At 39.8% G+C, this 57,671-nt stretch carries 52 protein-coding genes, 1 pseudogene, 1 riboswitch and 1 other annotated feature (2 of these 55 running past the window's edge); of the genes and pseudogenes, 17 read left to right on the top strand and 36 right to left on the bottom strand.

Annotated elements, in window-relative coordinates; genetic code table 11:
• Positions 1 to 215, bottom strand: partial view of a DUF262 and DUF1524 domain-containing protein gene (locus KJS58_RS08265; protein ID WP_213532067.1) — the beginning only. Its footprint begins 1,873 nt before the window's first position; only the first 215 of its 2,088 coding nucleotides appear in the window; its start codon is at positions 213 to 215; the stop codon falls past the left edge of the window.
• Positions 216 to 520: 305 nt separating this feature from the next.
• On the opposite strand from KJS58_RS08265, the gene KJS58_RS08260 reads away from it, so the two are divergent.
• The gene (locus KJS58_RS08260) at positions 521 to 1,429 is read left to right on the top strand and encodes a hypothetical protein (protein ID WP_213532066.1); all 909 of its coding nucleotides are present in this window, start codon (positions 521 to 523) and stop codon (positions 1,427 to 1,429) included.
• Positions 1,430 to 1,480: 51 nt separating this feature from the next.
• On the opposite strand, the gene KJS58_RS08255 is transcribed toward KJS58_RS08260, so the two are convergent.
• Positions 1,481 to 2,965, bottom strand: a complete 1,485-nt coding sequence (locus KJS58_RS08255; RefSeq protein ID WP_213532065.1) for a recombinase family protein — start codon at positions 2,963 to 2,965, stop codon at positions 1,481 to 1,483.
• 103 nt (positions 2,966 to 3,068) lie between these two features.
• Here KJS58_RS08255 and KJS58_RS08250 point away from each other — a divergent pair, with 103 nt between their 5' ends.
• The gene (locus tag KJS58_RS08250) at positions 3,069 to 3,329 is read left to right on the top strand and encodes a hypothetical protein (RefSeq protein ID WP_213532064.1); all 261 of its coding nucleotides are present in this window, start codon (positions 3,069 to 3,071) and stop codon (positions 3,327 to 3,329) included.
• A 101-nt stretch (positions 3,330 to 3,430) separates the two neighbouring features.
• On the opposite strand, the gene KJS58_RS08245 is transcribed toward KJS58_RS08250, so the two are convergent.
• Positions 3,431 to 3,778: a helix-turn-helix domain-containing protein gene (locus tag KJS58_RS08245; protein WP_213532063.1), complete on the bottom strand. Its 348-nt coding sequence runs from the start codon at positions 3,776 to 3,778 to the stop codon at positions 3,431 to 3,433.
• A 33-nt stretch (positions 3,779 to 3,811) separates the two neighbouring features.
• Between KJS58_RS08245 and KJS58_RS08240 the strand changes: the two genes are divergently transcribed.
• The 5 genes from KJS58_RS08240 to KJS58_RS08220 all read left to right on the top strand — a co-directional run bounded on the left by KJS58_RS08240 (position 3,812) and on the right by KJS58_RS08220 (position 10,225).
• The gene (locus KJS58_RS08240; RefSeq protein ID WP_213532062.1) at positions 3,812 to 3,970 is read left to right on the top strand and encodes a hypothetical protein; all 159 of its coding nucleotides are present in this window, start codon (positions 3,812 to 3,814) and stop codon (positions 3,968 to 3,970) included.
• Between the two features lie 7 nt (positions 3,971 to 3,977).
• Positions 3,978 to 5,426: a recombinase family protein gene (locus KJS58_RS08235; protein ID WP_213532061.1), complete on the top strand. Its 1,449-nt coding sequence runs from the start codon at positions 3,978 to 3,980 to the stop codon at positions 5,424 to 5,426.
• Positions 5,413 to 6,987, top strand: a complete 1,575-nt coding sequence (locus KJS58_RS08230; RefSeq protein ID WP_213532060.1) for a recombinase family protein — start codon at positions 5,413 to 5,415, stop codon at positions 6,985 to 6,987. Before KJS58_RS08235 ends, KJS58_RS08230 begins: the two co-directional genes overlap by 14 nt.
• Before the next feature lie 382 nt (positions 6,988 to 7,369).
• Positions 7,370 to 8,419: an SIR2 family protein gene (locus KJS58_RS08225; protein WP_213532059.1), complete on the top strand. Its 1,050-nt coding sequence runs from the start codon at positions 7,370 to 7,372 to the stop codon at positions 8,417 to 8,419.
• Positions 8,420 to 8,443: 24 nt separating this feature from the next.
• On the top strand, positions 8,444 to 10,225 hold the full coding sequence (locus tag KJS58_RS08220) for an ATP-binding protein (RefSeq protein WP_213532058.1): 1,782 nt from the start codon (positions 8,444 to 8,446) through the stop codon (positions 10,223 to 10,225).
• A 431-nt stretch (positions 10,226 to 10,656) separates the two neighbouring features.
• Here the strand turns inward: KJS58_RS08220 and KJS58_RS08215 are convergent, their stop codons facing one another.
• From KJS58_RS08215 to KJS58_RS08195, 5 genes are all read right to left on the bottom strand, one after another.
• Positions 10,657 to 11,484 (bottom strand): hypothetical protein, encoded by an 828-nt coding sequence (locus tag KJS58_RS08215; protein WP_213532057.1) that lies wholly within the window; start codon positions 11,482 to 11,484, stop codon positions 10,657 to 10,659.
• A gap of 87 nt (positions 11,485 to 11,571) precedes the next feature.
• Positions 11,572 to 12,513 (bottom strand): Kiwa anti-phage protein KwaB-like domain-containing protein, encoded by a 942-nt coding sequence (locus KJS58_RS08210; protein WP_213532056.1) that lies wholly within the window; start codon positions 12,511 to 12,513, stop codon positions 11,572 to 11,574.
• Positions 12,513 to 13,079, bottom strand: a complete 567-nt coding sequence (locus KJS58_RS08205; protein WP_213532055.1) for a hypothetical protein — start codon at positions 13,077 to 13,079, stop codon at positions 12,513 to 12,515. The genes KJS58_RS08210 and KJS58_RS08205 overlap by 1 nt, the downstream gene beginning before the upstream one ends.
• Before the next feature lie 986 nt (positions 13,080 to 14,065).
• Positions 14,066 to 14,959, bottom strand: a complete 894-nt coding sequence (locus tag KJS58_RS08200) for a DUF4435 domain-containing protein (RefSeq protein WP_213532054.1) — start codon at positions 14,957 to 14,959, stop codon at positions 14,066 to 14,068.
• Positions 14,956 to 16,353 (bottom strand): AAA family ATPase, encoded by a 1,398-nt coding sequence (locus KJS58_RS08195; RefSeq protein ID WP_213532053.1) that lies wholly within the window; start codon positions 16,351 to 16,353, stop codon positions 14,956 to 14,958. Before KJS58_RS08195 ends, KJS58_RS08200 begins: the two co-directional genes overlap by 4 nt.
• Before the next feature lie 83 nt (positions 16,354 to 16,436).
• On the opposite strand from KJS58_RS08195, the pseudogene KJS58_RS08190 reads away from it, so the two are divergent.
• Both KJS58_RS08190 and KJS58_RS08185 read left to right on the top strand, forming a co-directional pair.
• Positions 16,437 to 17,078: pseudogene (locus tag KJS58_RS08190) on the top strand (SpoVR family protein); the annotation flags it as partial.
• Positions 17,079 to 17,327: 249 nt separating this feature from the next.
• A complete protein-coding gene (locus KJS58_RS08185) occupies positions 17,328 to 17,882 on the top strand; it encodes an SEC-C metal-binding domain-containing protein (RefSeq protein WP_213532052.1) in 555 nt (184 codons plus the stop codon).
• A gap of 71 nt (positions 17,883 to 17,953) precedes the next feature.
• Here KJS58_RS08185 and KJS58_RS08180 read toward each other — a convergent pair whose 3' ends face one another.
• The 4 genes from KJS58_RS08180 to KJS58_RS08165 all read right to left on the bottom strand — a co-directional run bounded on the left by KJS58_RS08180 (position 17,954) and on the right by KJS58_RS08165 (position 23,220).
• Positions 17,954 to 18,649, bottom strand: coding sequence for a hypothetical protein (locus KJS58_RS08180; protein WP_213532051.1), 696 nt, complete (start codon positions 18,647 to 18,649; stop codon positions 17,954 to 17,956).
• 263 nt (positions 18,650 to 18,912) lie between these two features.
• Positions 18,913 to 19,923, bottom strand: coding sequence for a LacI family DNA-binding transcriptional regulator (locus KJS58_RS08175; RefSeq protein ID WP_213532050.1), 1,011 nt, complete (start codon positions 19,921 to 19,923; stop codon positions 18,913 to 18,915).
• A gap of 135 nt (positions 19,924 to 20,058) precedes the next feature.
• Positions 20,059 to 21,069, bottom strand: a complete 1,011-nt coding sequence (locus tag KJS58_RS08170) for a globin-coupled sensor protein (protein WP_213532242.1) — start codon at positions 21,067 to 21,069, stop codon at positions 20,059 to 20,061.
• A 255-nt stretch (positions 21,070 to 21,324) separates the two neighbouring features.
• The gene (locus KJS58_RS08165; protein WP_213532049.1) at positions 21,325 to 23,220 is read right to left on the bottom strand and encodes a PrkA family serine protein kinase; all 1,896 of its coding nucleotides are present in this window, start codon (positions 23,218 to 23,220) and stop codon (positions 21,325 to 21,327) included.
• 387 nt (positions 23,221 to 23,607) lie between these two features.
• On the opposite strand from KJS58_RS08165, the gene KJS58_RS08160 reads away from it, so the two are divergent.
• Positions 23,608 to 24,369, top strand: a complete 762-nt coding sequence (locus KJS58_RS08160; RefSeq protein WP_213532048.1) for a DUF2161 domain-containing phosphodiesterase — start codon at positions 23,608 to 23,610, stop codon at positions 24,367 to 24,369.
• 77 nt (positions 24,370 to 24,446) lie between these two features.
• Here KJS58_RS08160 and KJS58_RS08155 read toward each other — a convergent pair whose 3' ends face one another.
• The 3 genes from KJS58_RS08155 to KJS58_RS08145 form a co-directional block, all read right to left on the bottom strand.
• The gene (locus KJS58_RS08155; protein WP_160032888.1) at positions 24,447 to 25,073 is read right to left on the bottom strand and encodes an FMN-dependent NADH-azoreductase; all 627 of its coding nucleotides are present in this window, start codon (positions 25,071 to 25,073) and stop codon (positions 24,447 to 24,449) included.
• Between the two features lie 232 nt (positions 25,074 to 25,305).
• Complete coding sequence (locus KJS58_RS08150; protein WP_213532047.1) at positions 25,306 to 26,532, bottom strand: aminotransferase-like domain-containing protein; 1,227 nt, start codon at positions 26,530 to 26,532, stop codon at positions 25,306 to 25,308.
• A 116-nt stretch (positions 26,533 to 26,648) separates the two neighbouring features.
• Positions 26,649 to 27,302: a response regulator transcription factor gene (locus tag KJS58_RS08145; RefSeq protein ID WP_213532046.1), complete on the bottom strand. Its 654-nt coding sequence runs from the start codon at positions 27,300 to 27,302 to the stop codon at positions 26,649 to 26,651.
• 341 nt (positions 27,303 to 27,643) lie between these two features.
• Between KJS58_RS08145 and KJS58_RS08140 the strand changes: the two genes are divergently transcribed.
• Together KJS58_RS08140 and KJS58_RS08135 are read left to right on the top strand one after the other, a co-directional pair.
• Entirely contained in the window at positions 27,644 to 28,054 is a 411-nt protein-coding gene (locus KJS58_RS08140; protein ID WP_213532045.1) for a hypothetical protein, read from the top strand.
• On the top strand, positions 28,051 to 29,118 hold the full coding sequence (locus KJS58_RS08135) for a phosphodiester glycosidase family protein (RefSeq protein ID WP_213532044.1): 1,068 nt from the start codon (positions 28,051 to 28,053) through the stop codon (positions 29,116 to 29,118). Before KJS58_RS08140 ends, KJS58_RS08135 begins: the two co-directional genes overlap by 4 nt.
• Positions 29,119 to 29,425: 307 nt before the next feature.
• Here the strand turns inward: KJS58_RS08135 and KJS58_RS08130 are convergent, their stop codons facing one another.
• The 16 genes from KJS58_RS08130 to KJS58_RS08055 form a co-directional block, all read right to left on the bottom strand.
• Positions 29,426 to 29,680: an AbrB/MazE/SpoVT family DNA-binding domain-containing protein gene (locus KJS58_RS08130; RefSeq protein WP_160032883.1), complete on the bottom strand. Its 255-nt coding sequence runs from the start codon at positions 29,678 to 29,680 to the stop codon at positions 29,426 to 29,428.
• Positions 29,681 to 29,837: 157 nt separating this feature from the next.
• Positions 29,838 to 30,302 (bottom strand): tRNA (uridine(34)/cytosine(34)/5-carboxymethylaminomethyluridine(34)-2'-O)-methyltransferase TrmL, encoded by a 465-nt coding sequence (gene trmL / locus KJS58_RS08125; protein WP_213532043.1) that lies wholly within the window; start codon positions 30,300 to 30,302, stop codon positions 29,838 to 29,840.
• A gap of 114 nt (positions 30,303 to 30,416) precedes the next feature.
• Positions 30,417 to 31,505, bottom strand: coding sequence for a 3-phosphoserine/phosphohydroxythreonine transaminase (gene serC / locus KJS58_RS08120; RefSeq protein ID WP_213532241.1), 1,089 nt, complete (start codon positions 31,503 to 31,505; stop codon positions 30,417 to 30,419).
• Positions 31,506 to 31,705: 200 nt separating this feature from the next.
• The gene (glnA, locus tag KJS58_RS08115) at positions 31,706 to 33,130 is read right to left on the bottom strand and encodes a type I glutamate--ammonia ligase (RefSeq protein WP_213532042.1); all 1,425 of its coding nucleotides are present in this window, start codon (positions 33,128 to 33,130) and stop codon (positions 31,706 to 31,708) included.
• 247 nt (positions 33,131 to 33,377) lie between these two features.
• Positions 33,378 to 34,427 (bottom strand): 3-deoxy-7-phosphoheptulonate synthase, encoded by a 1,050-nt coding sequence (gene aroF / locus KJS58_RS08110; protein WP_213532041.1) that lies wholly within the window; start codon positions 34,425 to 34,427, stop codon positions 33,378 to 33,380.
• Between the two features lie 269 nt (positions 34,428 to 34,696).
• Complete coding sequence (locus tag KJS58_RS08105; RefSeq protein WP_213532040.1) at positions 34,697 to 35,644, bottom strand: 4-hydroxy-3-methylbut-2-enyl diphosphate reductase; 948 nt, start codon at positions 35,642 to 35,644, stop codon at positions 34,697 to 34,699.
• Between the two features lie 40 nt (positions 35,645 to 35,684).
• A complete protein-coding gene (locus tag KJS58_RS08100) occupies positions 35,685 to 37,169 on the bottom strand; it encodes a sensor histidine kinase (protein WP_213532039.1) in 1,485 nt (494 codons plus the stop codon).
• A 1-nt stretch (position 37,170) separates the two neighbouring features.
• Positions 37,171 to 37,860 carry a response regulator transcription factor gene (locus KJS58_RS08095; protein WP_213532038.1) on the bottom strand — a complete coding sequence of 230 codons (690 nt, stop codon included), beginning with the start codon at positions 37,858 to 37,860 and terminating at the stop codon, positions 37,171 to 37,173.
• Between the two features lie 210 nt (positions 37,861 to 38,070).
• The gene (locus KJS58_RS08090) at positions 38,071 to 39,705 is read right to left on the bottom strand and encodes a S1C family serine protease (RefSeq protein ID WP_213532037.1); all 1,635 of its coding nucleotides are present in this window, start codon (positions 39,703 to 39,705) and stop codon (positions 38,071 to 38,073) included.
• A gap of 142 nt (positions 39,706 to 39,847) precedes the next feature.
• Positions 39,848 to 40,483, bottom strand: coding sequence for a response regulator (locus tag KJS58_RS08085; protein ID WP_213532240.1), 636 nt, complete (start codon positions 40,481 to 40,483; stop codon positions 39,848 to 39,850).
• A gap of 65 nt (positions 40,484 to 40,548) precedes the next feature.
• The gene (locus KJS58_RS08080) at positions 40,549 to 41,574 is read right to left on the bottom strand and encodes a sensor histidine kinase (RefSeq protein ID WP_213532036.1); all 1,026 of its coding nucleotides are present in this window, start codon (positions 41,572 to 41,574) and stop codon (positions 40,549 to 40,551) included.
• Positions 41,575 to 41,578: 4 nt separating this feature from the next.
• Positions 41,579 to 42,493, bottom strand: coding sequence for a cell wall-active antibiotics response protein LiaF (gene liaF / locus KJS58_RS08075; protein ID WP_213532035.1), 915 nt, complete (start codon positions 42,491 to 42,493; stop codon positions 41,579 to 41,581).
• A gap of 195 nt (positions 42,494 to 42,688) precedes the next feature.
• Positions 42,689 to 42,931 carry a hypothetical protein gene (locus KJS58_RS08070; protein WP_249717029.1) on the bottom strand — a complete coding sequence of 81 codons (243 nt, stop codon included), beginning with the start codon at positions 42,929 to 42,931 and terminating at the stop codon, positions 42,689 to 42,691.
• Between the two features lie 161 nt (positions 42,932 to 43,092).
• The gene (locus KJS58_RS08065) at positions 43,093 to 43,665 is read right to left on the bottom strand and encodes a 3D domain-containing protein (protein ID WP_213532034.1); all 573 of its coding nucleotides are present in this window, start codon (positions 43,663 to 43,665) and stop codon (positions 43,093 to 43,095) included.
• A gap of 80 nt (positions 43,666 to 43,745) precedes the next feature.
• Complete coding sequence (thrS, locus tag KJS58_RS08060; protein WP_213532033.1) at positions 43,746 to 45,683, bottom strand: threonine--tRNA ligase; 1,938 nt, start codon at positions 45,681 to 45,683, stop codon at positions 43,746 to 43,748.
• A gap of 79 nt (positions 45,684 to 45,762) precedes the next feature.
• Positions 45,763 to 46,031, bottom strand: a binding site (T-box leader).
• A gap of 9 nt (positions 46,032 to 46,040) precedes the next feature.
• Positions 46,041 to 46,976, bottom strand: coding sequence for a putative sporulation protein YtxC (locus tag KJS58_RS08055; RefSeq protein ID WP_213532032.1), 936 nt, complete (start codon positions 46,974 to 46,976; stop codon positions 46,041 to 46,043).
• Between the two features lie 174 nt (positions 46,977 to 47,150).
• Between KJS58_RS08055 and KJS58_RS08050 the strand changes: the two genes are divergently transcribed.
• From KJS58_RS08050 to KJS58_RS08035, 4 genes are all read left to right on the top strand, one after another.
• Positions 47,151 to 47,519 carry a hypothetical protein gene (locus KJS58_RS08050; RefSeq protein ID WP_213532031.1) on the top strand — a complete coding sequence of 123 codons (369 nt, stop codon included), beginning with the start codon at positions 47,151 to 47,153 and terminating at the stop codon, positions 47,517 to 47,519.
• An 82-nt stretch (positions 47,520 to 47,601) separates the two neighbouring features.
• On the top strand, positions 47,602 to 48,099 hold the full coding sequence (locus KJS58_RS08045) for a cation:proton antiporter regulatory subunit (protein WP_213532030.1): 498 nt from the start codon (positions 47,602 to 47,604) through the stop codon (positions 48,097 to 48,099).
• Between the two features lie 4 nt (positions 48,100 to 48,103).
• Complete coding sequence (locus tag KJS58_RS08040; protein WP_213532238.1) at positions 48,104 to 49,351, top strand: cation:proton antiporter; 1,248 nt, start codon at positions 48,104 to 48,106, stop codon at positions 49,349 to 49,351.
• A 36-nt stretch (positions 49,352 to 49,387) separates the two neighbouring features.
• Positions 49,388 to 50,269, top strand: a complete 882-nt coding sequence (locus tag KJS58_RS08035) for a YitT family protein (protein ID WP_213532029.1) — start codon at positions 49,388 to 49,390, stop codon at positions 50,267 to 50,269.
• 92 nt (positions 50,270 to 50,361) lie between these two features.
• Here the strand turns inward: KJS58_RS08035 and mqnC are convergent, their stop codons facing one another.
• From mqnC to metA, 4 genes are all read right to left on the bottom strand, one after another.
• Positions 50,362 to 51,501: a cyclic dehypoxanthinyl futalosine synthase gene (gene mqnC / locus KJS58_RS08030; RefSeq protein WP_213532028.1), complete on the bottom strand. Its 1,140-nt coding sequence runs from the start codon at positions 51,499 to 51,501 to the stop codon at positions 50,362 to 50,364.
• Positions 51,502 to 51,631: 130 nt separating this feature from the next.
• Positions 51,632 to 52,804, bottom strand: coding sequence for an aminotransferase class I/II-fold pyridoxal phosphate-dependent enzyme (locus tag KJS58_RS08025; protein WP_249717028.1), 1,173 nt, complete (start codon positions 52,802 to 52,804; stop codon positions 51,632 to 51,634).
• Complete coding sequence (locus KJS58_RS08020; protein ID WP_213532026.1) at positions 52,797 to 53,981, bottom strand: aminotransferase class I/II-fold pyridoxal phosphate-dependent enzyme; 1,185 nt, start codon at positions 53,979 to 53,981, stop codon at positions 52,797 to 52,799. Before KJS58_RS08020 ends, KJS58_RS08025 begins: the two co-directional genes overlap by 8 nt.
• A gap of 28 nt (positions 53,982 to 54,009) precedes the next feature.
• The gene (metA, locus tag KJS58_RS08015; RefSeq protein ID WP_213532025.1) at positions 54,010 to 54,927 is read right to left on the bottom strand and encodes a homoserine O-acetyltransferase MetA; all 918 of its coding nucleotides are present in this window, start codon (positions 54,925 to 54,927) and stop codon (positions 54,010 to 54,012) included.
• Positions 54,928 to 55,073: 146 nt separating this feature from the next.
• Positions 55,074 to 55,204: riboswitch (SAM riboswitch) on the bottom strand.
• 429 nt (positions 55,205 to 55,633) lie between these two features.
• Here metA and corA point away from each other — a divergent pair.
• Complete coding sequence (corA, locus tag KJS58_RS08010; RefSeq protein ID WP_213532024.1) at positions 55,634 to 56,569, top strand: magnesium/cobalt transporter CorA; 936 nt, start codon at positions 55,634 to 55,636, stop codon at positions 56,567 to 56,569.
• Between the two features lie 176 nt (positions 56,570 to 56,745).
• Here corA and KJS58_RS08005 read toward each other — a convergent pair whose 3' ends face one another.
• Positions 56,746 to 57,671 carry the 3' portion of an HRDC domain-containing protein gene (locus KJS58_RS08005; protein ID WP_213532023.1) on the bottom strand. 79 nt of this gene lie beyond the right edge of the window, so the window shows 926 of its 1,005 coding nt (coding positions 80-1,005); its start codon lies off the right edge, out of view; it ends in the stop codon at positions 56,746 to 56,748.

Here is a 57,671-nt window from a genome sequence, read left to right as displayed (position 1 = left end):
GGAACTGATGAAATTTGATATAATCCCTTTTCAATATACACAATTGATCCCACAAAGTGCCCCTTTATTTGTTCATCAGAAGATGCACGAACAATGTCATTCCATAATTGTTTACACTGATGAATAGTCCAACTATATTTCCGTTGGTAAATAGGAATAATGAATTGTTTCGTACCTTGTAGAAATTTTAGGAAATTTGTCTCTGATGCTTTCAATGGTCTCCCCCATAATCCATTATTTTCACAAGCATCTGTTCAAACGTTCTGTTATATCAACTCGTTAAAGTTATACAATATTTAAATTATCTAATACTCTATTTATATTCTTTAAATCTAGTTCAATAGTAACAGATTTGTAGATTCAATTCGATATCTTGTACTTAATAACCTTCATATTATGAGAATTCCATGCATATACATATGACGAGAAAATTGACTTCACAGTTAACTTCAAAAACCGGTTAACCTCAGTATATTCATGGGTTATCCAGTTAACCAATCCAAGGAGATGTGAACGTTATATGTCAGATGTAACCTTCGGAGTAAAAGTCACACCTGAACTGAAAGGGAAAATCGAACAACTCATCAAGGATTCAGACTTTGATACGAACAAGGAATGGTTCCAGCATCTGCTCTCGATCTATGACTTATACCATCTAAAACATGAGGACGGGACGAAACGCTATGCCAGCGATCTGGAGTATATCGAGCAGAACCTGACACGCATCCAAGAAACAATCGTTCAGATGATGAAGAAAATGGCGGATGAAGCAACACATCAAGAAACCGAATGGACGAAAACATCAGACGAGATACAGCAGCAACTCCAGCAAAGCGAGCAACTCCGTAAGGAGCTAGAAACCGAACTCAATGAAACTAAAGAGCAGACAAATCAGTATAAAATCAATCTTACGGAGTTACAGAAACAAAGCACCGTTCTAGAAGATCTATGTACTACGCTAAAAAAATCAATGCAAGAAAAAGAAGCAGAGATCGAGAAGTTGAACCAAGAACGCTTAAAGTGGCAATCTTCAGATTATCCCGCTATAATCCAGCGATTAACTGAAGATAATCAAGCCCTTAAGCAACAAAGCCAGATGCAACAGCATCAGATCGATCTATTGCGAATGGAATATGAAAAGAAATTAGAAGTTGAACAATTGAAAACGGATTTTGCTAGAAAAGAAGCCGAGTTACTTCTAATAGCACAACGCAAACCAAGTAAAGAAGACCCTGATGCACCACCTCGTAAAAGAGGACGCCCTAGAAAAGATGAAGCCGCACTGTCTGTCAGTGGACAACAACAATTATTCACTGATGTTTATGATGACGCAGAAGACGAGCAGGAACAGGATAATGACCTACCTGAAGATCCCGATGATTTGCATGAAATGCTAGGCGATGAACCTTCTCAGAACCAAAAGGAATAAGCATAACCCCCGACCATTCGGCGGGGGCATTCTTCATGATGTTGTATAGATTCACAGAGGTTGTAATTTTATTTCGATATCCTCGTCTCCGTGAACGACTACATATTTTATCAATGTTTGAATAATTCCTTTTGCTTGCTCGACGGGAAGCAACTCAATTGCACTAATTATATTATTTACTTTTTTGTTTAACTCTGTCTGAATCTGCTCAATATCCATATCTATCGCTTCGAATTCCTCATGATCCATCTTCTCAAGCCCAGCTAGTATCTGATCTAGCCTTTCCTTCTCTTCATTTAAGTCACTCAGTTCAATTAAGCCCGAGGTATAGGCTTCAATTTTTCGCTTATATCTGGCTTTAGCAGTGTTTGCCTTTTGCTCAAGCTGATCCTTCTGCGACTTTACAACCGCTTCCTTCGCCATAATTAATAGCATACCTGGAGTATTTCCAACCATCTGCTGCAACCCATCTTTAAACCATTTTTCTACCAGATCGGCACGATATTGCTTACTTGTACAAGTTCCTTTATTCTTATTCGCTGAACAACGATATACACGATAGCGTTTATTAGGAGAACCTGAGAAACCTATACTCATGCCCGACCCGCAATTTCCGCACCTTAGCATACCACCCAACAGGTGAGGACTTGTCTGGGCTCTTGGAGCCATAGTTGTCTGTCCCATTCGCCTTTGCACACTTTCCCATATGGGCTTCTCAATAATAACTGGCAGACAGTCTTCCACTTTCACCCACTCCGATTCATCTTTATCTTTACGCTTCGATTTGCTCGAATCTTTCCGATTCCAGACCAATGTACCTTTATAAACGGGATTCGTTAACATCAACTTAATTGCCCGAATGGACCACTCTTTCCGCTGCCTGGATGGGATACCCTCCTCATTTAATCTTTTCGCAATGGAATAAAAACCGAGCCCTCCATTCAGATACAAATCGTATACCCGCTTTACTATATCTGCTTCCTTATCATTAATAACCAAGGACTTGTCCAATAGGTCATACCCATACGGACTTTGCGTTAGCCATTTTCCATTAGTAGCGGCGTGAAGCATATTTTCAAACACACGTTCACGAATACGTTCTCGCTCAAACTCAGCAACTGCTCCCAGAACCTGCAAAGTAAGTCGACCTGAGGGTGTGTTGGTATCAAAAGATTCACTAATGGATACAAAAGAAACCTCATAGTTTTGAAACATGTCAATTAGATTCAGTAAATCTAGCAGTCGTCTGCTCATTCGATCGAGCTTGGTAACCATGATACGAGATACGTTTCCGTTCTTTACTGCCTGCAACAGCCGCTTTAACTCCGGTCGATCCAAATTTTTAGCTGAATAACCATCATCGATAAACAGCTGAACCTGATCTGTCCAACCCATTGCCCGGCAATACGCTTTTAACCGTTCCTGCTGTTCATCCAGAGAGACACCATCTCTTGCCTGCTCATCGGTAGAAACTCGGCAGTACAGAGCCACAGAACGGATATTGTAAGTTTCATTTTTCCTTTGTTTCCCGCTCATGACTTCCCCCCTTGTCCATACCTATGCCTGTCCTCTTATATATATGATAATTCACAGGGTTGTCCCTTCGACCTTGCTGCATAGATTAGATCGAGGTGATGTTATGGGACAACTCAAAGTACGTTTTACAATGGAACATCAAGATGAACAGAGCAGTTTCACGTCATTATCTAGCTTGCAACAGCACTCATTCTCAGAGCTTCTAGTGAATCGCCTAAATGATTTTGAAATTCGTCTAAAACGTGCAGCAGCAGAGTTATGGCTCCAGCAGAGACTCGGTAGAGATAATTATTCAAACTATCAAATAATGGTGGCGCAGAATCATACAACCTCAGACATAACCGACGAAACGCCAAAAGCCTAACTCCATCTGCAGGAGTTAGGCTTTCCTTATCGTCATCTGGTTATTCATTATAATAAACAGTCATTTATGTTGGTGAATACTTTTCCAATGATTAGGACAACTTAATGGATGTCGGATGATCCAGCTGTGAATAGCTCAACTCCTTGCTCCACCATCGTCATTAAGTAATCAGCAGCAGTGGGATTGGTATGTTGTAGATATAACAGCAATTCACTGATGCGGTCTGTACGCCACACTGTAGGATCGTCATTCCTGGAAACATCCTTAGTAATGATCATATGTAGTTCTTGCTGCAGCTTGTTTAATACTTCTAGCTGGATGGTCTGTGTTTTTCCCGTTTCCAAATTGCTTAGATAAGCGGGTGAAACCCCTATCTCTTTTGCAAATTCATTGAGCCCAATCCCTTTCTGCTGTCTAATTTGCCTTAATTGTTGACCAAAATTACTCATCTTCTTTAACACCACCTTAGGAGGAATAACATCTTGACTCGCAAAAAAAATCGTACTACTGAACTTCAAATTTCGTCCATTAGTCATATTCACGATCCGCTCTCCGCACGCAAATGGATGGAACTTTACGTCACCTTGCTAAAGAAACAACTTATCTCTGAACATGTTAATCAAAGTCCTGGAGAGGAGTAAATAGCTGATGAAAACAGTGTTGTATGCTCGATCTTCTATTAAAACCCAAGAGCATTCTATTGATATGCAAAAGGCTCTTGCGCTAGAGAAAATCAAAAAGAAAGGCTTCTTATTTGACGATCTATATCTGGATGAAGCCGTATCAGCAAGAAAGACCGATATACACGAAAGACCACAGTTAAGTCGTTTAATTCACGACATCGAAAACGGACTAGTAACAACGGTTTACGTTTATAAGCGTGATCGTTTAGCTAGAAATGTTGTACAGTCAATGGAGATATTTGAACTGTTTCGTTCAAAGCAAATCACAGTTGTATTCACTGCCGACAATGAAATCCCTATCCAATACTCACCAGCCGGAGAATTCTTCGAGCTGATCATCGCAGGTTTCAATCAACGTGAAGCCAATCAGATTATTCAGCGCATCAAAGAAACTAAATATACGATGACGAAACAAGGAAAGCATGCTCAAGGTCCGATAGCTTATGGCTATGTAGTTAAGGACAAACACTATGAAAAGCATCCAGATCAGGCTCCGACGATCTATAAACTGTATCATGCAATCATTGAGACCAAATGTAAGACTTTATCTGACTTTGTTCGAGATATGAATCAACATAACTGGTTTCCATCTGAGTGGAAAAACAATCGAATCCAAAGTTTGATTGGAAATACCATTTATAAAGGCATTCGAAAAATCGAGGAATTTGGTAAGTATGTTGAGATAGAAAATGAAAAACTTCGTATTGTTGACGAATTAACTTGGACTAAGGCACAGGAACGAATCAAAAATCTTATCCAAACTCGATCCCGAAGAACTAACCGAAGCCCTATGATTCTTGACGATCTTCTATTTTGTGGAAAGTGCGATCAAGCTATGTATGGCAGAGAAAAAGCGGATATAAGTGCAAGAAAATATTACACTTGTAAGAAGCATAGTTATATCCAAATCGCTCCTGATCTACTGGAAGAAATGATTCTAGAAGAGTGTGCAAAATTCGTCACAGTACAGTTTCAGACCTACTTTCCTGAACTATATCAACTGACACACGGGAACCTGATTAAGTTTTATCAAAGTTCTATTTCTGAGAGCCAAGAAGCGTTGCAATTATATAAGCAGAAACTCTATGAAGATACCTCATTATGGCTTCAGTCCCCAACGGCAAACTTACAAACCGAACTTGTACACCTAATCAATTGCATTCATCGAGAAGAGCTGTTACAGCAGCACTATCCCGTAGAATTAAAAAATCTAAAGAATCAGTTCAAACTTATGGAACGACTACAAGATTCACTTGATTTGGTTGCCGAAGTAAATTCCTACAGTGAAAGCGAAAGAGCAACATTTATTCGGGACATCGTTCATCGAATCGAGCTTAACTCCCCTACACTTTGTATAAAATTTCGATATCCTTTCAAAGGAAAGGCGGTGGTCGAGAATTTTGCCACTAGATAATATCATACAACCTGGTATGAGAGGAGCTTTCTATGGGCGTCACTCAACCGATAAACAAACGATGGAAACCCAGCGGACCATGGCTTATGAATTTGCCAAGAAATATGGATGCACGATTGTATGTGAATACGAAGATGCTGGCGTATCCGCTAGAAAAAAGAAGTTAGATGACCGTGAGGGAATCTCTCTTCTTCTTAAAGAAGCAACTGATGGCAAATTTGATTTTGTCTTAATTAATCATCACGACCGTATTGCACGAAATCCGATGGAGCATCAGAAGATTCGAATGACCTTAGCCGGTTGCAATATTCCCGTTGTTGTTATTAGCTCTGAGAGTCTGTATGTCTCAGGGGATTTTATCGTCGATCTGATAAAAGATGGAACTTCCAAAATGGAAGTCGACAACACTCGGATTCGTACACGCGATACCGCTAAGAGCATTTTATTAAAAGGAAAATGGACTGGCGGTAAGGCACCATTTGGTTACCGCTATGACAAAGTAAACAAAACTTTTTCTCAATGCGCAGAAGAATTAATAATAGTTCGGCGTATGTATGAATTGTACCGCAATCGAGAAGGTTTCCAATCCATTGCCCATCTGATCACCCATGAATACAGTAAATCCATTGGTAAGGCAACAGTACGATGGATTATAACAAACCCTTTTTACGCTGGTTATATGTCTCACCATCGAAAATCTGAACGCTCAAGAAATTCAATTACTCCTATCGAAAACTGGTTGATGATTAAAAGTGACTTAATCCAGCCCATTATGAGCTTGGATGAATGGAAAGAAACCTGGGCGATCTTCGAGCAGAGAAAGACCGGAAAACTCAACCCGAAAATGTACAAAACGAGTTTCTTTCTTAGTAATCTAATGAGATGTTCAGTCTGTAATAGTATTTTGATTGGTAACGACCAAACCACATTTGATAAAAAACGTAACAAACATTACGGAGAGAAATGGTATTGCTGCCCGACTTGTAAATATAAAATCGAATCCTATCGGATGCATTCCGTCATTGAGGCTGTATTAAATGACTTGAAGACCCAAAATCTTGAAGACGTTAGTCAGAATGTATATAACGAGTTATTAAAAGAACGTTTACTCGTCACTGATAGAAAGACTAGGAGCATGAAAAATTTAACCGAAGCAGAACACCAATTACAAATGGCAGAAGATCATTCCAAGCGCCTCGCGTCATTAGTAAAAGATCTTGAAAACATTGACGATAACACGAAGATGATCCGAGTTTTAACTCTCCAGAAGGAACACCTCACTAGCCAAATCAATAAACTTAAAACAGAAATTCATCAGTTAGACAAGAAAGTTCAGTATCTCGAACTGATTGAGGGAAACGAAAATGAAATTACGCGCAATATTAAGTCCATGAGTGTTATGACTAATGGTAGCAATAATAATGATATCCGGAAGATGATTACCTATTTAGTTGTTGAAGCAATATTCACTCCAAAAACCATTAATAACAAGAAAGTAGTGACTTATGGTGATATAGCTATCCAAACCAGAAGCAGTCTTGTAAGAACAACAATCTGTTAACCTTCCGTCTTAACTAAGACGGAAGGTTTTTTAGTTGTCACGGTTAACATTTCTCACAGAGGACAATTTCTCGGTTATTAGGTCAGCTTGTCCTTCGTGGGTGCCAAAATCTCGGTAACGAGATAGGCACCCGATCGGTAGCCTAACCGGCTACCGAGATGAAGTGCTTAAAAAGTGCTTGTCCCATAGGGTTTGTCCGGTTTCTATGTTCATCAGTTTGGACAGAATTTTAGGATGGTAAACGTTTCTCGGTGATTGGGTAACTCAAAAATATAACTATTAAAAATCTCGGTTATTAGATCTGTTATATAAGAAGGAAAATTGTAGGGATTTGCCGAATATTAGTCCTCAGTCTTTAATGTCATTTCGTAGCGAGGAATTTATGAACTTTGAAGAAGGATTACTTCACTTGCAAGATTTCATTAGAAAAAAACCAACAATCATTGTAGGTACAGGCTTATCCCTATCCATGAGATTACCAGGTATGAGCGAACTACTTGAACATCTGAAATTTATGATACCTCAACGTTGTAATGAGAATCGTGAACTTTTATCTGAGTGGGATGATTGCATTAAATTAATCGAACAACATGGTTTTGAAGATGGACTAAATAAAATAACTATCTGCGATGAACTACTTGATTTCATAATACTAGAAACAGCCAGAATAGTTCAAAGAAAAGACTCTGAAGCACATAAGCTGATTCCTCAAATGCAAATAAGTGATTATCCATTTGCTAAATTACTTAAACATCTAGTTGAAAGCCTATCCCCCAGTAATCCTACACTCAATATTATTACTCCAAACTATGATCATCTGGTGGAGTATGCTTGTGATCTAATTAATGTGAACTGTTGTACTGGCTTTAAGGGCTCCTACATATTAAAGTTTGATTTAAATCACTTAAAAACAGATATTTACAGAACAACGTCTTTCATTGACCGGCGAGGTCCAAATTTCAAAAAGGTGCCTAGGGTACGATTATTAAAACCTCACGGTTCACTGTACTGGCAAAGAATTAATGACGAAACCATTGAATCTTATCAAATCATTGATGGAGCAAAACCTGTAATCATCACACCTGGCAGCACAAAATTCAAAACGAGCCTTATTGATCCCATAATGAACGCTCATAGAGAAATGGCAAATGAGTGCATTCAAAAATCGGATTCAATTTTAATCATCGGTTATGGATTCAATGATGTTCATTTGCAAACTGTCCTAATGGATAAGTTAAGAGCCGGCGTGGACTGTTTAATTTTAACAAAATGGCTTTCTCCCACGGCAAAAGAGCTAATTGCTTCATTCAAACAGATAATAGCACTGGAAGAAGACGGTCACTTAAAGACAAGATGGCATTACAACCAACAAGAAGGGGTTTGGGATGATCCTATTTGGAGCCTCGATCAATTTGTAAAGAGAGTCATTTGAAGCCAAACAAGGAGGTTATTATGTATGTCCATATTTGCATTTGAGGAACAAATGGCTATCGGTGAGGTAAGAGGAGTTGATACATCGCAGATTTTTATTAGAGTAAGTTCAGCAGAAAAGTTATCAAAAGCACGTGTGGGACGCTTAATATATATTCAAGGACAAGATGCTAACGAATGGGTTATTGGTCTAGTAAATAGGGTGTGGAGAGATCCTGTTGAGCAAAAGTTTCAAGATCCATTATCAGAAGAAATAACTTATGACCAAATACCTGATGAAATGAATACCATTCAAGTAACTTTGATTGGAACATATTTAACTCGTCACGGTACCAAATACAATCATTTCACTAGAGCTGTGTTAAGTTTACCTGATATTAATCGACTAGTCTTCCCATTAGAAGGCACTGCACTCGAAAAATTCATGAGTATTATTGGCAATGCTGAAAATGAAGACGATACTCTACCTCTCGAAATAGGCGTTTATGCACTTGATAAAAAAGCAAAGACTTATCTTGATGCCAATAAATTATTTCAAAGGCATGCTGCACTACTTGGAAGTACAGGATCAGGAAAATCATGGTCTGTGGCAACCATCCTTGAACAAGCCGTAAAGCTTAATAACTCTAATATTATTTTGTTTGATCTTCATGGAGAATACACTAAATTGCCTTATGCTCAACAACTGAGAATCGCCGGTCCAGGGGACTTATCGGCTCCAAATAAAGATGCAATATTTCTACCTTTCTGGCTAATGAATTTTGATGAAATCCAATCAATGATCATTGATAATTCAGAACAGTCAGCACCAAATCAGTCGATGGCTGTACTTGAAGCAGTTACAGAATTAAAAAAGGAAACCTTGTTATCGTTAAATAAAAGAGATGTATTAGAGCGCTTTACTGTTAACAGTCCTATTCCATTTCACATGGAAAGTATTATTAGCTTATTAGGACAGAAGAACAAGGAAGAAATTGAAACTGGAGAAGTTTATGCAAGTGGCGATAAGAAAGGTCAGGCAAAAACAAAACAAGGACCCTTATTTGATAAATTAACCAGAATGCTGATACGTCTAAACAATAAAATTGAAGATAGGCGCTATGGTTTCTTATTCCAGGCACCAGAAGAATATTACGAGTACGAATCATTATTTAAGATTGCAACGACTCTTATGGGACAACCTGGGATATCCGAGTATGAAAAACCCGGAATTAAAATAATTGATTTTTCAGAGGTACCCTCAGATATACTTCCGATAATAGTCAGCTTGGTAGCAAGATTAGTATATCAAATTCAATTTTGGCTTGAGCCAGGCAATGATAATGAAGGAAGACATCCTATTCTGCTCATTTGTGATGAAGCACATTTATATTTGCCAAATTCTCCACAAAATTCTACTGAGCGAAAATCACTCGAAAATTTCGAACGCATTGCTAAAGAAGGACGCAAATATGGCGTTGGTCTATTTGTAGTAAGTCAACGACCATCCGATGTTAGTACAACGATATTAAGTCAATGCAACAACATTATATCTTTAAGACTAACGAACGAACGTGATAAAACAGTCGTTAAAAATTTATTGCCGGATACTTTGGGTGGTTTATTAGAAATACTACCTGGACTAGAAGTAGGAGAAGCAGTTGTAGTTGGTGATTCAACTTTACTACCTACAAGAATAGTATTAAATAAGCCAGTTCATCCGCCTAAAAGTAATACCATCGACTTCTGGACGAGATGGAAAGAGAGCGGCGACAAAGTAAATTTAATGCAAGCAGTTGAGAACTTACGAAAACAAAGTAGGATTTGAATCACATTAGAAAACCACTCCGCTGAGTGGTTTTCTTTAAATTACCGTTCAAGTTCCTTTAAAATCCTATAAAATATTTCATCTAATACTTCAGTGTAATTCGATTAAAAAGGGGACCTAAAGTGTAATTATCTGCTCACCGAGAAAAATTAAAATTTATAAATTCAATCTACCAGTTATGATTGTTCAATTACTCAAACAAGTGTATGAGAGATAATGGAATAAAGTTATGAAGTCAATAGTTTACTGGAGGAGTAAATAATGAGTTGTATTATATCTGTAAGTTTATAAAGAAAGATTCTTTATAAAAAGATAATTGTTAGGTTGGATTATTAGTTCAGATTCCCATAAAAAACTATTCATATCATCATCAACTAACGTATCCAGTAGTCATAATAAAAAAACGAATGAATATTTTTCAATACTTCAGTTTAGATTTTTAGTCGTATCTTCTCTAATGAAATAAAAAAAAGATTTTCTTGTTCTTCATCTAGACTTATGCGTATATGACGGTGACGCATATAATTATTAATTCGAAGGCTATCCCTTTTTGAATATGAAAAAATGAGTTTTTTTATTTCTTGGGCTATAGGGTTTTGATCCCATTCCTCTGTGTAAGAGTCCATTTTTTCACTATAAGTAGCAACTTTAATTGGATTAGAAAAAATAACTGTTTTGCCGGCACTATTTGAAAATATTACATAATTTGAATGCACATCAAATGCATTAGGGATAGTTTTGCTTTTCTTAGATAAGGATAATATCCCCTTTTTCGTCCCCTTTTTTCCACTTGAGATCTTCCATAACCATTCTTTTCGATGGTCATATTTTTTAAGTATTTTTTCTTCATAACAAAATTCGTTATTGACTTTTTTATTGATTAATAAATTACTATTTTTTTGGAAACAAAAATATCTCTCGTCTATCCAAATATCTGTTTGTTTGATTTTCTCTAAAACAGTTGCCCATCCAATAAAATAATAATGCATTTCATTCGTTTCTTTTTTTGCACCGAAGAAAAGTACAGTATCACTTTCTTTAAGAGAATTTCGTACATCCAGCCTACAGATTCCCCAAGTAATATTGTGATTGAATTGCTTTGCTGCAAAAAATGATGGATCATCTCCTACATCCATGAATGCCCATTGGGTAAGTTCATCTGCAAGTTTATCTACTTCCTTTCCAGTTGAACCACTATAGTTTATAAGAATCGGGTCCTTGTTCGAAATATTTCCAATAAGGTATGTAACAATAAACACTGATTTTTTTTGTCGGTTAATAATTTTTTCCCTCCCATAGCTTATCCTAGCTGAGAATAGGTTACCGATGTTGTATGTTAGTGAAAATTAAGACCGTCTTTTTGACGTTGCTTCGTAACGATTCTTAGTAGCTTCTGATCGAAGATAATCATCATTAAGTGCTTTAAGAAAACGTAATGCATTCTCCTTAGTAAGTTCAAACCGCTGATTGTTAACATCTATATTAATTTGAAGATTATAATTGACAATTGTTTTCCTAATTTTAGAAAACCCCATGTTTGGAATGAGATTATTTCGTTGAATTGCTGCTAACTTCCTCTTTTTTCGAGAATCGGTATCTACAAAACCAGTTAATTCAGCTATGTCTACGAAATTATGAGTTGCTGAAATTTGTTGTAATGCTGAAGTTGCAGCTGCTTCGTATAACTCTTCATATCCGAAAATACGTTCGAAATTCGTCATATGTAGAATAATGATTTCATTGTTGTATGTAAATGCATCTATCGTCGGATCAATCTGGAAAACATCTTCTTCTATTGCAGAAAAAATTCCATTTCGCAACATTATCGCATCAAACGTATTGCGAGATAAAATTTTTCCATTGCTATATTTACGATAGAAAATAAGCTCTTCACCATCAAATTGAATCTTAACAGCATACGCCCATATCGTTTTAAAGAAATCATTATCAACAGCTTGGAGTTGTGTTACATTGGGATTTGCAATTTCATTATTAATAACAGCTGCATTTGGAACAGATGCACTATCAATATATTGAATGTAATCGTTGGAATCCAGGTTAATGTCGTAAGGCACAGTCTCATCATCTTTTATTGCTTTGTCCAAATGCAACAAAAACAATTCGATAAAAGCAGTTGCAATTGCATTTGAATTCCTAGCTCTTTGAACGATAAAGGGAAACTGCGGATTACGAGTTTTAGGTTTTTGAATCATATATAAATTAGCACTTCTGTTTGCCGCATTCTGAATAATAGTTTTAAGTTGAACGAGTTCTGCTGTTGTCGCCATTATTTTTTCACTCCTATGTAGACATTGTGATCAATCAAATATAAATTTATAGGGTCACCGGTAACAAACTCGCCTTTACATATCGTAATGTATGTTCCATTAATTTCAACGATGTTGTATCGCATTATAGTCAAGAATGGATTAATAAAGTAGATGTTAGCATTGATGTATACGATAGTTAAGATAATCATAAGCAAAATAAATGCAAGCAGATCATTAATTTTGTCAGTTTTAAATGAAACAAACGGAATCAAATAGGTAGCGATATAATTAAGTACGTCACCGTTTTTAGAAGCAACTTTCGTAATAGTCGCTTGTACTGGCGCATGTGTCTTAAAGTAATACATCATGCAGAATAAAAGTGCATTAGGTAATATTATGAGAACCAAAAATGCTAACGCAATATACGGTTGAGTAAATATTTTCGCAATAAAATCCCAGTCGCTAAATTTACCAGTCCAATATAACTTCTTAATATATTCAAAATCAATCATTTGGACTAAAAGAATAAAAAAAAGCGGAGAAAGGGAGCTGAAGAATAATGTAGCTTTTACCCAGGCTCTCATATTGCACTCCTTCCTTCGACCTATTTCTAGTTTCATTATAGAACATTTACATAAAATTGGAAGACTCATGATTTTAGAACACGCTCAATCACAGTTAGAATGTAACTTGTGATCTCTATTCGATTAGGCGAAATGAATCTAATTGAATTACATCAAGAAGAGGAAGCACAAAACCTCATTGATAATATTTTCAATAAATTTAATATATCGACTACAAAAGATCATTTAAGCTGACAATGGTCGGACTAGCATTAAATAATTCTCCTTATTGATTTACCAAATAAAAATCATACAATTATTCATTAAATAATATCAATCCAAAGACTTGGGATTTTATATAAATATAAATGCTGTTTAAGACATAGAACGCTGACTCACTGTCAGTTAAGATCACTCTTTTCTTATTAATTGGTTCCTCCCCTAAATAAAAAGCGTTAACCTGACAATTAGGTTAACGCTGCTTTCGCTTAATATGAAATACCACTTAATATATTTTTTTAATACACTGGGTTTTGTCGGGTTTCTATATTCACCAGTATGGACATTATTTTAGGATGATAAAGGTCTCTTGGTTTTATGGGTAATATGGAGAGACTGATTTAAAATAATTATTGCCTCTCCCAAGAAAGTTCGTGTAATCCATCTGATGTATCATAAGGCATTAAAATATAGCCATAATTTTTAGGAATTGTATCAATGGCATGTTCCAATGATACCTTAGTTACTTCAGCTACCTTGGAACCTACACCTCCTTTTTTCTACATATCTTTGCATTATTTTCTAAGCACCTTAGCAAAATGATGTCTGGAAGTTTAGAGTTGAAGTATGTGGAGCGGACACTACCATATGTTTATCGGTTATGGGGAAAGAGCGTTTATTGAGAGACAATCTGTTGAGGGAAAACCATTGTTGGGTGAGTCGTACAAGGTTGTTTTATATAAGAAATGACTTCCGTATTTAGGAAGTCATTTCTTATGAGTAGCCAGCTATGAAATTTTAGTTGCTACTTCTTCTACTCTAGAATATCTATAATCATTCCTTAATACCAGATAAGGGGAATTATGAGTTTCCCAATTTAATATTGCAGAATACAGTGCAGTTTCTGAAAAGTAGGCACTCTCGTATGCAAGTGACAACCATTTTATAACACTAGACTTATTTGCTGGAGATCCAAAGGACCCAAACAGTTCAACTAAACCTATACTAAATATCTCAATTAGATCATGTCCACAACATATTTGCCAAGGACTATGAGTAGAATTTTGAAGCGCATACTCTAACATTTTTTTAAGATCCTCATGTTTATACTTACAATTATTTGTATTTTTGATTACCTCAATTATTAATTTATCACAATCGACATTCAGTGTCTTTTCATCAATGAATTGATTAAACTCAAGACCTTTAAAATTTAGATACATTTTACGTTTTGAAGATAACCATCTTAAAAATCCCAATGGCTTTCCCGCTTCTAATAACAAGTTTATAACATTGTCAATTGAAGGCAGCTTGTCTCTATCTCCATAATGAATTAAAACTTTATCTAGAGCTGGTGAACTGATAATTAATGTTTCAATATCATGTGAATCAGTTATAACAATATTATTACTAGGTAAATTAACTCCATCAACATTCCAAAAATCCGCATCAACAATTCCTAAAATTCCATCAGTATTTTTTTGCTCCAAATAATTTATTGTAGCAAGTACATTATCCTTGCTATGAGCAGTTATTGGGAAACATTTTTGGTGGTTAACCATCCAATAATAACCTAATGAATCTGTGCACCCCTCAACTACTAAAAATGATATTCCTTTTTTATTTCCCTTCAGCATCAATATTTCATTACCCAATGTATACGCATTTAAGTATGACTTCATTTGAAGAGCCCCTCCAAAAAAATGTCTGTATCATCATCTACTTCAACATCGTATTCAGACTCATCAAACTCATCTTCTTCTAATGCAACAGTAAGATCCCATCGATCATTTATAATCTGAGGGGAATGAGTAGCAATTAATACATCAAACGGTACAACCTCTGTAATCTCTTTTAAGTCTCTTAAGAATTGTACTTGCCATGCTACATGAAGAGATAGCTCTGGCTCGTCAATAAGTATTAAGGAGTTAGAAGTAATTTTAAACAAAAGTTCATAAAGAAGAACGATTTGGTGCTGCTCACCAGAAGACAGGCTCATAGGATGTAATGTTTCTCCACGTGAAGTAACGAACTCAATTCCTTTCACTTTGTCAATAACCATTTCTTTGTGACGAAAACGAGCTTTAACAATCTTTTTCAGTAAATCAATTCTAGATGCTAAATCATTGAATACGTTCAGTTTTTTTTCTGTGTCACGTACATAAATGGAAAGTACACTACGTGTTCGGTCATCAATTTCCTCGTTACTCACCTGAAATTCAGGATCAGTACCACTATCCAACAATCCTAATTTAATCAATTTTTCCCTTTTAGTCTCTAACTCATTTAATTTATTCAATAACTCTATATTATCTAGTACCTCTGGATTCCTCAACCGAACTAGCCTAGCCGGGAATGTTCTGTCTAGAGATTGGGACAGCGCTCCATAATCAGCAAGCTTTGATTTTATTTCTCTTGCAAGTTCATTAGCATAAACAGTAACTGAATGTTCTGTATTTTGCTCATGTGGTAGCCTTCTAAAATTCTCTCTTTCTAGATTTTTCAGTGTTAATCTTTCAGTTTTAATAAATTGAATTGGATTAGTTTTTTTGATCTCTACAAGCCATTCTGGTACATTATTTTGTCTAATAAATTGAGAAGGAATATACTCACTGAATCTACTTAATATTTGATTAAGTGTAAGAATATCCCCTGTAGGAGTATATCTCCAGTGCCTCGGACCAATTTGATCCAGACCAGGAATCAAGTCATCCAGCATATGTATCGGTAAAGAAAAATTAGAGTCCTCATCATCAAATGAAGGTTTGTAATGCTGATTTTTACCTTCTGAAGGTTTATAAATTATTGAAATTGAATTCTTTTCACTATATATTGATTCATTATTTTCTATCAAAACACTTGAATTATCATCAAAAAGTATTACAAACTCTTTAAACGGTATTACAGACAACTTATAAAACTGATGACTAAAAAAATTATGAATCATATTTAAAAGTGTCGTTTTTCCTAAACCATTTTGACCATGTATAATTGTAATATGTTCATTTATATTCAATGCAATTTCATGATCAAATTCCCCAAACAATTTACTGACACGTATGTTACTTATCTTCATATTTCTCCTCCATAATCAATTTTGTAACAATAGGATAATAATACCACATTTTATTTGAATTGTATTACTAAGCACCTTAGCAGAACGAAGGCTGGGCTTCGTATTGGCATCAGCGCATCATTCGTGAACTGGATCTGACTAGCGATGAAGCCGTAGAGTATGCGATGCTGAATGCCTCGGTTGTACAGCCGTCAAAACAGAGTCTGAACCCTTATTATCTCGGTCTTAAAATCTTTGAAGACATTGAAAAAAGATGGGATCATCCAACTTCATATGAAGAAGAACGACTCGGACGGACTCCCGGCGGGGGCCGGGCCAAAATGTTTGAAGTACGTGAATATGATTCCGATACCTCATTCATCCGTAACTACATGACGAAGCAGCTGGTTGAAGACCTTGATTTATATGTGTTCGAGAAAAAAGGACCCGACTGGAAAATCACTGATAAGTCATGGGAAAATATTCGGGATCAGCTCGTCTTTGCTAGGGTTAACGGCGGATCTCCCTATCTTGTTGTTAAGGATGCTGATCACCTTCGCACGGGTGAAATCGTATTAAAACACCAGTATGAAGGCATTGAGCTTGATCTAAAATACATGGAGCGTACGCTCCCTTACGTATATAAGTTATGGGGCCGCGCCGTTCATCTTGAGACAATGATTGATGATAAACCTGTCTTGTTTACATTTGACGGCAAAAAAATGAACAGAAAATTACTAACTTGAATCCATTTTATAATTCTGTGAGATTGAATCAGTTTGTACTTTTTCCAGCTAAAAGCCTGTTTTCACTCAAATTTGGGTTGAAACAGGCTTTTTCATGGGGTAAATTGAATAATAGATGTACTGGTCATCTAATGCCCGTATACATACAAAGCCGATAAATATGTTATAATCTACTTTTGTCAGCGCTTATTACAATCGTAAGCACTCATCATTAGAATTATCTGCAATTGAATAAAGGAGCGAACAAAATTGTCCAACATCGGTAGAAACGAACCGTGCCACTGCGGCAGTGGAAAAAAATATAAAAAATGTTGCCTCGAGAAAGACAGAGAAAAGCAACGTAATGTACGAGTAGCCACTTCGGTTGAAGTGATTACAGGTTCCAGACGAGCTGTTTCCACATCAGCTCCAGCACCAACAGCACAGTCCGTTGAAGCTACAATCGTCTCAACTACAGACAAAGCACTTGACCTCTCTGAATTTTCCTGGGAAAGCGATACGCACCGCGAGTTAGCAGCTTCGGTTATCCCAGAAATTGCAAAAGAATACTCGCTGTCGTATGAACAGCAATCTCAATTGGCAAAGCTATGGAGCGACTACAGCCAAAGTGAAGCCCCTCGCTATCGTAAGCCGGGCGGTTACGCTGGAGCTCTAGAATACTTGACGGCAACAAAGCTTGGTAAAACGGTAAGTCATTCGGAACTTGCTGCAAAACATGATGTTTCGGCCAGCACGCTCTCCAAATGTGTACACCAGCTTTCTGAGTTCTCTGATCAAGAGTCTTTTGCACTGCAAACCGTTTAATTTCTTTACTATCTTTAATTTTTAAAATATATGGGCAGATTCCCGAAGGAGATCATCTTCTTCGGGCTTTTTTATTCAAAAGCAGTATATGAAATGGAATCGATCATCAACATCTCTCTTTCATCGTTATATACATAAGTCAAAGCGAGCTCTCCAATATATTCAACGGGGGATATCGCTACTCCGATCAAAGCAGTAAGCTGCTCATTCTCGTTCATCTGGTAGTCTATGTGATTTAGCAGAAGCTCTTCCTGGCTAATTAACTCCGTATTTGAAACTATCCATTTTTTCGCAGCATTTGCTGCATCTTCTACGTGCTCTTCCCGCAGTGCTATTCCATCCACGACATGAATATCCTCCAAATACACGCCTGTTCCATACCCTGCTGGCAGTGTAATGATGGCATCTTTTGTCCCATCACCCGTTACATCACCTGAGAATAACTCAGCGGGTGCGGCTGGCGATGCAATGCTTTTCCAATCAAAATCAGCAGTTTTGTTTTCCCAATTGAGTACAAACCCTTCATAAAACCCTTCTGATTCTCGTACTATATACAAACGATTTTCCGTATTTGTCACTTCCGCGATAGCTTGTAGTGTCGATTTCTCCTGCTGATCCACTTGCCCTGATTCTTGCTTGTTATCTATATTTTCTTCCATTAGTTCTCTATTTGAATGGGATGATCCCTTAAATTCTGCATAAACAACAACACTGCCGATCAGCATAATTGCAGTCAGCAACATAAGTGATTTTAGTAATTTATTCAATGAATTGTACTCCTTTATATTCATAGCCATAAGTAATTGATTGTTGAACATTCATCTTATCTTCACTTTACCTTTACCATTATATAGTGCGAGTACTCGTCATGATAGACATTCAGGAAAATTTGATCAAATTTCTTAAAAATAAGTGTTTCGGGTGAAAATAAACCTCCCCTAACAGAAAAAGCATCTCTAGAATAAACAGCCTTTTTCGACCATTCTGGTCAAAGTCAAAGGCTACCTTCTGGAGATGCTTTTTAAATAAATTATATCAAAACACTTGGGCTTGCTGTCGTCTGTCTTACAATTAATTCAGACGGCTCTGTAATGACAGGAGGTGAAAAATCAGGATTTTCAATTAAGCCAATCAGGCACTCAATAGATTTGATTCCAATAGAATAAATATTTTGGTTAACCGTCGTCAAATTGGGTTTAAACACTTGTGCATGATAGGTATTATCAAAACCAACCACTGAAACATCCTCTGGGACACGAAGCCCATGTCTTTCTATTTCATAGATCGCGCCAAAGGCCGCCAGATCCGATGTACAGACAACACCTGTGGGAGGTTCTTTCAACTGGAGCAGACGTCGCATCGCTGCGGCCCCTTCGTCAAAAGAATAATCGCAAACCTCAAGATATGATGTCAAATAAGGCAAATTACAGTTCTTCAGTCCTTGTCTGTAACCTTCAAGCCGCATGTTCGCAATGGACTGTCCCAGGGTACCTGAAATGTAAGCAATCTTATGATGACCAAGTTCGTATAAATGCTTTACACTCATCTGGATTGCATTCTGATTATCCGTTGTAATGTATCCCGCACGTTTACCTACAATATCTGTATCCACAAACATCGTAGGTATGTCCGAATGAACGAGTTCATCTATACTCGGGTTATCACGCTCCACACCAAACACGACAACTCCTTCTACGTTCCGGCTGCGACAATGTTTGATAAAAGAATAATTGGGATCATCAAAACGGGTGGATAGCCGAACCAGATCATATCCGCTGTTTTCAAGCGCTGTTTTGATACCTTCCAGCAGTTCCGCAACAAATGGATTGGTAAACGGGACGGTCAGGAGAACGCCCACGGTCCAGGATCTTCTTTTCACGAGTCCCCGAGCGACAACATTAGGTTGATAATGTAGTTGTTCAATCACCATATTCACTTTTTTACGAGTCTTGTCACTTACATCTGGATAATCATTCAGCACCTTAGAAACGGTAGCAACTGAGACCCCAGCTTCTTTAGCCACATCATGTATCGATGCCATTTGATCACCTCTATATCAATCATAGTCTAACCGTTACATTATCAGCTGGGTAATATATAGGCCCGCATAATCATTATTATAACGGAAAACTAGAAAACCTCATAGATTAAATGAATGCGCTTTCTATTATTCTTCCTAGACATGTTTTTTCTGCAGCTCTTTCAAATCTTTAGAGACGCCTTCCATCATAGAAACAAAAGCGATTAATTCTTTGGAACTGTGAACTTGTCTTTCCGTATTTCCGGTTGTATTGTCTGATTCCTTACTCACTTGCACAAGCTTTGTCATAATACTATCTACTACTCCTTGGATTTGGTCCATTGCTTTCTTAGACCCGGTTGCAAGTTTGCGGATTTCGCCTGCTACAATTTCAAAACCTCTTCCGCTCTCTCCAGCATGAGCTGCTTCTATTGCCGCATTCAAGCCAAGAAGATGACTTTGGTCTGATATATCTCGAATAAGCGTGCCCATCTTCTGTATATGCTGTACTTCCTGATTCAGTTCATTAACTAAACCATGGGCCAATTCTTGTGATGCTGCTGTCTCTTTCGCAGTCTTAGAAATCACTTGTGTATTTCTATGTAGCTCGTCGATCATTCCTGTAAGCTTTTGAGATACTTCTGTAATTGCTTTTAACATAAGTTCCTGTTCTTGTACGACCTCATTAATCGTATCCTTTTCTTTCGATTCATAGGCTTCTAGCACAAGCTGTGAATCGAAATTAAACATCTTAGTTAGTGCATGTATAACAGGATACCAATTGTCTGGAAGAAACTCCTGCATGTACTGGGTAGCTAAATCCAGATAAACCATATAGGTTCCAAGGTAATAATCGGCATTTAATCCAATGCGAGAATGTACTAAACCAATCTTAATTCTCTTCTCAATAAAAGGCTCATCAATGACTCCATCGGTTAAGGACAGAAAGTACCAACGTTGTGTTTCTTTAAGTCGTTCAATGGTAGAATGTCTCTCAATTATTGTTCTAAGTTCTTCGATCCGGCCTATATGTTCATACATACGATCTACAACTTTGTCCACAATTTGCTCGAAAACAGGACGATGACGATTAAGAAGTTTCAATTCACTATCTGTTAGTCCTATAAAATCGAGCTGTTTTTTTCTTTCTTGTGAAACATCGATCATCACATTTAATTCCTCTTTCTTTCTGTATTCTTGTGCAATTTTCTATTCGTACTTTGATCATTATAGAACGAAAACCCTAGTAAAACATAGATCCAAAGTCCTGTTTCATCAAATATTTTCCTTTTTATCATAATAAAAGCGTTAACCAGGCAACTGTTAAGTCACCTAAAGTTAACGCTGTTATCAATCTAAATCAAAGTGGATGGATGGGAAAACACGTACTACAATCGAGCAACTTTACAGTCAATTTAAAAGTTAACGGTTCAACAAGCTGCCGACATAACGCAAAAGTTCATTTGCGCATACAGGGCAGTATCCGTGCCCGTCAATAAGTCTCGAGCTGACTTCGTTAATCCGCTTTAATTGAATAGCATCTGGTGTCTTCGTCGATGTCGTAATCTTCACGATATCCTTAAGATCTGCAAACAATTTCTTCTCGATGGCCTCTCTTAAGCGATCATGACTGTTATAATCAAACTTCTTCTCTTTACGGGAGTATGCTGAAATCCGAATTAGAATTTCTTCACGGAATGCTTTTTTGGCATTCTCAGATACCCCGATCTGCTCTTCTATAGAGCGCATAAGGCGCTCATCTGGATCCATCGTTTCATCCGTTAACGGATCACGTATTTTCGTCCAATTGCAGAACGCTTCGATGTTATCAAGATAATTTTCAAACAAAGTCTTAGCAGACTCTTCAAAAGAATAGACAAATGCTTTTTGCACTTCTTTTTTCGCTAACTCATCATATTCTTTACGTGCAATCGAGATGAAGTTGAGATATTTCTCACGTTCTTCTTTCGTAATAGAAGCATGCTGGTCTAGACCATCCTTAATGGCCCTAAGGATATCAAGCGCATTAATGCACTCTAGATTTTGTTTAATGAGCGCGCTGGAGATTCGGTTAATGACATAACGAGGATCAATCCCTGTCATTCCTTCTTCAAGGTACTCGTTTTGCATTTCCTTCAAATCTGCTTCTTTATATCCTTCCACTTCTTGACCATCGTACATCCGCATTTTTTTAACAAGGTCCATTCCTTGTTTTTTTGATTCTTTTAAACGAGTAAGTATGGAGAAAATGGCAGCCGTCTTAAGGGCATGCGGGGCAATGTGCACATGACGCATGTCACTTTGCTCAATCAGCTTTTTATAAATTTTCTCCTCTTCCGAAACTTTTAAGTTATACGGAACCGGCATAACAATCATCCGGGATTGTAATGCTTCATTCTTTTTATTCGATATAAAAGATTTGTACTCTGATTCGTTGGTGTGAGCAACGATAAGCTCATCTGCACTTATGAGTGCAAAACGCCCCGCCTTAAAGTTCCCCTCTTGGGTGAGTGACAGCAAATTCCACAAAAACTTTTCATCGCATTTCAGCATTTCCTGGAACTCCATGAGTCCGCGATTCGCTTTATTGAGTTCTCCATCAAACCGATAGGCCCGCGGATCTGATTCAGAACCATATTCTGTAATGGTTGAAAAGTCAATGCTGCCGGTGAGATCAGCGATATCCTGCGACTTCGGATCCGAAGGGCTAAAGGTTCCAATTCCAACACGACTGTCCTCTGATATAAAGACGCGTTCTACTCGGACTTTTTCAATATCTCCATCGTACTCCGTACGAAGGCGCATCTGGCAAGAAGGGCATAGGTTCCCTTCGATACGTACTCCAAGCTCTTTCTCTACTTCGGGCCTTAGTTCAAGCGGAATCAAATGCAGCGGATCTTCATGCATAGGGCAGCCTTCTATTGCGTAAACCGCTCCTTTATCTGTACGTGAGAATTGCTCCAACCCGCGTTTTAACAACGTGACAAGTGTGGACTTTCCGCCGCTGACCGGACCCATTAAGAGCAAAATTCGTTTTCGGACATCCAGCCTTCTCGCTGCGGAGTGAAAATACTCCTCAACCAATCTTTCTACACTGCGGTCTAGTCCAAAAATTTGTTGTTCAAAAAACTTATACCGTTTATGGCCATTTTTTTCTTCCACACCATACGATTTGATCATTTCATACACTCTGGCATGAGCCGTCATTGCAGGCGTAGGATCCTTTTGCAAAATCTGAATATAGTCTTTAAATGTCCCCGTCCATGACAATCGATCGGTTTCCGCTCGAAATTCAGCTACGCGTTCAAAAATATTCATGCTCTTTCGTACCTCCCATGGCTCCATAGTGATTCAGCATCCACTCCGAATAGGTCCATTCCATGAACTGCTAACCCATCTTTTTCCTAACTGTCTAAGCTCCTCTGCCTTCAGTTCCTGATCACTTTAGTGAGAGAAGTCCGACACTTTGATCTAAAAAAAGTGTATTACATACCTATGCGTTAATTCGGATAAGTTGCCTCTTTTTTTGTGACAGGTCTCCCTTTTTTACGCAAAAAACGAGAAAAACCAGGGAAAGAAAATGTTTTGGAATCCTAGCGCAAGGTATGTTAGGGTGAAAAAAGAAGAGCAATGTTATACTTGTACGTATATGAGAAAACAAGCGCTATTAGAAGCAGTAAATTCATAAAGGAGTTTGATAAAGGGATGGCTGTGGGGTACGAAACCGAATTATATGAACCCGTTAAATCCTTTTTTGAAAAGCAAGGGTATCATATTAAATCCGAGATCCGGTATTGTGATCTTGTTGGAGTCAAAGAAGGATCGGCTGATCCGCTGATTGTGGAAATTAAAAAATCATTCAATCTATCCCTGCTCCTTCAGGGGATGCAGCGATTAAAAATAAGTAACAATGTCTATCTTGCTGTAGAACGTAACCGTGCTAAACGCGGAGCTGTGAACCAGCGGTTTAGTGAAATTACGGAGCTTTGTCAAAAGCTTGGACTTGGACTTATTACCGTGACTATTTATAAGACAAAGCCTGCACTTGTAGATATCTTATGTCAACCGCAATGTCAGCTAAAATCAAAAAAATCCATACGCAAACAAAAACTACTGCGTGAGTTTGAGGGTCGCAGCGGCGATTATAACCTAGGCGGTAGCCACAAAACAAAATTGGTCACTGCTTACCGCGAAAGAGCTCTAAAAGTAGCCTACGCCCTTGAGCCTCTGCCCTCTGCTTCTCCTGCACAGCTCGCAAGAACTACGGGAATCAGTACAGCTGCTTCCATTCTTCAAAACAATTATTATGGATGGTTTGAGCGTATTAAGCGAGGCAGCTACAGATTAACACCCGCTGGCAAGGAAGCTTTAACAACCTATGAGAATGTCTTACAACAAACCACGCTTGCTCAAAATGACTTTCTTATTGCTGAAAAAGTACTTGCTGATGATGAGTTCAAAAAATAGACTTGTCTTATAAAAGAAAAGGCTGAGTCCCTTCCTCATTCGAGGTAGGAACTCAGCCTTTTGCTCATCATTACTTATTAGAAACGTGCAGCTGCTTCTGCAACATTTTTCAAACCGTCTTGAACGATTTGTGCAGCACGATCAGGGAACGCGTTATGTCCTTCAATAATGTAAACTTCAGGATTTTGAATACCCCAGAATCCGAAAGCGGAAGATACATATTTCACAGCAAGTTCACTTGCTGCTGCAGGACCTTCAGAATAAACGCCACCACGTGCGTTCAGAAGTGCAACTTTTTTGTCACCTGCAAGTCCTACTGGACCTTCAGCTGTATATTTAAATGTTACGCCAGCTTGGCTCAGGTAAGATATGTAGTTTACAAGCGGTGCAGGTACAGTGAAGTTCCAAAGCGGGAATGCAACAACCACTTTATCTGCTTCAAAGAATTGTTTTTGGTAGAAAGCAGCCAGGTCTGCAGCTTCTTGCTCTGCAGGAGTTGTTTCAATACCTTTCGCTACTTTGAATGTTCCTGTTGCAGCATCGTTACCGTAAGCTGGCAGGTTAGCAGCATACAGATCTAGTTCCACAATTTCATCTGCTGGGTTTGCTTCTTTATATGCATTGTAGAATGCATCGTACATTTGAACACTTACTGCTTGATCCGCTGGGCGGTCGTTTGCTTTAATAAATAGAACTTTAGACATATTGTTCGTTCCCCCATATTATAAATAGTTCACTGTAACAAATGATCACCAATTGATCGATATAAATGAATAGAAAATGTTGCTACAGCTCTTATCGTCACAACAACTAAAAAAGTTAATGCAACTGACTAATTAATATTATATATAAAAATGTTAGTTAGTGCAACTATTTATTTTAATATGGAATTATACACCTTAAAAAAAAGAACACCCCCTCCAATATGGGGCGTCCTTACCTCCTAGCAGTGAACTCCTGTATCGCTTCACTGATTAGATTCATCCCTAACAGCAACTCTTCTCTACCCGGCCTGCTGAAGTTGATTCGGATGTACTCATCTGCCTGTCTTCCAGGAGAACATCTGCTTCCTGGTAAGAAAGCGACGCCAAGTCGCATGGATGCCCTCAGTAGCGCTTCACTGCGCAGCCCTTGTGGAAGCTGAATCCACAAATACATACCTCCAGATGGCGGGTGGTACTTCACTTCCTTAAACCCCGGTCTCTTTAATAATTCAAGGACCAGCTTGAGTCTAACCTCATACTCCCTGTTCAATAGCGCCAAATGTTCTTTCCACCGAAAAGAAGATTCATGAAGTAAAAAATATAAAATTTGTTGATTCATCGAACTTGATTGCCAATCGGCCATTTGTTTTAAAGTAGACATTCCTCTAATAAGTCTTTGGTCGCCAACAGCCCATCCAGTTCGCATCGCAGGTGCTATGGTCTTGCTGAATGAACCTATATAAAGCACTTGATTCCCGCCATCCATGGCATCGAGCGCATACAGCGTTGGATAAGATACTGAAAACCGAGAAGCCGCCTCCTCTGATCCAAAATGCAGTTCGCCGTAGGAATCATCCTCCACAATCAGAACTTCATACTTGCGGCATAATTCCAGCACGGCTTTACGCCGCTCCAAACTCCATAGTATTCCGGTTGGGTTTGAGAAGCTGGGTGCAGCAAAAAGCAGTTTCGGTTTCACACTTTGAAACTGCTCTTCTAGGCGATCTGGCAACAGACCTTCCAGGTCATTCTCTACAGCTATAATATTAGCACCTTGCATCTCCAGCACCTGAAGACATCCAGGGGAGGTCGGATTTTCTACGACGACAGAATCACCTATATCCACAAGCAGCCTTGTAATAAGATCTATAGCCTGCTGTGTTCCAGCCGTCAGCAAAATCTGATCTGCTGTCGTATGCATACCTCTTCTCTGCTTCCAATCCTCACTGATCCAGCTTCGAAGGGGAGCGTAGCCCTGCGGCTCTCCATATTGTAAAACCGCAGGATCTGAAGATAATACCATACGAGCTGCTTCTCCTAGTCGCTTAATCGGAAAAAACTCCTCTGCCGGCAATTCCTCTGCAAGAGATATAAAAGAATTCTGTCTTTCTTCTTTATTCACCTTATGTAGATGAGAAGACAATAACTTTGAGGCACGGGAAGCAAATGAAAATTCCATGTCAGTCCTCCCTATTTTTTATTCGAAACATGACCCTTGCTTAATTATAACAAGAACCCAGACGTATAAAAGCTATTCGCTGCCATGAAGCAATATGCCTTCTCTACCTGCTCAGGTTATATATGTGGTTTTTTGGATTTGGTGTATAGCGTAAACTGCTCAATAGCTTGTGCTCTGCTTGATACACCTAATTTCGTATATATTTTCCGCAAATAATTATCAACCGATCTGCGACTTACATTAATCTCTTTAGCGATCTTATCGTACGTTATCCCTTGAACAATTCTTTCCATAATGAACTTCTCCATGTCAGTGAGCTGGATATCCACATCAAGTTCTGGCTCTCCTAGTTGACCCCAATCTTCATTCTGCAGCCATGTCAGAGGAATAGAGGCTAGTCCTTCACGCAATCCTGTGATGAGATGAATCAATTTCAGCGGTGAAGATTGCTTAGAAATAACTCCGCTCGCGCCGATCCCGATATATTTTCTGAATATTTTCAAATCGTCTTCATCTGTCATTACGATGATATGTGTGTCTGCTGATAATTGCTTCATCTGTTCAATGAAATGATCAGCTTCTCCATCCGGCAATTTATAATCCATTAGCACTAGATCAGGATGAAGTCTATCAACTTCTATAAGTCCCTCTCTACCTGTTGAAACCATTGCTTTTACACTCAAATCTTGATGTTCTTCTAAAATCAGCTTTGTACCTAGCATACTCGTCGGATGTATATCAATTAAGACCACCTGCCAGTCCTTTCTCATAAAAACTCCCCCTAGTAAATTAGTATATATATTTAAAAGATCGTTAGATCGATGTTATCGCCTATTTTATGACTTACATTCCATATGTTGCGGCAATCGTTGTTTAGAGGAAGCCTCATACATAAATGGTTAAACAGATCACATATTGTCGAAAATTGCATCCCTCTTAAGTCCTTAATTTGGTCTATATATGAAATTGTATCCTAGGACTTCCTTCCGATGCAATCTCTTTTTGTTTAAATTGGCCCAGAAGGCGTTTTTTGCGGAAATGATAGGGCCGTGATAGAATGAGGTCTGGAAAATCATAGAATATAGTCGATTAATGCGAGGAGTGGTGAAAATTGGATCGATCTACAGAGCAGTCACCAAGCCATCCTACCAGGCAAACTGCAAGTAAGAACAAACGCTCTGTCCGCATGTTCCTGATCCTATGGATCATTATTATTGCTATTGGCATCTTTGCAGCTTATTCCTATAGCAATTATCTGAAACAGCAAATGGTAGTAGAGATGAAAACCTATACGAATGAACAGCTCACTGCTGTCAAACAAGAATATCAACTTCAAATGGAAGATATCGGTTCTGAAATCGCTGCAATCCAGGAACAAGTTAAGACTTTTAATGAACTGCTGACTTTTACAAAAGACAATGCAGGTAACACATCCGATAACAGCAATCAGTTGTACACAGAGCTTAGAGAAGTCAAAAAACAGCTGGACACGCTCCAGAAGAAAATGGATTTACTTAAATGATCACTGTTAAAAGATTGAACCGTTTCCTGATGCTTTCGACAGCACCGTTCGTCGGAATCATTCTTTGTCTTTTGTTACTTCAGCAGCCCCTTGTTATCGAAGTTACAGAACCGGTGGAACATTATGTTCCCTCAAGTGATATTCGTTCTACAACCGAAGGAATTAAAAGTGACCTGGATACGGCAAAGGCACTCGCCGAGAGTACATCCTCGTCCATTCAAAGAACAACCGAACTTTATAACAGTACAAGTAAAACCATGCAAAGTATTGCGAATATGACGGCAGCCCAAGCTAAGAAACCCGAAGCGGTCTATAATCGGCGGATTCAGACAAAATTAGGTGTGCCTTACGAAGTCGTTGATAGTGACCGTATCCGCATCGAACTTTTTAAAGTGAATCCTGGTACTTACCATGGGTTTGCGATGAAAATAAAACTCAAAGATCCTTCCGCCATGCAAATGGCTCTTGACGATAAGCTTGGATCTTCTCAGACAACCCTGCAAGCTGTTCTTCGCGGCGGAGCTGTGGCCGGAATCAATGCGGGGGGATATGCAGAAAGCGGGGGAAAAAGATATCCGCTCAGCACAACAGTACAAGATGGAAAATACGTAACAGGTTTTCATCCGAGTATCAAAGATCTCGCTTTTGTGGGAATGAATAAAGAGGGGAAACTCATAGGCGGGAAGTATTTCAGTAAATATGCCCTAGATCAGCAAGAGCCTGTATTTGGTGCTACGTTTGTCCCTATGCTGATGAAGAATGGCAAAAAGACGGTTATCCCTTCCAAATGGAAAAACACACCGCGCCGTGCTCCTCGTACCGTCATTGGCAATTATAAAGATGATCAACTGCTTATTCTCGTAATCGACGGTTATAACGAAAAAGGAAGCTCTGGTGCCACTTTAGAAGAACTGCAGCATAAATTGTATACCCTTGGAGTTCAAGATGCCTATAACCTTGATGGAGGCGGCTCATCCTCTCTTGTTCTGAATGGAAAGGTTGTAAATGATCCATCCGATGGAAATCTTAGAAAAGTACCTACTCATTTTTTGTTTTATGAATAAATCCATGTAATGATTCGTGATTCGCTCTAACAGGGAAAAGATTCCTTTTTTATAGAAAAATAGGTATAATAAGGGCTGCGAGATTAACAGGAGGTGGATGACATGTCATTCTCGTTGACTTTCTGGATCATCACCATAGTCCTTGTCCTTTACACAGTAGGAATCTTGACGTCCTCCTATAATGATGACAAGACAAAAGGTCTTTAGAAACAACAAAAAAAAGCTCGCCTCTATGAGGTGAGCTTTTTTTTGTTAGAACTAGACGTAAGTTATCTATCACGCCTGCAATCTGTCTCCACCAGGGTGATTAGGCGTTTTCTTGAAGCCCCGTCATTTCTGTGAGGCAAGAAGCACAAATATAACGATCTTTAAAATCATTTACTTCTTCCATCGATCCACAGAAAATACATTTAGGACGATAGCGCTCAAGGATGATGTGATCACCTTGTACGAGGATCTCCACAGGATCTCCCTCATTCATTTGATATCTTTTACGTAAAGATTTAGGAAGCACAATTCTTCCAAGTTGGTCTACTTTTCGCACTACTCCAGCAGGTTTCATTAACAGTACACACTCCTGTTCAAAATATTTCTAGGTACAATAGAACTATAGTTTATACATTCGCTACGTTTTTGTCGAATCCTGCAATAATTAATAAAATTATTAACTTTATTTTAGTTACCATAATTAGGAAAGACAGTTACTAAAATGAACTAAATTACTCCATTCCAGGGAAATCTAGTTGTTTTAGCGCCTCATATACGATTATTGCCGCAGAATTGGACAAATTGAGAGATCTGACTGCATCTGACATTGGCATACGCATACAGGTTTCCTGATTTTTGGCGATCAATTCCGGAGGAAGCCCTTTTGTCTCTTTTCCAAAAACTAGGAAGTCACCATCCTGAAATTGGAAGTCAGAATACCTATTTTTTGCTTTTGTAGTTGCATAAAAAAACCGACTGCCGGCATATTTCTGCTGTACTTCTTCAAAGGAATCATGATATTCAATATTCACGGCATGCCAGTAGTCCAGCCCTGCACGTTTCAACGTTCGGTCATCTGTGTTAAAACCAAGCGGGTGGACAAGATGAAGATGGGTTCCTGTTGCAGCACAAGTTCTTGCTATATTGCCGGTATTCGCCGGAATCTCGGGTTCCACTAATACGATGTGTAATGCCATCTGACTCATTTCTCCTCTTGTATGAACTGTATAAGAATTAAATTATAATATAAAAGAAAGCCTCCCACAAATTTTTGTGGGAGGTAAATAGAATTTTTTTTAATAATTCATGTATTAACCATTTATTTTCTGAAATTGTTTCATAAAATCTGTAAGTGCCTTTACGCTTTCAGAAGGAACGGCATTATAAATAGAAGCGCGAAGCCCACCTACACTCCGATGTCCCTTAATTCCAATAAATCCTTCTTTTTCCGATTGTTTAATGAATTCCTTCTCCAGTGCTTCATCAGCCAATCGGAAAGTTACGTTCATTCTAGAACGATCCTCAGCATCTACACAGCCGAGGTAAAAACCTTGGCTTTCATCAATCACTTGGTAGATTGATCCCGCTTTCTTCTCATTTGCTTTCTCCACTTGCGCGAGACCGCCTTGTTCTTCAATCCATTTCAGCACTTCATTTACTAAATATATTCCAAAGGATGGAGGCGTATTATATAGTGAATTGTTCCCTAAGAAAGTATCATAACGAAGCATAGATGGAATTGTTTTTGGTGAATCTGTCAACATTTCTTCTTTAGCGATGACTACGGTAACCCCTGACGGCCCTAAATTTTTCTGAGCTCCAGCATAAATCATATCAAACTTGCTCATATCTAGAGGTCTGCTCAAAATATCACTGGACATATCTACGATAAGCGGTGTATTACCCGTATCTGGGAAATCCTTGAACTGGGTTCCCTCAATCGTTTCATTAGAAGTCATATGCAGATAAGCTGCGTTCTCCGCAATCTCTATTCCTGATAGATCTGGCAGCTTCATAAACTTACTGCTTTCACCAGAAGCAGCAATATGGGTCTCACCAATGATTTTCGCTTCTGAGATAGCTTTCTTAGCCCAGCTGCCTGTGTTAACATAACTACCTGTTACGCCCGCAGAGAGAAAATTCATAGGGATCATAGCGAACTGTGTACTCGCTCCACCTTGCAAAAATAATACTTTATAACCTTTAGGATTGCCAAGAAGAGATAACAAACGCTCCTGAGCCTCATTATGTACTGATTCATATACCGCTCCACGATGAGACATTTCCATTATAGACATGCCAGTACCCTTATAATCTACAAGTTCTGCCTGTGCCCGTTCGAGCACCTCTAATGGTAATGCTGCTGGTCCTGCATTGAAATTGAACGCTCTTTTATTCATCATTGAAACCGCCCTTCTCTCCCTGTTATCTTTATATGACATCTAATGATACGTATGATAATGGCTATGATAGCAATAAACGTTCGTGATTTCAAGTGTATTTATACCTCATATCCGTTACATATATTACAATATTATGAAACCCCCGGGAAATATCATTCCCGAGGGTTCTTAAAGATATAAATTAATATTATTGCTACTTAGCAGTCATAATACAGACTATATTCGTGTGGATGAACACGAATTGCAACAGCTTTTGCTTCACTGCGTTTGATTTTAATGTAATTTTCGATGAAATCTTTTGTAAATACGCCGCCTTCAGTCAAGAATTCACAATCCGCAGCCAGTGCATCCAGTGCTTCTTCTAAAGAAGTCGGAACACTGCGAATGTTCGCTTTATCGTCTTCAGGCAATTCATAGATATTTTTGTCTACTGGTCCGTAACCAAGCTCTGTAGGATTGATTTTACGTTTGATTCCATCAAGACCTGCCATCAGCATTGCTGCAAATGCAAGGTATGGATTCGCTGTAGAGTCCGGAGTACGGAATTCGATACGACATCCTTTAGGTGTTACTGCTGCGACTGGTATACGTACTGCTGCAGAGCGGTTCCCTTTGGAATATACAAGGTTTACTGGAGCTTCATAACCAGGTACAAGACGTTTAAATGAGTTCGTGCTTGGGTTAGTTAATGCAATCAATGCTGGAGCATGGTATAGAATACCACCGATGTAATGGAGTGCCATTTCACTAAGGTTAGCGTATCCGCCTTTTTCATAGAATAGTGGAGTGTCGCCGTCAAAGATAGATTGGTGAACGTGCATTCCGCTACCGTTATCACCAAACAGAGGTTTTGGCATAAACGTTGCCGTTTTACCGTATTGACGGGCTGTGTTATGTACAATGTATTTATATGCGAGGAGATTATCTGCTGTTTTCGTAAGAGTGTCAAAACGGAAATTGATCTCGGCTTGACCTGCTGTAGCTACTTCATGGTGATGACGTTCTACGCGCATGCCTGCTTCTTCAAGCAAACGAGACATTTCACTACGGATATCTTGTTGTGTATCTACTGGAGCTACAGGAACATATCCACCTTTTACGCGGACTTTAAATCCAAGGTTTCCGCCTTCTTCTTTACGATTGGTGTTCCATCCAGCTTCTTCGGAATCAACGAAGAAAGAAGCGCTGTTTGTTCCACTTTCATAACGTACATCATCAAAAATAAAGAATTCTGATTCTGGAGCGAAATTAGCACGCGTACCGATCCCTGTTTTTTGTAGATATTCTTCCGCTTTCGCTGCGATACTGCGCGGGTCACGTTCATAACGCTCACCATCTGGAGTATATATGTCACACATAATATTAATAGTTGGATGTTGAGTAAATGGATCAATAAAAGTGGATGCTGGATCTGGCATCATAACCATGTCAGATTCTTCGATACCACGGAAGCCTGGAATGGAAGATCCATCAAATGCTACTCCATTAACGAACGTTTCTGCATCTACTTCGGTAGACGGCAAACTAATGTGATGCGCACGACCAGATAAATCTACAAAACGAAAATCGACCCACTCAATGTTGTTTTCTTGGATTGTTTTCAATACATTTTCAACAGACATGTGTACTTCCTCCCAATTTATCCGAACATTAAACACCCATAACCTTGTGAATGTTCATCAATCTAATTTTCAACTGAGGTAAGTATAAATCCCAAATCTTACATCGTCAATAGTTATGTCAGGTATTTTTTATACTAGTGTGAGAATTGCTGACACTAGCAGGATTGATAGGATTATAGACTAATAGCCTATAACCTCGTTCTATAGAACGAGATTATAGGCTATTCATAAAATATCAAACCTTACATCAACTTTGATGAATCAAAGGCGCTTTTTTTGTGCTAAATGATTTACCAACGATTGGTGCCAGCTTCTCTAGATCTTGAAGGAGTCCAGCGAATTGATCTGGGAATAAGGATTGAACTCCATCGCCTGTCATTGAGTTGTCTGGATCTGTATGCATTTCAATAATAAGTCCATCTGCTCCTGCAGCCACAGAAGCCTTTGTCATCGGTTCTACAAGCTCTCTGCGCCCTGTACCATGACTAGGGTCAGAGATAACAGGTAAATGGCTAAGGTCTTTCAGAACAGGTATAGCTGACAAATCCAGAGTATTTCGAGTGTACGTCTCAAACGTACGGATTCCTCGTTCACATAGCATAACGTTTGGATTTCCTCCTGCAAGGATATATTCCGCTGCATTCAGAAGTTCATCGTAAGTTGCACTAAATCCACGTTTTAGCAGAACCGGTTTACCACATGTACCGAGTTTCCGCAGCAAATCAAAGTTTTGCATGTTCCGAGTACCCACTTGAAGAATATCTGCATATTCCGCACAAATATCAACATATTCAGGTGTCATGACTTCTGTAATAGTCAGAAGGTCATGTTTTTTTCCGGCTTCTGCCATCATAATAAGTCCTTCTACTCCCACTCCTTGAAAGCTATAAGGTCCTGTGCGAGGTTTAAATGCTCCGCCGCGCAGCACTTGCCCACCCGCTGCTTTTACAAGACCCGCAATCTCATCGATCTGCTCTGCCGATTCCACAGCACAAGGACCGCCCATTACGACAAGCTCACCGCCGCCTATATTAACCCCTTTTATAGAAATAACGGTATCTTCAGGATGAAAGTCACGACTTGCTAGTTTGTAAGACTTCGAAATTTTCACTACGTTCTCTACACCTTTCATTTGCCGTAAGTGTTCAGCCAGTTTAGGTTCAACAGTTCCGATCAGTCCAATAACAGTACGATCATTACCGCGGGAAAGGTGAACTTGAAGTCCTTCCTTTTCAATCGCTGAAATAATATCTTGAATCTGTTCTTCCGGTGTGGTGTTTCCTGTTATAACGATCATGGTATTATTCTCCACCTTTCGAATGTGAAATCATACTCTATGAGAGACCTCAGTTGTTATTCACACTATTACACTTAAACGCTTGTTCGCTTTTAAGCTTTTATACGTTAAAGCAACTATACATGTTTTATAACTTCGCGTCAAGCTCTCCTTACTTTATGCGCTCTATATTAAATTGATACCGATATATCTGCTGATTTTTTTGCATTCTTAAAAAAAGAAGAAGACCGGGTTCAATTCACCCGGTCTTCTTCTCTATATAAAATAAATTACGATTTCACTTTTTTCACTGGCGGGAGCAACTTCTTCATATTCACTGTACGCTGAATCTCCCACGTCGTTGGATCATTCGCATCGTATTGTTCCAGATAATTAATGACTTCTTTGGTAATCGGCGTAGGTGTCGAAGCACCGGAAGTAACAGCGACCTTATTGACGCCTTTGAGCCATTCCTGTTTGATTTCGGTAACATCCGAAATCCGGTAAGCTGTTACTCCAGCAATCTCCTCAGATACCTGTGCAAGACGATTGGAGTTATTACTGCGAGGATCGCCTACCACAATGACAAGGTCAGCTTGCCCTGCTTGTTCTGCAACCGCCTCTTGACGCACCTGAGTAGCAAGACAGATTTCATTATGAACTTCAGCTCCTGGGAACTTCTGGAGCAACTTTTTCATAATGTTTTTAATATCCCACTGACTCATCGTAGTCTGATTTGTAATAATGATTTTCCCTTTCGGGATATCAAGAGCCTCGATCTCTTCTTCTTTCTCAATGAGATGTACCGAATCTGGAGCAATACCGATGGCTCCTTCCGGTTCGGGATGCCCTTTTTTACCGATATAAATAATCTGATAACCCTCAGCAGATTTTTCTCTAATGAGGTCATGCGTTTTGGTTACATCAGGACAAGTCGCATCCACCGTAGTGAGTCCTTTCTCCCGCGCAATCTTACGCACCTCAGGAGAAACACCGTGTGCAGTGAAAATGACAGTACCTTTGTCTACCTGTTTCAATATTTCAAGACGGTTTGGTCCATCAAGTGTAATGATGCCCTCATCTTCAAAAGAATGCGTCACATGACTGTTGTGCACAATCATACCGAGTATATAAATGGGTCTTGGCAGATCCAAGTTGCTTGCTGCTTGTCGTGCCAGCACCATAGCGTCTACCACACCATAACAATATCCACGTGGTGAAATTCGTAGTACTTCCATGTTGCCACCTGCTTTCTTCTAAACGTAGTCTTAGTATACCTTATTCGAGGGGGGGAGCCAACACCAACGGAAGCCATATAATAAAAGTCGTACCTTCATTCAGCTTGGTCAGGACTTCTACAGAACCGCCATGCTCCTCAATAATCCATTTGGCAATCGATAGGCCAAGGCCTGTTCCTTTTGTAACCCCGCGGGACTCATCTGCCCTATAGAAACGATCAAAAATATAAGGAACCTCATCTTTATCCATCCCTATACCCGTATCACTGATCTTAAGGCCTACCTGACCATTATAAATAATTGCATCAAGTGTTACGCTTCCCTCCGGTGTATATTTAAAGGCATTTTCAATAAAGATAAATAACATTTGCTGCAAATAGTCTTTATTTCCAAGCACATATACTCCGTTCAGTACTTCCAAATCACCATAATTCCATTCCGCTGTCCGTTCGAGATGGTGCGCCCTGCGCGCTACTTCCTTCACAAGAATAGATAAGGGGATCGGATGAAGTTCAATGGTCTGGCCAGTGTCAGCTCTCGCTAGTGACAACATATCATTCACAAGACGACTCATTCGTTTTCCTTCATCTGAGATGTCATCAATGGCTTCTAAGGTGATTTCTTTTCTCATCTCATCACTCATTTGTTTACTGCCATCCGCCTCGGGATCCCATAGCTTCTTCAGAAAATCGGTATTCCCACGAATCGTGGTAAGCGGTGTTCTCAGCTCGTGAGATGCGTCGGAAACAAAGCGTCTTTGCGCGGCATAAGCATCCTCAAGTTCTTTGAAGAACCCTTCCGTACGAGCAAGCATCTTATTTACCGTTCCTATAAGTTTACCTATTTCATCTTCCGGTCCATCGTACTCAATCCGTACACTAAGATCGTTCCCGGACTGAATGCCATTGGCTGCATTAATAATATGAACCAGCGGCCGCATCGACTTACGGGCCAGAAACAACCCTACACTCATGGCAAGCATAATCGTAATAATGGATACATACACCAAAATAAAAAGCAGACGATCCATTAATTTATCTTCTGATGCCGTAATCGAACCTACCTGCAGCAGACCGCTAACCTGCTCTGTCGTTCCTTGAATCGTATAGGTGAATGGGAATTGATAGACAAGGAAAGGAGTCTTATCCACGAGCATCCGTTTCCATCCTTCATTTTCCATTGCCTCATTTATGGTTGCAGGTACTTCAAAATTGAAGTTATTCAGGTTTTTTGAAGTCACTACTTTATTATTCTCATAATTATATAGCTGGACATAGATTTGCAGATCTGCGAGTTGATTCGCCTCTTCCGGTAACAACAAATTAAGTTCTTCCGTAAAATCGGAGTTAGGCACCACAACAACGGCCATCTTCTTGCTAAGACTTCTGGTTTGCCTCAAAATCTCATTTTCGACATCCTGGTAAGCATAATGATACACAAGCGCATAAATGATCGATCCAAAGAGCAGCAGTACGGCAGCGAGCAAGCCTGAATACCATAAAGTTAGCCGTAACCGGATGGACATACTAGGAGTCTCCTCTCAAAATGTAACCTGCACCGCGAATGGTCTGAATTACACGTTTTCCTCCATGTTCTTCTGTTTTTTGACGCAACATCGCGATATAAACCTCAAGTACATTCGATTCTCCGCTATAATCGAATCCCCATATTTTATCCATAATCAAGTCTCTTGATAACACACGTTTCGGGTTTTGCATAAACAGATATAGGAGTTCAAATTCTTTTGCTGTCAGATCAAGCCGTACTCCAGCACGGTGTACTTCGCGAGAATCATAATCGAGCAAGATGTCTTCAAAACTGAGCCGATTACTGCTCTCTCCACTAGTCTCGGTTTTACGACGAAGCAAAGCTCGTACTCGTGCAAGCAATTCTTCAAGCGCAAATGGCTTCACTAAATAGTCGTCTGCCCCAAGATCCAGTCCCTTGACTCGTTGTTCAATCTCATCTTTAGCCGTAAGCATTAGAATCGGGACATTGCTTCCTCCTTCACGAACCCTTCTGCATACTTCAAAACCATCCACTTTAGGCATCATAACATCAAGAACAACAACGTCAGGATCGGCCTCCAGCATTTTTTGAAGCCCTTCCGCTCCGTTTGCCGCAGTTAGTACATCGTAACCTTCAAATGCTAAACCTCTTCTTAGCATAGAAATGATTTTTTCGTCATCATCAATAACCAATATTGTTGAGCGCACTCCAGCATCTCCTTTTTTTCTATACACTTGAATCCATTTCATAACTTATTAAAACGATAAATTTGTAACTAAAGGTATTATGAAATTGATTCACATTTTACTTATATTGTAGCAGGCAATGTACAAGCATGCATCCATTCTAGCAGCAAAAAGCGAAGGGGGCTAATTCCCTTCGCTTCTGTGCTACAGTCCATCGATCTGCTACTCGAATTAAGGTTGCACGCTTTGTGAACTGCTCTCCGTGTTGTAATCATTTTTGTTACCAATGGTTACTTTAATTTCGATATCTTTTCCATCACGATTTACATTGAGTGTAATGACATCGCCCACATTTTTTGATTGTATTTGTTCAATCAAATCTTGTGCGGTCGCATATTTCGTACCGCTAATACCTGTAATAATATCGTAAGGACGAAGATCTGCAGTATACGCCGGGGATTGATAAATTAAATTGGTCACCACGGAACCTTCTGTGAGTTCTGTTCCCATTTGTTTTGCAACTTCTGGAGTCAAGTTCATCAGAGATGCACCAATAAATGGTTCTGGTTCTTTCGGGATTTCTTCATTGTTTTTCAGTTTATCTACGACTTCCTGAATAACAGAAGATGGGATCGCAAATCCAATTCCTTGTGCATCTGCACTCACTGCCACATTCATACCGATGACTTCGCCCTTTAAGTTAAGCAAAGGACCACCGGAGTTACCTGGGTTAATTGACGCATCGGTTTGGAGCAAATTTTTATATTCATTAGGTTGGCCAGTATCTTCATCATTGATCGTAATTGTACGATCTTTCGCACTTAGCACACCTGCTGTTACCGTATGTTCAAACCCTTCTGGGTTTCCGATCGCAACCAGCCACTCACCTACTTTTATACTATCCGAGTCGCCTAGGGTTGCTACTGGGAAATCGTTATCACCTTCAATTTTCAGAACGGCAAGGTCGAGGTCTTTGCTGCTGCCTAGAAGCGTTGCTTCGTAAGGTTTCGTATTATCTTCAAGCGTAACTTGAATTACGTCTGCACCGGAGATCACATGCTCATTCGTAAGAATATAGCCTTCTTTTTCAAAGATAAATCCGGAACCAATCCCAAGTGGTACAAGTTGATCCTCAGATGAACCATTATTGCTGTTATTATTGCTGCTTCCATTATTGCCATTACCACCAAAGAAATATTGATAAAGAGGGTCGTTGTAATAAGAATTGTTTTGTCTTGAACTGTTGGAACTTGATTTAGACAAAGTTTCAATTTTTACAACAGCAGGACTTACTTTACTTACCACGCTCGAAATGTCTGTAGATCCCACGGGAAGTGAAGTGGTTACCCCAGAATTACCTGTGTTTGTCGAACCGTTATTGTCATCAGAAGCCCCATTTTGAGTTGTTCCATTATTCGATAATGCAGTGTCCGGAGTAAACAAGTTCATACGGTCTGCGGTGAACATCAGCAGTGATACAACAATCATGCCGGCGAAAAAAGAAGTAACCCCTGTCTTAAAATTGGATTTCTTCGGTTTTTGGTTGTAATTCCAGTTGCGATTTCCGCCATTTCCATTGTTTTCACTTTGGCCTGTTCCTGTGTTCGCATGACCGGACCGAGCAAAGCCACTTGAATTCCGTTCGAGCATCGTCGGAACCGGTTTAATTGGATCTGGTGGTGTTACTTCTACCTCATCTACATTATTCGAACTATGTTCTTTTCCGTCGGAGTTAATCGATTGAAATGGTCCATATGAGTAGTAGTAAGATTCACCGGTGTTCTCAGGAGAACGTTGCTCGTCGCTTCTACTATATTCACGTTCGTCCTCTTCACGGTTATAACGATTATTGTTATTCTCGCTCATTTTATTTATCCTCCTAAACCCCTTGCTTCCAAGGGATATTGTTTAACTGTCTTTATTTTGTACTTTAAACCTTAAATACACATTAAAAACAATTAAAAAGGAGATAAAACATGTAAAATTGTTGAAATTAAAAAAAATCTTATTATGTATTCACCCAGCCTTTACGGTGAGCATAGATCGCCAGCTGTGTCCGGTCATCCATCTCACATTTCATTAACAGATTACTTACATGAGTTTTGACGGTTTTGATGCTGATATGTAGTTCTTCCGATATATCCTTATTAGTTTTCCCTTCAGCAATGAGCAACAGAACTTCTCGCTCCCTTTCCGTCATTCCCGAGTCGTCATCCTGAACCGTTTTTTGTCTAAGTCCCCGAGTAAGCGCTTGAGAAATATCATTTGTCATTACGGGCATCCCCCGTTTTGCTCCCTGCAATGCATAAACAAGTTCCTCAGCTGAAATCGTTTTAAGCACATAACTGACTGCTCCAGATTCAATCGCTTCGAGTACCAAATGATCCTCAAGAAAACTAGTTAATATAATGATTTTCATGTCCGGGTATTCAGATAGTATGGCTCTTGTTGCTTCCACTCCATTCATTACAGGCATCATTAAATCCATAAGAATCAGTTCGGGTAATTGTTCGGGGGCAGAGGTCTGTAACGTATGTAAGGCATGATGTCCATCTTTACCTTCCGATACGACTTCAAAAGAAGGATCCAAACTTATGTATGTTTTTAGTCCCATTCTGACCATATCATGATCATCTACAATCATAATTTTCGTTTTTTCCAGTTCCAATTAAATCTCCCCTTCCATATATGCCGCCGACTAAGTTCCTCTTATGAATCAGCTTTAAACTTAGGTATATGCACTCTTATCGTCGTTCCTGCTCCCGGGTGTGCAATTATATCTACATTTCCTCCTAATTTCTCAGCTCGTTCTTTCATTGTCATAAGCCCATAAGAACCTTGCCTTCCTGCTTCTTCCGGACGAAAACCTTTGCCATTATCACTCACACTGAATACAATTCGTCTTTCTTCTTCTCGTATCGACAAACTGACGAGACTTGCCCCGGCATGCTTCACAATATTAGCCATTGCTTCTTGAATAATAAGAAACATTTGATGTTCGATGGCTTCAGAGATCCCGCCAATAAACTCTTGTTCTTTTACTCCCTTTAGTCCATTTTGTCTGCAATAATCCGGAAACCAGGCGTCAAGAGCTTCTTCGAGACTTCGGTTCTCCAGTTCTACAGGTCTTAGCTGAGCAATAAGCGCTCTCATCTGCTTTTGAGCAGTTTGTGACATCGTGATCAGTTGTTCAAGTACTATACTGCCTTGTTCATGATGCTGTTTAAGTAAAGACGGGAGAGCAGAAGCAGACATGTGCATCGCGAATAATTGCTGGCTTACGGTGTCATGTAAATCTCGGGCCATTCTTCTCCGCTCTTCCAGCACAGCCGCTTCTGCCGCTTTTTCCTTCTCAATTACCTCTTGTTCTCCCAGTCTCTGTACCCATTTCATCCGTTCCTCGATGGCATCCATCATCCTATTAAATTGCGGGAATATCCCTGAAAAAGAAGCATCCTCATCAGCAGCAATTCGAGAAGAAAGATTCCCTTTCGTTACTTGCAGCATATTTAGATTCAGCACATCTATTCTCCGCTGGACACGCAGTCCAGCAATATAGCCAATAATCAGCGTTGTAATTACAATGAGCGCTAGATAGTAGAGCCAGGTCTGGGGCATAGCTAACCCTGCATACCCTGTTCGAGAAGCGCTATAGAGAATTCCCACTGTAACTACACTATTCATTAAGAAAAATAACAATAGCTCCCATTTAACCGTTCGAAATATCATCTTCATCGCGTTAACCTACCGAATTCACTTTAACATCGCCGATAAATACGCTAATAATAATACGCACTTTCTTTCCAGCTTCTCTATAACCGGGAGTTTCTGCGACCGCATTACTCATAAAACCTTGTTTTGAATTGCTGAGAACATCCATGTCACCGATGAACGAATTGGAATTCACCATGATCCCAATCTCCATATCTCTAGGAGCAAAGACTTTAATGTCCCCTATAAAGCTAGAGATATGAATTCGTGTCTCTCCATAGGGAATTTGTGCTTTCGTTAAATCAATTACAGTATCTCCGATAAACTGAGATATATTGGTTGGTTTCAATTCGTAATAATCATCTCCGAGGCGAATATCACCAATGAAAGTCGATTTGTTTATTTTTGCATCATGAAAATCCACATCTTTATAGTTATTATTTCCATAATGATTCTGCTGTCTCGCTTGTTCATACTTCTTGTTATCATCGTCTTTAACGGTTGAGCCAAACTTTTGCTCAAACTGTTTATCGAAATCGGAGTAAAGCGGACTTGGTTCAACGGGTGGTGCAGGAGGAACCTTATATTCTTCATCTTCTTTTGTTCTCTGATCATGTTTACGATCCCTTCTTCTCGGACTTAAGAGTACATAAAGACCGCCCCCAATTAACGCCATAGGTACGGCATAACGGAACAGAGCTCGGAAAGAGAAATAAGAATATCCTAGATTATTACTTAAGAAATGTGCGCCAAGATACAGCAATATTAAACCGCCTATCCAATTTTTGTCTTTCAAGGAACTGAATCCAAGATACAAAAAAATGACTGGCCAAAATGTGGAGATGAGATAGCTAAGACTAAAATCCCCCCCGTTCAATATGTGAAATAACACCACTAAACCTATTCCGATGAGCAGTACAGCTCCGATAAAACGGTTTGCCATATTTCGTGCACCCTCTCTTTTTCTCATTTTTCTTTAGTTTGGCTAATTATGTACTTATTGTAAACGAGATTGTATGATAAGAAGAGCGGCGCAGGAATGAAATTCTACTCGGTCTTGAGACTGAGTAGAAAAGCGGAAGAGATAAATAAACAGACCCTGAAGAATATTCTTCAGGGTCTGTTTATTTATCTTACATTATTTTTGTTGGCCTTGTTGGCCTTGTTGGTTTTGTTGTTTAATTCCTGTGTTCTCTACTCCAAACTCAGCATCATACTTTTCATCTGGAGTTTGGTAGTTATCTTGTACTTTAGCTGCTGAAGATTGTTTTACTTTTTCAGCTGCAGAGCCCGTTTCTTGACCAAACTCAGCATCGTATTTCTCATTCGGAGTTTGGAAACCTTGGGAACTTTGCGTACTTTGAGAATTCATTTTTTTCATGTCAGATTCACCTCCCTCTCCTGCAAGTGTAGGTCACTTGCTTCACCTGAGGTATTGCTTACCTCAGTCCGTATTATGTGAGGATTTGCTGTTTCTTATTCAAAAAAAGAAAAGAGCTTGCCTGGGTAGGATGACTACCCAAGCAAGCTCTTTAATCATAATTATATTTCTTCATTCAGCAAGGCATCCGGAATGCTCTGATTGACCATGATCGCATCTCCGAGCTGCTCTAGCATTTGTTCCGTACATTTCCCTTTCCCTAGCTTGATTACTTGAACCTGCACATCTTTTTTGCCCCACTCGCTGTATACCGCCTTAATCGTTGGAAAATACAGATCAATCTTGGAGCCCTTAATAGCAGATCCTGTATCAGCTACAATTCCATATCCGTACCCAGGTATATAAAGTACCGTTCCGAGAGGGAATAAGGAAGGGTCTGCGGCAATGGTCGAAACCCCTTGTTTATTCCGGTGTACTTTTACACCCGAATAAGTGATGCCATATAGTGGATGATTCGGTCCTTTTCCTGTTGATTCATATCCCGCAGTATAACCCGTTGCCGTTACATTGACGGTCCCGACCACCTGTTCCGTTGGCGGAGCGAGCACTTCTCTTGCTTCATCCGGCTCACTTCGTTGTACATGAAAGGCAATAGCTAAGTCATTACTAGAAAAACAAATCAGCATCATCAGCAAAACAGCTGAAGAACATCGCCGAATCACTCGGTGTATCATAGGTTTAATTCCTCCCTTTCTCTAGCAGAGAGTCCCCATAAAACACACGATATATTCATCCATCTCTATTTAAATCCTTTTTAGACTTGGTGTGTACGAATTTCTTCTTGCAACATTTGTACTACCTCAGCCAAAGGCTTAGCTCCTAAATCTCCTTCACCACGTTTACGGATGGAGACACTGCCGTCATTCATTTCATTTTCCCCAACGATGAACATATAAGGAATTTTCTCTAGCTGAGCTTCACGAATTTTATAGCCAAGTTTCTCATTACGCAGATCTGCTTCTACTGTGATACCGCCGCGTCTAAGCTGTTCTTCCACTTCACGAGCGTACTTCTCAAAATGAACCGATACAGGAATTACTTTTGCTTGAACTGGAGACAGCCAAAGCGGCAAATTACCTGCATAATTTTCGAGCAAGAATGCAGTGAAACGCTCCATAGTTCCCAAAATACCGCGGTGGATAACAACCGGACGGTGTTTTTGTCCATCGTCTCCTACATACTCCAGTTCAAAACGCTCTGGAAGCAAGAAGTCGAGCTGAACAGTTGATAATGTCTCTTCTTTACCCAGTGCAGTTTTTACCTGAACATCCAGTTTAGGACCATAGAAAGCAGCTTCCCCTTCAGCTTCATAGAACGGCATATCCAGACTTTCTACTACTTCCTTCAACATGCGCTGGGACATTTCCCACATTTCATCATTCGGGAAGTATTTCTCAGTATCCTGAGGATCGCGATAAGACAGACGGAAGCGGTAGTCGTGAATGCCAAAATCTTTATAAGCAATCATGATCAGCTCAATAACACGAGCAAACTCTTCTTTGATCTGATCCGGACGGCAGAAAATATGAGAATCGTTTAGAGTCATCGCACGAACACGATGTAAACCTGTCAGTGCTCCTGACATTTCATAACGGTGCTGCATACCAAGCTCTGCAATACGAACCGGCAAATCACGATAGCTGTGCATTTCACTCTTATATACCATCATATGGTGAGGACAGTTCATTGGACGAAGTACAAGTTCTTCATTATCGAGTACCATTCTTGGGAACATATCTTCTTCATAGTGCTCTAAATGTCCAGAAGTTTTGTACAGTTCCACATTGCCTAGAACAGGAGTATATACATGTTTGTAACCAAGACTTTCTTCGAGGTCTACAATATAACGCTCTAAAGTACGACGCAGTTTCGCCCCATTTGGAAGCCAAATAGGAAGTCCTTGGCCTACGAGCTGAGAAAAAGTAAACATGTTAAGTTCTTTACCAAGTTTACGGTGATCCCGTTTTTTTGCTTCTTCCAAGTAGTGAAGATGTTCTTCCAGCTGTGCTTTTTTAGCAAATGCAGTTCCGTATACCCGTTGAAGCATTTTATTTTTGCTGTCTCCGCGCCAGTATGCGCCGGCTACGTTCATCAGCTTAAATACTTTAATTTTCCCAGTGGATGGGACGTGCGGTCCACGGCAAAGGTCGAAGAATTCGCCTTGCTCATAGATAGAAATAATGCTGTCTTCTGGCAAGTCACGAATGAGTTCCAGCTTATAAGGGTCTTGAACTTCTTCAAAAATACGAATGGCTTCTTCTCTGCTCACTTCTTTACGAACGATAGGCAGGTTTTCATTTACGATCCGTTCCATTTCTTTCTCGATCTTTTGCAGATCTTCTGGATTCAGTGCATGTTCAAGATCCATATCATAATAGAAGCCATCTTCAATCACAGGTCCTACACCCAAGAAGACTTCTTTGTTGCCAAACAGGCGTTTTACGGCTTGTGCCAGCAAATGCGCTGTACTATGGCGAAGCACCTCAAGCCCTTCAGGTGAATCATAAGTTACAATTTCAACAAGTGCACCTTCACGAAGTGGAGTAGAAAGATCTACAACAATCCCATCCATTTTACCTGCAAGTGCATTTTTTTTGAGTCCACTGCTAATCGAAGCAGCCACATCAAGGATACTAGCTCCGTTCTCATATTCGCGAACAGAACCATCTGGTAATTTAATACTTACTGCCATTGTTATTTCCTCCTTTATCCTTTTGGATGCCGGGGAACGATGCTATGTTTATTGCAGACGCAAAAAACACCCGTCCCGGCAAAGGGACGAGTGTAATACTCGTGGTTCCACCCTAATTCAGTTGTCTCTTATCATGCACTACTGTACATCACAGGACAACCCTCATTGAAGCATGCAAGATAACGGGCATGAATCCGGCGGTTCTTACTTGTCTGCATAAATGCAAGCGTTCTAAACCACAGCTACAAAGGGGTAAGTCGCAGTTGGTATCCGGAAGAAATTACAGCCAGGTTTCTTCTCTCTGTACGGCCCAGTCTCTACGGCTCATGTCTTTGTCATTGCTTTTAATACCAGTTATTATAATTCCAAAGATTCCTCTTCGTCAAGCGCCAGCTGCCCCGTTTCTTTCACCTTACGGCAATGTCTGCAATTATGGCAAATTTCCACTCGATCTTCAAAAATCTGTGTGATGGATCGAATAACCGGAAAATCTTGGGTCTGTGTATGCAGTTTCATTTTCTTAGGCGAAATGGAGATCAGCCTGCTGATAATCATATCTTCGACTTCCATTTCAAGTTCTATACCTGGCATTTCCATAATGACACTTTCATCTGGAGGCAATACCATTGGCCGCATGTACTCATCATACAATACAAATTCGTGTTGATCTTTATGCACGACATGCACGAGAGGCACCTTCGTCTCCTGGAAATAAACAAAATATTTCAAAAGACTCATAAACTCCTCATATTGCCGATCCATATAAAATTCATCCAATGCATATTCCACAATTTCATGAAGTTCTTTCTTATAACTCTGCATCCGAAATCGCAGGACTCCATCAAGATGAATTATAGGTATTTCTTTCATCCCCTGTATAAGCCCTTCAGTTAGCTTGGCATGCCTTCGTTCTCTCGTCCCCTGCTCCGTTTCGAATCTTGATCTCAGCAGCGGTTCACATATGATTTTGACCCGCGAAAGTTCCTCAGAATCCATATTTACACATTCACGCTTCAGGATCTGGTCGAGCTGCTCCTCTTCTTTTTGATCAAGAATGTAATCAGCTATACCTGCAGCCATAATCTGATACATCCGAGGTAAACCTTCCTTAAAACCGGGGTGACTTTCCGTTCCTTTACATATCCATGCTGCCTTGCCTTCATATTTCCTATAGGAAAATCGAAAGCCTTGTTTGCTTATATGTAGACCTTTTGTTTTATTTTTGATGAATCGATAAAAGCAATCTTCTGCTGATTGGCTATTTACTTCTGTCCATACCGCGAACAATTCCACAAGACCCACTCCCTTCTCTAAATATTATATGGTCCGGTCGAAGGGGATATACGAAGCGGCTTAATGGAAAGAATGACATGTATTCTCAGGATAGTAAGAAGAAAAACGGATTTGGAGTCCGAACAAATTTGTGTTATTATTTTAGTAACAGTATCTTGCAGAGAGGGGGATGGGATGAAAAAAGAGAATTGGATTCAGCGTTTCTTACTGATTTTTCTATGTTTATTTGTGATTTTTTCCTATCAAATCCCCACCCTCGGTAACACGACTGCAGGGTCACATTCTATTTTCGCCCACGAATCAACCATGGAACCCATGGATTTCTCGGGGAATCATCACCCCAAAGCAATGATTCGAAAATCGATGTTGCCTCTGAAGTTAACTGCCGTTAACCCTTTGCAATACCTCTTTACGATACTGTCCATTCTGATGATCTTTCGGGTTCCCATGATCGAGCCGCCTTTCAAGGTGTTTTATGACAATTTAAGGCGCCGGCTTTATCTTAAACCCGTTAAATTCACCTCCACGTTTGTAAGTGCATAGAGAAAACGAATTGTAAACACTTTATGTACGCTGCTATGAAAGATTCATGGCTATAAACAAACTTTAGGGGGATTTAATCTATATGGAAATTCGTGAAACAGACCTGCCTGGAATCGGACGTAAATTTCAAGCGACGACAAGTAGTGGTGACAAAGTTATTATTGTGATTCATGACGACGGAAGACGTGAAATGTATCACTTTGAATATAACGACCCAGAACAGAGCATTTCAATGATTACGCTAGAAGACTACGAAGCAAGACAACTTGCAGCGATCGTGGGTGGGATGACATACAAACCAAAACAACTGGAGCGTATGGAGATGACGCTCGATGATCTTATTATCGAATGGTACAAAATTGATGCAAATTACAGTTGTGTCGGTAAATCCATTGGTGAACTGGATATCCGTCAGAACTCAGGGGCAACGATTATTGCCGTAGTCGATAAGAATAACAAAAATAAACATGTAAGCCCTGGTCCTGATGTGAAGATTCCAGCAGACTCGACAGTCGTTGCGGTCGGAGAAAGACATCAGCAGCAAAAATTAAAACAAATCTTAAAGGATGGAAGTTGGTGAACCGATGGATCATTTAGTACTTGAAGTCGGTTTGGCAATTGCACTCATCGCGGCAGCCGGACTGATTTCTTCAAAATTGCGTTTTTCTGTCATCCCTTTCTATATTTTGATTGGTATGGCAGTAGGACCGCATGCCGCACAGATATGGCATCTTGATTTTCGTTTTATTGAGAGCGAGCCTTTTATTTCATTCCTTGGTCGTATAGGCGTGCTCTTCTTGCTCTTTTATCTAGGACTTGAATTCTCAGTCGGACGATTGATTAAATCAGGAAAATCGATTGTAGTTGGTGGAAGTATATATTTAGGGATTAACTTTACGCTTGGACTTTTGCTAGGATTTATGTCAGGATTTCCGATCGCAGAAGTACTGGTTATTGCAGGGATTACGACGATTTCGTCTAGTGCCATTGTAGCGAAAGTATTAGTTGATCTGAAAAGGACCGCTAATCCTGAAACAGAAATGATTCTTGGAATTATTATGTTTGAAGATGTGTTCCTTGCTGTATACATTTCCATTCTTTCAGGACTTGTTCTCAGCGATTCTTCTTCGGTCGGCGGTGTCATTTTAAGTGCACTGATTGCACTTGGTTACATGCTTATCGTCATTATTGTAGGACGCAAACTCGTTCCTTTGCTTAATAAATTGCTTAATATTCGTAATAATGAGTTGTTTGGTCTTGTTATCTTCGGTTCTTTATTCCTCGTAGCAGGGTTCTCTGAAACGATTCACGTTGCTGAAGCAATCGGTGCTCTTCTCGTGGGACTGGTTCTTGCAGAAACAACTCACGCGAAGCGTATCGAACATTTAATTATGCCATTCAAAGATTTCTTTGGTGCCATATTCTTCTTCAGCTTCGGATTATCAATTGATCCTTTGTCGCTCGGTGGAGAAGCCGTTTGGCTGGCTCTGATTGCGGTCGTTGTTACTCTAATTGGTAACTTCGTAGCCGGAATGCTTGCGGGACGAAGTGCAGGACTTTCGACGAAAGCCTCCTCGAATATCGGTCTTACGATCGTATCGCGCGGTGAATTTTCTATTATTCTCGCGAACATGGCTCAAGCTGGCGGACTCATGCTGATTATCCAGCCTTTCGCTGCTATATACGTTTTGATTCTGGCGATCTTAGGACCACTGCTTACGAAAGAATCGAAACATATCTACCGTGGACTTAATAAACTATTTAAATTTGAAGACAACAAGAAGAAACCAAAACCTAAAGTGTTAAAAGAAAAACCTATAGATAATAAATAAAGGATTCGCAAATATGTAGGAAAAGGAGGAACAAAGATGAATCAATCTCCACACTCCGTTCTTTCCTCATCAGCCAAACTATCCTACCGAATATGGATAAAGAAATTACTATTTGTTATTCTTGGGGGAATTCTTGCTTCTATTGGGCTTGAGCTATTTTTACATCCGAATCAACTCATCATCGGCGGTGTAACCGGAATTTCAGCCATGTTCGCCTATCAAACTGAGATGCGATTAGGACTTTTCTTATTTTTGTTCAACTTGCCATTTATACTTCTTTCTTACCGAAGAGTACAGAGGCAATATGCAATCCTAACGGTTCTTGGACTCGTTGTTCTTTCACTTAGCTCTCTCATGCTGCATTCCTTTCCTGCTCTTATTGAACATCCACTGCTTGCCGCGGCTTGCGGTGGGTTGTTCCTTGGAATCGGAATTGGGATGGTGTTATATGAAGGTGGTACGCTTGATACACTGACGATCCGGCCGATGGATCACTCCTATAATCATCGATCTAAATATCGATTAGAACGAGTCATTATGCTGGTGAACTTGGTTGTGCTTACCGCTGCGGGAGTTACACTTGGGATGCAGCAAGCGATGTATTCCATCATCGCCTATCTGATTGCATTTGAAGGTGTTCACTTTTCTTTGAGAGGATATACCTTTAATCGAAAGATCTGTATCGTAAGTGCCGAGAAAACACGAATTGAGGAGTCCATTAAGACTCGGTTACACCGTGATCCCGAAGCATCTGTTGACAGAATAGAAGAGACAACACTTGGCTCCGAGCCATGGGGAACACTACCTGTACTATATTACAAAATACATCTATTTGAATCCCGCCGAATCAAATATATCGTTCGTTCTATCGATCCGCATGCTAGCATTCTATTCGATAGAGATATGAACCGGTTATAAAAAAAACCTTGGACTTTGAAGTCCAAGGTTTTTTTCCTATTCACATCAAGCATATCTACTATGCTTGTACGCTTTATTTTATATAAGGAAAATTAGTTCTGCATAACAAAATCATTCACAACCGCACGATCCGATTCATCAAAAACACGAAGAATTTCGTATTTCGTATTTCGCTGAGCAGGAATATTGCCTGTTTCACGAATCAAATCCAGAATGGAATGAATATTAACTTTATGGGTTGCACCCGCAGCAGACACTACATTCTCTTCAATCATCGTACTGCCAAAGTCATTACATCCATATCGAAGCGAAAGTTTACCTACCTCAGGTCCCATCGTTACCCATGAAGACTGAATGTTCTTGATATTATCGAGGAACAAACGACTAATTGCTACTGTTTTTAGGTACGCTTCTGGTGTTTGACGCTCTTTTTTAAGGTTTGTGTTGTCCGGCTGGAAAGTCCATGGAATAAACGCAAGGAATCCTTCCGAATCATATCCGTTCTGAATACATTCATCTTGAGCATCACGTACACGCTGTAAATGTAAAGCTCTCTCTTCCATCGTTTCGCCAAAACCAATAACCATCGTAGCCGTTGTATTCATACCAATACGGTGCGCGGTTTGCATCACGTCCATCCAGTCACGCCATGAGCCTTTTTGACGACTGATTTTGCGGCGTGTCCGATCATCGAGGATCTCAGCGCCCCCGCCTGGAAGCGAATCAAGTCCGGCTTCATGAATTTGACGCACCACTTCTTCTAGAGAAAGTCCGTCCGATACTTCTTTCATCTTCATAATCTCGGCTGGTGAGAAAGAATGCATCGTAATATTAGGGAATCGTTCCTTAATACCGCGAAGCAAATCAGTGTAGTAACTGAATGGTAAATTCGGATTGGTACCACCCTGCATCAGGATTTCAGTTCCGCCTACATCTTCTGTTTCCTTGATTTTTTGGAAAATGAGCTCATCCGGTAACACATAACCTTCATCAGAGCCTGGTCTGCGATAGAACGCACAAAAACGACAGTATACGTCACACACATTTGTGTAGTTTATATTTCTGCCAATAACAAAAGTGGTAATTGGTTCGGGATGCATCCGCTTCATAATCACATTAGCTGCTTCACCGATTTTTTCAACTTCATCAGATTCAAACAAAGCAATAGCGTCTTCTACATTCAAACGCTCTCCGTTCAACGCTTTATTTAAGATATGGTTCACCGCACTCATACGGCAGCCTCCCTTATCGTTAGAAATGTAACAATAATATCAAATATTGTCTTTTATATCGTAACATATGATACATGTGAAAAGAAGCACCTTATGCTAGCATGCTTCTTTTGAGAATAAAAATCTTATGTTATGTGTTAGATAATGCCTGATCTAAATCGGCAATTAAATCATCAATATCTTCAAGTCCAACGGAGAAACGAAGCAGACCATCTGTTATTCCTCGCTCTAGTCTAAAGTCTTTCGGCATCGCTGCATGAGACATCATTGCAGGATAGGACAAGATACTCTCAACTGAACCCAGACTTACGGCAACAAGAGGCAAGCGAACTTTATTGAGGACGGCTTTCGCTCGGTCTCCTGAACCTACATCAAATGATACCACTGCACCGTAGCCAGTAGACTGTTTCTCGTGCACTTCTCGTCCTGGGTGATGAAGTAGTCCCGGATAGTATACAGCAGGAATGTCAGAGCGGTTCGTAAGCCAAGCTGCAAGTTTCGTCGCACTGATCTCGGAATGAGCCATACGAGCGCCAAGCGTTTTCATCCCTCTCATGAGCAGCCAGGATTCTTGGGCGCCAAGTACAGTACCAAGTCCATTTTGAAGCTGCTTCAGCTGCGTTCCAATCGCTTCTGTTCTTGCTACAGCAAGCCCCGCTAGTACATCGCTGTGTCCACCAAGGAATTTAGTCGCACTATGGAGTACAATGTCTACTCCTTGCTCAATCGGCTTTTGGTAATAAGGTGTCATGAACGTATTATCAAGCAGCGTCAGAAGACCCTTTTCCTTCGCCCATTCGGTAATGCCTGCTACATCTGTAATACGCAGTGTCGGATTTGAGGGTGTTTCCATATATACGGCTTTTGTATTTGGACGGTAAGCGGCTTTTACATTTGCTAGATCCGTCATATCTACGAACGTAGTCTCAATATTCATCCGAGTAAGAATGCTGCTTAGCAAGCGGTATGTTCCGCCGTACACATCTTCTGTGGCGATAATATGATCACCTGCAGACAGAATCATAAGAGAACTTGAAATGGCAGCCATTCCCGAAGAATAAGCAAAACCACGTACTCCTCCCTCTAGAAGAGCGATATAATCTTCGAGCGCCTGCCGCGTTGGATTGCCTGAACGGCTGTAATCATGAGTTGGCGGCGAGAAAATATCATGATGGTGGAACGTGGATGCTTGATATATAGGCACACTGGATGCGCCGGTTGTCTCATCGATCTCTGATCCAAAATGCAGCAATTTTGTATCGAATTTATAATCGTTAGGCTGGTCTTCTTTTTTATTAGCCACGAACAACACTTCCTTCCAGCTCTAAAGCTGCCTCGTGAAATGCAGCATGTAAGTCCTGAATAATATCATCAATATGTTCAATTCCAACAGAGAAGCGCAGCAGCCGATCATCGAGGCCTACTGCATTACGAATCTCGACTGGAATATCCGCATGAGTCTGCACCACAGGGTACGTCATTAGTGACTCTACCCCGCCCAAACTTTCTGCAAAGGCAATGAGTTTGATATGTCTTAGAATGGGCTCCACATAACGAGCGTCTTTCACTTTAAAAGACAGGATGCCTGTATTTCCACTAGACTGTCTTTTTTGGACTTCATAAGACGGGTGATCCGGCAAGGCAGGGTAATAAACATCTGTAATCAGTTCATGGGACAGCAAAAATTCAGCTACCTTTGTTGCATTATATTCGTGGCGTTCCATACGCAGCGCAAGCGTCTTCATTCCCCGCATTAACTGGTAACTATCGCTCGGAGATAACACGGCCCCTATCGAATTATGGAGAAAAGCGATCTCTTCCGAGATTTCTTTGCCTTTCGTGACAATAAGACCAGCCAGTACATCGTTATGTCCACCAAGATATTTAGTAGCACTATGCATTACGATATCCGCACCAAGTTCAAGCGGACGCTGGAAAAATGGAGTAAGCAGCGTATTATCTACAATGGTCAAAATTTCGTGTTTTCTAGCCCATGTACAGACTTCTTTAATATCCGTGATCATCATTAGTGGGTTCGTTGGAGTTTCAATAAAAATCGCTTTTGTATTTTCCTGGCGCACCTTCTCAAGGGCCTCTAAATCGTTCGTATCTACATAGCTTGCTGTAATTCCATTCTTAGCAAGGATTCGCTCCACAAGACGATATGTTCCTCCATATAGATCAAGTGAAATGATCAGGTGGTCCCCTTGCCCAAACTTAGCGAAAATCGTCATGATGGCTGCCATACCAGAACTGCAGGCAAAACCTGCATCCCCCGATTCCAGTTCAGCTGCAGCTTCTTCCAGTACTTTTCGAGTTGGGTTTGTCGTACGTATGTAATCAAATCCCGTGCTTTTTCCCAGTTCAGGATGTCTAAATGCAGTCGATTGATAGATTGGAAAATTAACCGCTCCAGTTACAGGTTCTTTAACGGATCCTATTTGTGCGAGCTTACTTTCTAATTTCAGCTTGTTTTCCATAATGTGATGTCCCCCTTATATACATAGACTAGTTTTGTGTTTCAAGGTCATAGGGTGTTGCTTGGTAAACATAGTAGTTAAGCCAGTTCGAGAACAATAAGTTTGCATGTGCTCTCCAGCTGGACAACGGTACCTTGCTTGGGTCATCATTCGGAAAATAGTTATTAGGCAGTTTCACATCTAATCCTCTCTCCTTATCGCGGTCATATTCCCACTTTAAGGATAACGGATCATATTCGGAATGCCCTGTAACAAAAATTTGTTTTCCATCCTCGCTAGCCACAATATATACTCCGGCTTCTTCCGACTCTGCTAAAATATCAAGCCCAGCCACTTTATCTATATCTTCTCGGCGTACTTCGGTATGACGAGAATGCGGAGCAAGGAATAACTCATCAAATCCTCGAAGGAGTTTTACATGTGATTTACTTAACGTGTGTGGAAACACACCAAAGCATTTTTCAGGAAGTGACACTTTGGGTACATTAAAATGATGATAAAGCCCTGCTTGTGAAGCCCAACAGATATGCATCGTGGAAGTCACATTCGTTTTGGACCAGTTAAAAATCTGCTGAATTTCTTCCCAATATGTTACTTCTTCAAATTCCATCTGTTCTACCGGGGCCCCCGTAATGATCAGTCCATCGAAGCGCAGATCCTTTACTTCATCAAACGTTTTGTAAAACATATCGAGATATTCTTGAGACGTGTTTTTTGAAACATGCGATTTTGGATGAATTAAAATTACATCCACTTGAAGAGGTGTATTGCCAATGAGCCGGAGTAACTGGGTCTCCGTTGTCTCTTTCGTAGGCATCAAATTGAGAATACCAATACGTAAAGGGCGAATGTCCTGTTTGAAAGCATGCGTTTCATCCATAACAAAAATATTCTCACCTGCGAGGATTTCTTTAGCTGGTAAAGTATCAGGGATTTTAATGGGCAAGGGTAGTTCCTCCTTAAAAACGTTTTGTTGGTTAATAGAGTGAGAGGTTCGTAAGGAAGCGAATTTATTCCCACGGAAGATAAAAAAAAACGACCTATCCCATTACACTTGAGAAAGGCCGTTGATCCGTATACGGTAATGCTCCTCTCTCATCTCTCAATTCAAGTTATAGTCCACAATCGGCATATAACTTAAATAGCAAGAATTAGCACCGTGCGATCGCTCGCCGGTTGCTGTGGCTTCTAAGGGCCAGTCCCTCCACCACTCTTGATAAGATTTCGCTGTATTCAATTTTACAATAAAGAACAATTCACTAATTGTTACCATTACTCTATAGCAAGAGGTAGGTTTCCGTCAAGAACTGGATTTATAACGTTACTTAAAAAACAAGTCACCTCTATGAAAATCCGGACATAAGATATGTCATAAACATTTTATCTTGATTGCTGAAATATAGCACGTTATACTAAGAATCAGTGTCAATTTAAACATAATGGGGTGACAAAAATGGACGGCGACCCGAGGCCTGACTGGCAGCCGAATGATTATAACAGCATAGGATGTACCATCAGCTTGCCGGCTAACGGGACGCGTAATTTCTGATGTTTGCCCTCTTTGTACCTTTTGTCGGCACTGATGTTCACATTCCTTAGTTATTCAGCTTGTCCCGCTTAAATTCCGGGAGTTTACTTAAGGAGTGGTTCAAATGAAGATTAGATATGTTAACCAAGGAGTTTTCACTTCGCTTGATCATATTGAAGATACACTGACTCCACCTGAAGAAGGCTTTTATTGGATCGATGCGGATGTAGACGATCTCGCCATTCTTCAACCTATATTTCACATGCATGATCTTGCTGTAGAAGACTGTCTGAGTGATGAAGAGCAGCGTCCGAAGCTCGAAATTTATGAAAGTCATTATTTTATCGTAGTGAATAGTATCCGTTTTGATGACGAGGAAATATTTTTACGTGCGGTCAACGTTTTCCTCGGTAGACATTATATTATTACGGTAACGAAGCAGAAAGTAAATGAACTGCGAACACTGAAACCGATCCTCTGGGAGCAGGAAGTAAATTCACCCGATCGTTTCTTATACCTGCTTATTGATTCCATTGTAGATAACTATTTCACAGTAGGTGACCGGCTCGAAGCAAGAATTGAAAAGCTCGAAGAAGATATTTTAATGCATACCAAGAAAAGTCATCTGAATGAAATTATAGGTCTCAGAAGTGAGATTTTATGGCTCAAGAAGGGGCTTGGTCCTCAAAAAGAAGTCATTAATACACTTAATAAAAAGGATCTGCGTCTCATTGATGATCAATTGCAAAAATACTTTAGTGATATCTATGAGAATGCGGTGAAAATATCAGAAACATTTGATACTTATCGGGATTTGATGGGTAACTTACGAGAAGCTTATCAATCGAGTATTTCCAACCGGGCCAATGAGATCATGCGTGTGTTTACGGCCATAACTACCGTATTTATGCCGCTGACACTGATTACCGGGATCTATGGAATGAATTTCAAGAATATGCCTGAGCTAGATTATAAATATTCATATTTTATAGTCATTGGGATTATAGCAGCGCTTGGGATCACGATGTACCTTATTTTCCGTAAAAAAGATTGGATTTAGAGATTTTTAGTGAGTGTATTTTCACTAGATCTTCATTTAATCTTCATGGAAATATCATATATAACAAGGTTCCTTCATTTATATGGAGGAACCTTTGCTATATAATCCACCCTGCCTTTTCACATCATAGACTGAGTTATATACAGAAGTTATTATGTATTGTGACCTTCCTCCTTTTATCCAACCTGTTTGCTTGTTTCGGTCTGTCTTCGGTAACGAATACGAACGATACGCAGCCGCTCATACAATTGATCAAGTGGTCCCGCTCCTGCAGGATCTTCACCATATACTCGGTGTAGTACGGGTTTTAAAAAGCTTGTTCCAAGCTCATCATAAGCATTCCAGATCAGCTCTTGCTCATCATCTGTCATCCATGTCAGTTCTTTTGCGATCAGCATCTCTGTATCATAGCCACTCTTTTCAAGTTCCTCCAGAAAATCAACTAGTTCTCTGCGGTTCAGACCTGTAGAAGCACTGAGATCATCAAGAGACTGACCATCTGCTATACCTGTTAGAACTGATTTCTTCAGATTGAATTTTTCCAGCTCCTGTTTATACTTTTGCTCTTTTTGCCTATAATTCCATGACTCATATTCTTCTTCCGTGAGCTCTGTAACTACCCAATTTAGTGGGAAACCATGTTCTCTCGTTTCTTTTGTGGTGATTTCCAGCAACTCCTGGCCATATTCGGCCAACTTATTCTCGCCTACACCAGGTAATTCCCGCAATTCTTCCAAATTATGAGGCACAAAGGTGCTAATCATCCGCAGCAATCGATTACTCGCGATAAAATAAGGCGCTTTGCGCTCCGTTGATGCTTTCTTTCTCCGCCATATACATAAAGCTTGATATAATTCTTCACGACTATAAAGTTCGCTATAACATTGCAGTTTCTGCGTATGCTGATTACGCTGTTTCACATCTTCGGTTTCATGAAATATACCCTCAATAAGCGGCCTGTAGCCTTCACTCATCTTGATTGCCAGCTGAAAACGATAGATATGCATCATCTCATTCCAAGAACCGCCTTCATACCAAATATCAACCTGTTCTTCCCCCGTATTCATACTGCTCCAGCCAAGCTGCCACAAGTCTTCTTCTT

Source organism: Paenibacillus sp. J45TS6 (assembly GCF_018403285.1).
In the GTDB taxonomy this organism is placed as follows: Bacteria; Bacillota; Bacilli; order Paenibacillales; family Paenibacillaceae; genus Paenibacillus.
This window is presented reverse-complemented; position numbering and strand designations above follow the sequence as displayed.

Coding starts and splice junctions, on each gene's coding strand:
- KJS58_RS08245 (WP_213532063.1), bottom strand. CDS start 3,778: ATGAGTAATTTTGGTCAACAATTAAGGCAAATTAGACAGCAGAAAGGG.
- KJS58_RS08175 (WP_213532050.1), bottom strand. CDS start 19,923: ATGGCATCGATACATGATGTGGCTAAAGAAGCTGGGGTCTCAGTTGCT.
- KJS58_RS08160 (WP_213532048.1), top strand. CDS start 23,608: ATGGCTGTGGGGTACGAAACCGAATTATATGAACCCGTTAAATCCTTT.
- KJS58_RS08235 (WP_213532061.1), top strand. CDS start 3,978: ATGAAAACAGTGTTGTATGCTCGATCTTCTATTAAAACCCAAGAGCAT.
- KJS58_RS08200 (WP_213532054.1), bottom strand. CDS start 14,959: ATGAAGTCATACTTAAATGCGTATACATTGGGTAATGAAATATTGATG.
- KJS58_RS08090 (WP_213532037.1), bottom strand. CDS start 39,705: ATGAGCGAGAATAACAATAATCGTTATAACCGTGAAGAGGACGAACGT.
- KJS58_RS08050 (WP_213532031.1), top strand. CDS start 47,151: ATGAAAAAAGAGAATTGGATTCAGCGTTTCTTACTGATTTTTCTATGT.
- liaF (WP_213532035.1), bottom strand. CDS start 42,493: ATGGCAAACCGTTTTATCGGAGCTGTACTGCTCATCGGAATAGGTTTA.
- KJS58_RS08170 (WP_213532242.1), bottom strand. CDS start 21,069: ATGATCGATGTTTCACAAGAAAGAAAAAAACAGCTCGATTTTATAGGA.
- aroF (WP_213532041.1), bottom strand. CDS start 34,427: ATGATCGTTATAACAGGAAACACCACACCGGAAGAACAGATTCAAGAT.
- KJS58_RS08145 (WP_213532046.1), bottom strand. CDS start 27,302: ATGAGAAAGGACTGGCAGGTGGTCTTAATTGATATACATCCGACGAGT.
- corA (WP_213532024.1), top strand. CDS start 55,634: ATGAAGATTAGATATGTTAACCAAGGAGTTTTCACTTCGCTTGATCAT.
- KJS58_RS08020 (WP_213532026.1), bottom strand. CDS start 53,981: ATGGAAAACAAGCTGAAATTAGAAAGTAAGCTCGCACAAATAGGATCC.
- KJS58_RS08150 (WP_213532047.1), bottom strand. CDS start 26,532: ATGGAATTTTCATTTGCTTCCCGTGCCTCAAAGTTATTGTCTTCTCAT.
- KJS58_RS08065 (WP_213532034.1), bottom strand. CDS start 43,665: ATGATACACCGAGTGATTCGGCGATGTTCTTCAGCTGTTTTGCTGATG.
- trmL (WP_213532043.1), bottom strand. CDS start 30,302: ATGGCATTACACATCGTATTAGTGGAACCCGAGATTCCGGCGAATACC.
- KJS58_RS08070 (WP_249717029.1), bottom strand. CDS start 42,931: ATGAAAAAAATGAATTCTCAAAGTACGCAAAGTTCCCAAGGTTTCCAA.
- KJS58_RS08250 (WP_213532064.1), top strand. CDS start 3,069: ATGGGACAACTCAAAGTACGTTTTACAATGGAACATCAAGATGAACAG.
- serC (WP_213532241.1), bottom strand. CDS start 31,505: ATGAATAAAAGAGCGTTCAATTTCAATGCAGGACCAGCAGCATTACCA.
- thrS (WP_213532033.1), bottom strand. CDS start 45,683: ATGGCAGTAAGTATTAAATTACCAGATGGTTCTGTTCGCGAATATGAG.
- KJS58_RS08085 (WP_213532240.1), bottom strand. CDS start 40,483: ATGATTGTAGATGATCATGATATGGTCAGAATGGGACTAAAAACATAC.
- KJS58_RS08225 (WP_213532059.1), top strand. CDS start 7,370: ATGAACTTTGAAGAAGGATTACTTCACTTGCAAGATTTCATTAGAAAA.
- KJS58_RS08130 (WP_160032883.1), bottom strand. CDS start 29,680: ATGAAACCTGCTGGAGTAGTGCGAAAAGTAGACCAACTTGGAAGAATT.
- KJS58_RS08040 (WP_213532238.1), top strand. CDS start 48,104: ATGGATCATTTAGTACTTGAAGTCGGTTTGGCAATTGCACTCATCGCG.
- KJS58_RS08255 (WP_213532065.1), bottom strand. CDS start 2,965: ATGAGCGGGAAACAAAGGAAAAATGAAACTTACAATATCCGTTCTGTG.
- KJS58_RS08195 (WP_213532053.1), bottom strand. CDS start 16,353: ATGAAGATAAGTAACATACGTGTCAGTAAATTGTTTGGGGAATTTGAT.
- KJS58_RS08210 (WP_213532056.1), bottom strand. CDS start 12,513: ATGGCGACAACAGCAGAACTCGTTCAACTTAAAACTATTATTCAGAAT.
- KJS58_RS08035 (WP_213532029.1), top strand. CDS start 49,388: ATGAATCAATCTCCACACTCCGTTCTTTCCTCATCAGCCAAACTATCC.
- KJS58_RS08155 (WP_160032888.1), bottom strand. CDS start 25,073: ATGTCTAAAGTTCTATTTATTAAAGCAAACGACCGCCCAGCGGATCAA.
- mqnC (WP_213532028.1), bottom strand. CDS start 51,501: ATGAGTGCGGTGAACCATATCTTAAATAAAGCGTTGAACGGAGAGCGT.
- KJS58_RS08105 (WP_213532040.1), bottom strand. CDS start 35,644: ATGGAAGTACTACGAATTTCACCACGTGGATATTGTTATGGTGTGGTA.
- KJS58_RS08260 (WP_213532066.1), top strand. CDS start 521: ATGTCAGATGTAACCTTCGGAGTAAAAGTCACACCTGAACTGAAAGGG.
- glnA (WP_213532042.1), bottom strand. CDS start 33,130: ATGTCTGTTGAAAATGTATTGAAAACAATCCAAGAAAACAACATTGAG.
- KJS58_RS08205 (WP_213532055.1), bottom strand. CDS start 13,079: ATGAGAGCCTGGGTAAAAGCTACATTATTCTTCAGCTCCCTTTCTCCG.
- KJS58_RS08080 (WP_213532036.1), bottom strand. CDS start 41,574: ATGAAGATGATATTTCGAACGGTTAAATGGGAGCTATTGTTATTTTTC.
- KJS58_RS08135 (WP_213532044.1), top strand. CDS start 28,051: ATGATCACTGTTAAAAGATTGAACCGTTTCCTGATGCTTTCGACAGCA.
- KJS58_RS08165 (WP_213532049.1), bottom strand. CDS start 23,220: ATGAATATTTTTGAACGCGTAGCTGAATTTCGAGCGGAAACCGATCGA.
- KJS58_RS08045 (WP_213532030.1), top strand. CDS start 47,602: ATGGAAATTCGTGAAACAGACCTGCCTGGAATCGGACGTAAATTTCAA.
- KJS58_RS08220 (WP_213532058.1), top strand. CDS start 8,444: ATGTCCATATTTGCATTTGAGGAACAAATGGCTATCGGTGAGGTAAGA.
- KJS58_RS08100 (WP_213532039.1), bottom strand. CDS start 37,169: ATGTCCATCCGGTTACGGCTAACTTTATGGTATTCAGGCTTGCTCGCT.